This is a genomic window from Hominiventricola filiformis, assembly GCF_020686965.1.
Taxonomy (GTDB): Bacteria; Bacillota; Clostridia; order Lachnospirales; family Lachnospiraceae; genus Hominiventricola; species Hominiventricola filiformis.
In genome coordinates this window covers 1-57,671 of sequence record NZ_JAJEPS010000014.1, presented here as the reverse complement: position 1 = coordinate 57,671, position 57,671 = coordinate 1, and the positions used below count along the sequence as shown (strand labels likewise).

Annotated in this window: 59 protein-coding genes (1 of these 59 running past the window's edge); 45 read left to right on the top strand and 14 right to left on the bottom strand. The window is 43.5% G+C overall.

Annotation, left to right across the window (positions count from 1 at the left end):
- The 8 genes from LKD36_RS12970 to LKD36_RS12935 all read left to right on the top strand — a co-directional run.
- Window positions 1–48, top strand: the 3' end of a protein-coding gene (locus LKD36_RS12970) for a galactose ABC transporter substrate-binding protein (protein WP_308459832.1). Its footprint begins 1,080 nt before the window's first position; the window shows 48 of its 1,128 coding nt (coding positions 1,081–1,128); its start codon lies beyond the left edge, outside the window; it ends in the stop codon at window positions 46–48.
- A 74-nt stretch (window positions 49–122) separates the two neighbouring features.
- Complete coding sequence (locus tag LKD36_RS12965; protein WP_308459831.1) at window positions 123–1,631, top strand: sugar ABC transporter ATP-binding protein; 1,509 nt, start codon at window positions 123–125, stop codon at window positions 1,629–1,631.
- Between the two features lie 22 nt (window positions 1,632–1,653).
- Window positions 1,654–2,643, top strand: coding sequence for a galactose/methyl galactoside ABC transporter permease MglC (locus tag LKD36_RS12960; protein ID WP_118769809.1), 990 nt, complete (start codon window positions 1,654–1,656; stop codon window positions 2,641–2,643).
- A gap of 84 nt (window positions 2,644–2,727) precedes the next feature.
- The gene (locus LKD36_RS12955; RefSeq protein WP_118769810.1) at window positions 2,728–4,353 is read left to right on the top strand and encodes a response regulator; all 1,626 of its coding nucleotides are present in this window, start codon (window positions 2,728–2,730) and stop codon (window positions 4,351–4,353) included.
- Between the two features lie 50 nt (window positions 4,354–4,403).
- Complete coding sequence (locus LKD36_RS12950; protein ID WP_118770094.1) at window positions 4,404–6,191, top strand: sensor histidine kinase; 1,788 nt, start codon at window positions 4,404–4,406, stop codon at window positions 6,189–6,191.
- Window positions 6,178–7,155 carry a sugar ABC transporter substrate-binding protein gene (locus LKD36_RS12945; protein WP_308459829.1) on the top strand — a complete coding sequence of 326 codons (978 nt, stop codon included), beginning with the start codon at window positions 6,178–6,180 and terminating at the stop codon, window positions 7,153–7,155. Before LKD36_RS12950 ends, LKD36_RS12945 begins: the two co-directional genes overlap by 14 nt.
- A 9-nt stretch (window positions 7,156–7,164) precedes the next feature.
- Window positions 7,165–8,181, top strand: a complete 1,017-nt coding sequence (locus LKD36_RS12940) for a galactose ABC transporter substrate-binding protein (protein ID WP_308459828.1) — start codon at window positions 7,165–7,167, stop codon at window positions 8,179–8,181.
- 25 nt (window positions 8,182–8,206) lie between these two features.
- Complete coding sequence (locus LKD36_RS12935; protein WP_308459827.1) at window positions 8,207–8,629, top strand: SseB family protein; 423 nt, start codon at window positions 8,207–8,209, stop codon at window positions 8,627–8,629.
- Here the strand turns inward: LKD36_RS12935 and LKD36_RS12930 are convergent.
- The gene (locus tag LKD36_RS12930; RefSeq protein ID WP_308459826.1) at window positions 8,603–9,952 is read right to left on the bottom strand and encodes an MATE family efflux transporter; all 1,350 of its coding nucleotides are present in this window, start codon (window positions 9,950–9,952) and stop codon (window positions 8,603–8,605) included. The genes LKD36_RS12935 and LKD36_RS12930 overlap by 27 nt on opposite strands.
- Window positions 9,953–10,109: 157 nt before the next feature.
- On the opposite strand from LKD36_RS12930, the gene LKD36_RS12925 reads away from it, so the two are divergent.
- Complete coding sequence (locus LKD36_RS12925) at window positions 10,110–11,465, top strand: MATE family efflux transporter (protein ID WP_308459825.1); 1,356 nt, start codon at window positions 10,110–10,112, stop codon at window positions 11,463–11,465.
- A 30-nt stretch (window positions 11,466–11,495) separates the two neighbouring features.
- The gene (gene pdxR / locus LKD36_RS12920; protein ID WP_118769816.1) at window positions 11,496–12,893 is read left to right on the top strand and encodes a MocR-like pyridoxine biosynthesis transcription factor PdxR; all 1,398 of its coding nucleotides are present in this window, start codon (window positions 11,496–11,498) and stop codon (window positions 12,891–12,893) included.
- Between the two features lie 62 nt (window positions 12,894–12,955).
- On the opposite strand, the gene LKD36_RS12915 is transcribed toward pdxR, so the two are convergent.
- Window positions 12,956–13,825: a phosphoribosylaminoimidazolesuccinocarboxamide synthase gene (locus LKD36_RS12915; RefSeq protein WP_308459824.1), complete on the bottom strand. Its 870-nt coding sequence runs from the start codon at window positions 13,823–13,825 to the stop codon at window positions 12,956–12,958.
- A 300-nt stretch (window positions 13,826–14,125) separates the two neighbouring features.
- On the opposite strand from LKD36_RS12915, the gene LKD36_RS12910 reads away from it, so the two are divergent.
- The 6 genes from LKD36_RS12910 (at window position 14,126) to LKD36_RS12885 (ending at window position 21,843) form a co-directional block, all read left to right on the top strand.
- Window positions 14,126–15,088 carry an AraC family transcriptional regulator gene (locus tag LKD36_RS12910; protein WP_308459823.1) on the top strand — a complete coding sequence of 321 codons (963 nt, stop codon included), beginning with the start codon at window positions 14,126–14,128 and terminating at the stop codon, window positions 15,086–15,088.
- A 113-nt stretch (window positions 15,089–15,201) separates the two neighbouring features.
- Window positions 15,202–16,542, top strand: coding sequence for a Wadjet anti-phage system protein JetA family protein (locus LKD36_RS12905; protein ID WP_308459822.1), 1,341 nt, complete (start codon window positions 15,202–15,204; stop codon window positions 16,540–16,542).
- Window positions 16,539–17,201 (top strand): DUF4194 domain-containing protein, encoded by a 663-nt coding sequence (locus tag LKD36_RS12900; protein WP_308459821.1) that lies wholly within the window; start codon window positions 16,539–16,541, stop codon window positions 17,199–17,201. The genes LKD36_RS12905 and LKD36_RS12900 overlap by 4 nt, the downstream gene beginning before the upstream one ends.
- On the top strand, window positions 17,158–20,508 hold the full coding sequence (locus LKD36_RS12895) for an SbcC/MukB-like Walker B domain-containing protein (protein ID WP_308459820.1): 3,351 nt from the start codon (window positions 17,158–17,160) through the stop codon (window positions 20,506–20,508). The genes LKD36_RS12900 and LKD36_RS12895 overlap by 44 nt, the downstream gene beginning before the upstream one ends.
- A gap of 88 nt (window positions 20,509–20,596) precedes the next feature.
- Window positions 20,597–20,938 (top strand): cupin domain-containing protein, encoded by a 342-nt coding sequence (locus tag LKD36_RS12890; RefSeq protein WP_118769822.1) that lies wholly within the window; start codon window positions 20,597–20,599, stop codon window positions 20,936–20,938.
- A 17-nt stretch (window positions 20,939–20,955) separates the two neighbouring features.
- A complete protein-coding gene (locus tag LKD36_RS12885) occupies window positions 20,956–21,843 on the top strand; it encodes an SseB family protein (protein WP_308459819.1) in 888 nt (295 codons plus the stop codon).
- 48 nt (window positions 21,844–21,891) lie between these two features.
- Here LKD36_RS12885 and LKD36_RS12880 read toward each other — a convergent pair whose 3' ends face one another.
- From LKD36_RS12880 to LKD36_RS12865, 4 genes are all read right to left on the bottom strand, one after another.
- Window positions 21,892–22,536 (bottom strand): SdpI family protein, encoded by a 645-nt coding sequence (locus tag LKD36_RS12880; RefSeq protein ID WP_118769824.1) that lies wholly within the window; start codon window positions 22,534–22,536, stop codon window positions 21,892–21,894.
- Window positions 22,523–22,804 (bottom strand): autorepressor SdpR family transcription factor, encoded by a 282-nt coding sequence (locus LKD36_RS12875; RefSeq protein ID WP_118769825.1) that lies wholly within the window; start codon window positions 22,802–22,804, stop codon window positions 22,523–22,525. Before LKD36_RS12875 ends, LKD36_RS12880 begins: the two co-directional genes overlap by 14 nt.
- A 164-nt stretch (window positions 22,805–22,968) precedes the next feature.
- The gene (locus LKD36_RS12870) at window positions 22,969–24,267 is read right to left on the bottom strand and encodes a tyrosine-type recombinase/integrase (RefSeq protein ID WP_008396995.1); all 1,299 of its coding nucleotides are present in this window, start codon (window positions 24,265–24,267) and stop codon (window positions 22,969–22,971) included.
- A gap of 83 nt (window positions 24,268–24,350) precedes the next feature.
- Window positions 24,351–24,974 (bottom strand): helix-turn-helix domain-containing protein, encoded by a 624-nt coding sequence (locus tag LKD36_RS12865; protein WP_008396996.1) that lies wholly within the window; start codon window positions 24,972–24,974, stop codon window positions 24,351–24,353.
- Between the two features lie 237 nt (window positions 24,975–25,211).
- Between LKD36_RS12865 and LKD36_RS12860 the strand changes: the two genes are divergently transcribed.
- Both LKD36_RS12860 and LKD36_RS12855 read left to right on the top strand, forming a co-directional pair.
- Window positions 25,212–25,445 carry a helix-turn-helix domain-containing protein gene (locus tag LKD36_RS12860; protein WP_008396997.1) on the top strand — a complete coding sequence of 78 codons (234 nt, stop codon included), beginning with the start codon at window positions 25,212–25,214 and terminating at the stop codon, window positions 25,443–25,445.
- Between the two features lie 1,054 nt (window positions 25,446–26,499).
- Window positions 26,500–28,065, top strand: coding sequence for a MobA/MobL family (locus tag LKD36_RS12855; protein WP_015559481.1), 1,566 nt, complete (start codon window positions 26,500–26,502; stop codon window positions 28,063–28,065).
- 74 nt (window positions 28,066–28,139) lie between these two features.
- Here the strand turns inward: LKD36_RS12855 and LKD36_RS17570 are convergent, their stop codons facing one another.
- Genes LKD36_RS17570 through LKD36_RS12840 form a run of 3 tightly spaced genes read right to left on the bottom strand, consistent with a single transcriptional unit; the run spans window position 28,140 to window position 30,786 of the window.
- Window positions 28,140–28,706, bottom strand: a complete 567-nt coding sequence (locus LKD36_RS17570) for an accessory gene regulator B family protein (protein ID WP_008397001.1) — start codon at window positions 28,704–28,706, stop codon at window positions 28,140–28,142.
- Window positions 28,703–29,437: a LytR/AlgR family response regulator transcription factor gene (locus LKD36_RS12845; protein ID WP_015559482.1), complete on the bottom strand. Its 735-nt coding sequence runs from the start codon at window positions 29,435–29,437 to the stop codon at window positions 28,703–28,705. The genes LKD36_RS17570 and LKD36_RS12845 overlap by 4 nt, the downstream gene beginning before the upstream one ends.
- Entirely contained in the window at window positions 29,434–30,786 is a 1,353-nt protein-coding gene (locus LKD36_RS12840; protein ID WP_308459818.1) for an ATP-binding protein, read from the bottom strand. The genes LKD36_RS12845 and LKD36_RS12840 overlap by 4 nt, the downstream gene beginning before the upstream one ends.
- A gap of 337 nt (window positions 30,787–31,123) precedes the next feature.
- Here LKD36_RS12840 and LKD36_RS12835 point away from each other — a divergent pair, with 337 nt between their 5' ends.
- The 9 genes from LKD36_RS12835 (at window position 31,124) to LKD36_RS12795 (ending at window position 36,650) form a co-directional block, all read left to right on the top strand.
- Window positions 31,124–31,645, top strand: a complete 522-nt coding sequence (locus LKD36_RS12835) for a matrixin family metalloprotease (RefSeq protein ID WP_008397006.1) — start codon at window positions 31,124–31,126, stop codon at window positions 31,643–31,645.
- Window positions 31,646–31,660: 15 nt separating this feature from the next.
- Complete coding sequence (locus LKD36_RS12830; protein WP_008397007.1) at window positions 31,661–32,332, top strand: hypothetical protein; 672 nt, start codon at window positions 31,661–31,663, stop codon at window positions 32,330–32,332.
- A 227-nt stretch (window positions 32,333–32,559) separates the two neighbouring features.
- Entirely contained in the window at window positions 32,560–32,706 is a 147-nt protein-coding gene (locus LKD36_RS17565) for a cyclic lactone autoinducer peptide (protein WP_015568874.1), read from the top strand.
- An 18-nt stretch (window positions 32,707–32,724) separates the two neighbouring features.
- The gene (locus tag LKD36_RS12820) at window positions 32,725–33,144 is read left to right on the top strand and encodes a hypothetical protein (RefSeq protein WP_008397010.1); all 420 of its coding nucleotides are present in this window, start codon (window positions 32,725–32,727) and stop codon (window positions 33,142–33,144) included.
- Window positions 33,145–33,198: 54 nt separating this feature from the next.
- Complete coding sequence (locus LKD36_RS12815) at window positions 33,199–34,029, top strand: ABC transporter permease subunit (protein WP_008397012.1); 831 nt, start codon at window positions 33,199–33,201, stop codon at window positions 34,027–34,029.
- Window positions 34,016–34,816 (top strand): hypothetical protein, encoded by an 801-nt coding sequence (locus LKD36_RS12810; RefSeq protein ID WP_008397014.1) that lies wholly within the window; start codon window positions 34,016–34,018, stop codon window positions 34,814–34,816. Before LKD36_RS12815 ends, LKD36_RS12810 begins: the two co-directional genes overlap by 14 nt.
- A 14-nt stretch (window positions 34,817–34,830) precedes the next feature.
- Window positions 34,831–35,466 carry an ABC transporter ATP-binding protein gene (locus LKD36_RS12805; protein ID WP_015559483.1) on the top strand — a complete coding sequence of 212 codons (636 nt, stop codon included), beginning with the start codon at window positions 34,831–34,833 and terminating at the stop codon, window positions 35,464–35,466.
- Window positions 35,466–36,149, top strand: a complete 684-nt coding sequence (locus LKD36_RS12800; protein WP_008397017.1) for a hypothetical protein — start codon at window positions 35,466–35,468, stop codon at window positions 36,147–36,149. Before LKD36_RS12805 ends, LKD36_RS12800 begins: the two co-directional genes overlap by 1 nt.
- 138 nt (window positions 36,150–36,287) lie before the next feature.
- Window positions 36,288–36,650 carry a hypothetical protein gene (locus LKD36_RS12795; protein WP_008397018.1) on the top strand — a complete coding sequence of 121 codons (363 nt, stop codon included), beginning with the start codon at window positions 36,288–36,290 and terminating at the stop codon, window positions 36,648–36,650.
- Between the two features lie 180 nt (window positions 36,651–36,830).
- Here the strand turns inward: LKD36_RS12795 and LKD36_RS12790 are convergent, their stop codons facing one another.
- On the bottom strand, window positions 36,831–37,073 hold the full coding sequence (locus tag LKD36_RS12790) for a DUF6061 family protein (protein WP_008397019.1): 243 nt from the start codon (window positions 37,071–37,073) through the stop codon (window positions 36,831–36,833).
- A gap of 656 nt (window positions 37,074–37,729) precedes the next feature.
- Here LKD36_RS12790 and LKD36_RS12785 point away from each other — a divergent pair.
- Together LKD36_RS12785 and LKD36_RS12780 are read left to right on the top strand one after the other, a co-directional pair.
- Window positions 37,730–38,332, top strand: a complete 603-nt coding sequence (locus LKD36_RS12785) for an ECF transporter S component (protein ID WP_118769826.1) — start codon at window positions 37,730–37,732, stop codon at window positions 38,330–38,332.
- A 32-nt stretch (window positions 38,333–38,364) separates the two neighbouring features.
- Complete coding sequence (locus tag LKD36_RS12780) at window positions 38,365–39,324, top strand: P1 family peptidase (protein WP_308459817.1); 960 nt, start codon at window positions 38,365–38,367, stop codon at window positions 39,322–39,324.
- On the opposite strand, the gene LKD36_RS12775 is transcribed toward LKD36_RS12780, so the two are convergent.
- Window positions 39,278–40,093, bottom strand: a complete 816-nt coding sequence (locus tag LKD36_RS12775) for an ABC transporter permease (protein WP_308459816.1) — start codon at window positions 40,091–40,093, stop codon at window positions 39,278–39,280. The two genes, LKD36_RS12780 and LKD36_RS12775, sit on opposite strands and share 47 nt — an antisense overlap.
- Complete coding sequence (locus LKD36_RS12770; RefSeq protein WP_308459815.1) at window positions 40,080–40,853, bottom strand: ABC transporter ATP-binding protein; 774 nt, start codon at window positions 40,851–40,853, stop codon at window positions 40,080–40,082. The genes LKD36_RS12775 and LKD36_RS12770 overlap by 14 nt, the downstream gene beginning before the upstream one ends.
- 99 nt (window positions 40,854–40,952) lie before the next feature.
- Between LKD36_RS12770 and ybaK the strand changes: the two genes are divergently transcribed.
- Both ybaK and LKD36_RS12760 read left to right on the top strand, forming a co-directional pair.
- Window positions 40,953–41,435, top strand: coding sequence for a Cys-tRNA(Pro) deacylase (gene ybaK / locus LKD36_RS12765; RefSeq protein WP_308459814.1), 483 nt, complete (start codon window positions 40,953–40,955; stop codon window positions 41,433–41,435).
- 10 nt (window positions 41,436–41,445) lie between these two features.
- Window positions 41,446–42,705 carry a PDDEXK-like family protein gene (locus LKD36_RS12760; protein WP_308459813.1) on the top strand — a complete coding sequence of 420 codons (1,260 nt, stop codon included), beginning with the start codon at window positions 41,446–41,448 and terminating at the stop codon, window positions 42,703–42,705.
- A 478-nt stretch (window positions 42,706–43,183) separates the two neighbouring features.
- On the opposite strand, the gene greA is transcribed toward LKD36_RS12760, so the two are convergent.
- Complete coding sequence (gene greA / locus LKD36_RS12755) at window positions 43,184–43,687, bottom strand: transcription elongation factor GreA (RefSeq protein ID WP_308459812.1); 504 nt, start codon at window positions 43,685–43,687, stop codon at window positions 43,184–43,186.
- A 34-nt stretch (window positions 43,688–43,721) separates the two neighbouring features.
- Window positions 43,722–44,732 (bottom strand): aspartate--ammonia ligase, encoded by a 1,011-nt coding sequence (gene asnA / locus LKD36_RS12750; protein ID WP_118769833.1) that lies wholly within the window; start codon window positions 44,730–44,732, stop codon window positions 43,722–43,724.
- A 126-nt stretch (window positions 44,733–44,858) separates the two neighbouring features.
- Here asnA and LKD36_RS12745 point away from each other — a divergent pair, with 126 nt between their 5' ends.
- The 14 genes from LKD36_RS12745 to LKD36_RS12680 form a co-directional block, all read left to right on the top strand.
- Entirely contained in the window at window positions 44,859–45,662 is an 804-nt protein-coding gene (locus LKD36_RS12745) for a nitrilase-related carbon-nitrogen hydrolase (protein ID WP_308459850.1), read from the top strand.
- Window positions 45,663–45,692: 30 nt separating this feature from the next.
- Window positions 45,693–46,403: a GTP pyrophosphokinase gene (locus LKD36_RS12740; protein WP_308459811.1), complete on the top strand. Its 711-nt coding sequence runs from the start codon at window positions 45,693–45,695 to the stop codon at window positions 46,401–46,403.
- Window positions 46,396–47,196: an HAD family hydrolase gene (locus tag LKD36_RS12735; protein WP_308459810.1), complete on the top strand. Its 801-nt coding sequence runs from the start codon at window positions 46,396–46,398 to the stop codon at window positions 47,194–47,196. Before LKD36_RS12740 ends, LKD36_RS12735 begins: the two co-directional genes overlap by 8 nt.
- 34 nt (window positions 47,197–47,230) lie before the next feature.
- Entirely contained in the window at window positions 47,231–48,394 is a 1,164-nt protein-coding gene (locus tag LKD36_RS12730) for an FprA family A-type flavoprotein (protein WP_308459809.1), read from the top strand.
- A 61-nt stretch (window positions 48,395–48,455) separates the two neighbouring features.
- A complete protein-coding gene (locus LKD36_RS12725; protein ID WP_308459808.1) occupies window positions 48,456–49,571 on the top strand; it encodes a DUF362 domain-containing protein in 1,116 nt (371 codons plus the stop codon).
- Window positions 49,568–50,686 (top strand): GTPase HflX, encoded by a 1,119-nt coding sequence (gene hflX, locus LKD36_RS12720; RefSeq protein WP_118769838.1) that lies wholly within the window; start codon window positions 49,568–49,570, stop codon window positions 50,684–50,686. The genes LKD36_RS12725 and hflX overlap by 4 nt, the downstream gene beginning before the upstream one ends.
- 3 nt (window positions 50,687–50,689) lie before the next feature.
- A complete protein-coding gene (locus tag LKD36_RS12715; RefSeq protein WP_118769839.1) occupies window positions 50,690–51,346 on the top strand; it encodes an HAD family hydrolase in 657 nt (218 codons plus the stop codon).
- Window positions 51,347–52,570, top strand: a complete 1,224-nt coding sequence (locus LKD36_RS12710; protein ID WP_308459807.1) for a CapA family protein — start codon at window positions 51,347–51,349, stop codon at window positions 52,568–52,570.
- Window positions 52,494–53,048, top strand: a complete 555-nt coding sequence (locus tag LKD36_RS12705) for a GNAT family N-acetyltransferase (protein WP_308459806.1) — start codon at window positions 52,494–52,496, stop codon at window positions 53,046–53,048. Before LKD36_RS12710 ends, LKD36_RS12705 begins: the two co-directional genes overlap by 77 nt.
- Complete coding sequence (map, locus tag LKD36_RS12700) at window positions 53,045–53,827, top strand: type I methionyl aminopeptidase (protein WP_118769842.1); 783 nt, start codon at window positions 53,045–53,047, stop codon at window positions 53,825–53,827. The genes LKD36_RS12705 and map overlap by 4 nt, the downstream gene beginning before the upstream one ends.
- A 32-nt stretch (window positions 53,828–53,859) precedes the next feature.
- Window positions 53,860–55,065, top strand: coding sequence for a flagellin lysine-N-methylase (fliB, locus tag LKD36_RS12695; protein WP_308459805.1), 1,206 nt, complete (start codon window positions 53,860–53,862; stop codon window positions 55,063–55,065).
- Window positions 55,062–56,033 carry an adenosine deaminase gene (add, locus tag LKD36_RS12690; RefSeq protein WP_308459804.1) on the top strand — a complete coding sequence of 324 codons (972 nt, stop codon included), beginning with the start codon at window positions 55,062–55,064 and terminating at the stop codon, window positions 56,031–56,033. The genes fliB and add overlap by 4 nt, the downstream gene beginning before the upstream one ends.
- Window positions 56,034–56,116: 83 nt before the next feature.
- The gene (locus tag LKD36_RS12685) at window positions 56,117–57,205 is read left to right on the top strand and encodes a BMP family lipoprotein (RefSeq protein ID WP_308459803.1); all 1,089 of its coding nucleotides are present in this window, start codon (window positions 56,117–56,119) and stop codon (window positions 57,203–57,205) included.
- 191 nt (window positions 57,206–57,396) lie between these two features.
- A partial coding sequence (locus tag LKD36_RS12680; RefSeq protein WP_308459849.1) for an ATP-binding cassette domain-containing protein occupies window positions 57,397–57,671 on the top strand: 275 nt, incomplete at its 3' end.

The following is a 57,671-nucleotide window of genomic DNA, read 5'->3' as shown; positions in this document are numbered from 1 at the left end:
AAAGTTACTCAGGATAATGCTCAGGAAGTTCTTGACATGGTAAAATAATTAATTCTGAACATGGTGCGGGCGTTGGACAACGGCGTCCGCATTTTTTAAGCTGATTGAAGAAGGAGAGCAAAATGGCTGAGTATAAACTGGAGTTGAAGGGCATCTGCAAGTCCTTTCCCGGCGTTAAGGCGCTTGACAATGTGCAGTTGTCAGTTCGTCCCGGCACAGTCCATGCGCTGATGGGAGAAAATGGTGCAGGTAAGTCCACTCTGATGAAATGTCTGTTTGGTATCTACAAGATGGATGCCGGAGAGATTTATCTGGATGGTGAAAAGATTGAAGTTAAGGATCCGGATGATGCCATGAGTAAAGGTATTGCCATGGTACATCAGGAGCTGCAGCCGGTTCTGGCAAGAAGCGTAGGTGAGAACCTGTTCCTGGGAAGATTTCCTACGAAGAATTATGGTCCACTGAAAGTGATCGACCATAAAAAAATGTATGAGGATACGAAGATGTGGCTGGATGAGGTTGGTATGGATTTCGATCCGAAAGCCCAGCTTGGTTCCTTGTCCATCGGTCAGATGCAGTCTGTTGAGATTGCAAAGGCAGTTTCTCATCAGGCAAAGGTAGTGATTTTCGATGAGCCGACTTCCTCTCTATCCGATAAAGAAGTAGATGCCCTGTTCCGGATCATGAATGATCTGAGAGACAAGGGAGTAGCCATGATCTACATCTCTCATAAGATGGATGAGATCAAGAGAATTGCCGATGACATTACGGTCATGCGAGATGGCGGTTATGTAGGCACCTGGCCTGCAGCTGAGATGACAACAGAACAGATCATTGCCAAGATGGTTGGCCGTGAGCTGACAAATGTATATCCTGACAAAGATAACGAGATTGGTGATGTGGTTCTCGAAGTGAAAGACCTGTGCTCCATTCATGAAAAATCTTTCCAGCATGTAAGCTTTAAGCTTCGCAAAGGTGAGATTCTCGGATTCGGAGGACTGGTCGGAGCCCAGAGAACGGAGCTGATGGAAGGTATCTTCGGAATCCGTGGAGTAGCATCTGGTGAGATCTATATCCACGGTAAGAAAGTGAATATTAAGCACCCCATTGATGCCATGAATGCGGGTATCGGACTGATTACCGAGGACCGTCGTGGAAATGGTATCTTCGGCTGCCTGTCCATCAAGGACAACGTAGGCGTGTCGGTGTATAACAAATATCTGAAAGCAGGATTTGTTCTGGACCACAAAGAAATTAATAAAGTTGTGGATGAGAGCATTGAAAAACTGAGAATTAAGACTCCCAGCATGAAAGAACATATCGCCAACCTGTCCGGTGGTAACCAGCAGAAAGTTATCGTATCCAGATGGCTGGCAAACGACCCGGATGTGCTGATCATGGATGAGCCGACCCGTGGTATCGACGTTGGAGCCAAGCATGAGATTTATGAAATTATGGTAGACCTGGCAAAACAGGGCAAGGCAATTATCATGATTTCCTCAGAGATGGCTGAGCTGCTTGGAATGTCTGACAGAGTATGTGTCATGTGTAACGGACGTCTGACTGGTGAGATCACGGAAAAAGAAGAGATGTCTCAGGCAAACGTTATGCAGTTTGCAACACGATTCTGATGCTGAAGGAGGATGAATAAGAATGGAAAAGACAAAGCAGAAACAGATTACAGATTTTCTGATTAATAATGGTGTTATTATTGTTATGTTCATTCTGGTTATTGTAGCCGGAGTGACTACCCAGAACTTTTTTACACTGAATAACTTAACGAACCTGTTAAACAACATGAGTTTCCGTCTGGTAATCGCACTTGGTATTGCGGGCTGCGTTATTACCGCAGGATGTGACCTTTCCGCAGGACGTCTGATCGGTCTTGGCGGATGTATCTCCGGTGTACTGCTGCAGAGAATGGATTATTCCGGTAAATTTTTCCCGGATATGCAGCCGCTGAATGTGTTCCTCGCAGCACTGATCGCTATGGTGATCTGTGCAATCTTCGGTACGATTACCGGTTTCTTCATTGCTTACTTAAGTGTACCTCCGTTCATTGCAACGCTGGCAACCATGGAGATTGTATATGGTCTGAACATGCTGTTTACCAACGCAACTCCCCTTGGTGGCTTTACGACAGAGTACACTAACGTAGGAAGTGGTAAATTCCTGGGTCTTAGCTATCTGGTATGGATTGCTCTTGTTGTAGCAGCAATTACCTGGTTTATTTTCAATATGACCCGTCATGGAAAATATATGTATGCAATCGGTGGAAACCCGCAGGCAGCAGAGGTTGCCGGTGTTCCGGTAAAACTGACTCTGATTCTCATCTACATGAAAGCAGCAGCTATGTATGGTCTGGCAGGATTCATGCTGGGTGCAAAATCCGGTGGAGCATCTGTACAGCTTGGTTATGGTTACGAGATGGAGGCAATCGCTGCATGTACCATCGGTGGTGTATCCGTTACCGGTGGACGTGGTAAAGTATCTTCCGCATTTGTCGGTGTTGCAGTATTTGAGCTCTTGAAGATCGCTCTGCAGTACATGGGCGTTAATGCAAATGCACAGTACATTGCAATCGGCGTTGTTATCTTCGTCGCAATTTCTCTGGATATCAGAAAGTACGTGGCAAAGAAATAAACTATATAGTATAATAGATGGCGGCAGGGGTGTGGACCCCCGCCGTCATTTTTATATGTAGAGGAAAGTGTACAGGGGGATTTTATGGACAACAACAGATATTCCGTTCTGCTGGTGGACGATGAAGAAGATATTATCCGGATTATTATGAAAAAGCTGGACTGGGAGAGCATGGGACTGACCATTATCGGCCATGCAGCCAACGGTGTGGAGGCACTGGAGATGGCGGAGGAACTGACACCGGATATTGTGATGACGGATATTAAGATGCCTTATATGGACGGACTGACTTTGTGCAGAAAGCTGAAAGAATTATCCCGCACCATCCGGGTGATTATTTTTTCCGGATTTGACGAGTTTGAATATGCTAAGGAAGCTATTAAGATGGAGGCAGAGGAGTATCTTTTAAAGCCGGTGAATGCAGTGGAATTAAAAGAGGTCTTTGAACGGGTGAAAAATGACCTGGATCAGGAGCGTGCGGAAAAGAGAGATACGGAAAAACTCAAATCTTATTATATGGAAAGTCTGCCGGTTCTGCAGGAAAGTCTGTATATGGCTCTTCTGGAGGGCAGAATTACGTCAGGACAGATTTATAAATATATGGATACTTATCAGATCAGGCTTCCAGGTCCATATTATGTGGTGACAGTTCTGCACTTGAGTTCCCAGTCCGTTGAGGAGAATGGAATGGATCCGTTTCTGATGGCTATGTCTGTGCAGAAGTACGCGGAAGAGCAGACGGACCGGAGATGGAGAAGCAGATTTTTGATCTATCTGGGTGATATTATCATGATCTCTCAGCTGAGTGATAAAGAGGAGATGCTGGAATATACGAATGATCTGGACCGGCTCTGTCGGATGGGAAACCGTGTGCTGAACGTCAGGATTACAGCGGGCATTGGTTATCTGTGCAATAATCTGGAACAGATTCCACTGTCTTATCAGGGAGCAAAGCAGGCAGTATCTTACCGTGTATTGTATGGAAATACAAGGGCAATCAGTATTGCGGATGTAGAACCGGCGGAAAGAGTGGAGATGAACTGGGAGGATGCTTACAGTTCGTATATTCAGCAGATTATCAAGAAAGTCAGGGTGGGTGAGCAGCAGGGACTGGAAGATGCCATTGCAGAATTCACCGGATGGTTGTCAGGGGCGCAGCTGTCCATGCAGCAGTACCGGGTTGTGCTGATGGATTTGCTGGCAGAACTGTTCCGGTTTATCAGCAGCCATCAGCTTAATATGGAAGAAATCTTTGGAAGCAGCCAGGATGTCTATACCAAAGTTTTGCAGCTGGAATCCGCGGAGGCTCTTGGCAGCTGGCTGGTGAAGATCTGCAGAAATCTCCAGAAAGCTGTGACGTTTGAACGTCAGGATACGACGAAAGTGTTCGTACAGAATGCAGTGGAATATGTAAAGGAACATTATGCGGATCAGGATCTGAGTGTGGAGGTGATCTGCAAAAAACTGAATGTCAGTTCCGCATATTTCTCGACAATTTTCAAGAAGGAAACGGGGAAAACATTTGTACGGTTTCTGACAGATTACCGAATGGAGCAGGCGGTCAGTCTTCTGATGACAGGAAATGACAAGACTTACATGATTGCCGAGAAAGTAGGATATGCGGAGCCGAATTATTTCAGCTATGTATTTAAGAAACAATATGGTATGTCACCTTCCAAGTACAAAGCGGACAGACTGGAGCAGAAGTGAGAAGAATCGGGGAACTGTGGAAAAAATATTTGAATCCATTGTCGGTGCGTATGGGACTTGCATTGTCCTTTACGATGGTAGCGTTGTTTGCAGTCGGCATTTTTGGAACGACCATGTATAATCTGGTAGCGCACAGGATGGAAAGGATGATGTCAGAGAGCTCAGGGCAGCTGCTGGATCAGACGGCAACCAATCTGGAAACATATCTGAAAGGTATGCGACGAGTTTCTGATACCATGTATTATTCAGTCATCAAAGACAAAGATCTGGCAGTGGACTCCATGGCGCAGGAGATGAATCTTCTGTATGATGTAAATAAGGAAAACCTGATCAGTATCGCCTGTTATACCGGAGACGGTGAGCTGGTGGAAGCAGTTCCTCTGTCAGCGGAAAAGACAGGGCTTGATGTGACTAGGCAGCAGTGGTTTACAAAAGCGGTCAACCAGATGGAGAATTTTCATTTTTCTACACCACATGTGCAGAATCTGTTTGATGATCCCAGCTACCGGTATTATTGGGTGATTTCCTTGAGTCGTGCAGTGGAGCTTACGACGAACGGGAGTGCAAAGCTGGGGGTTTTGCTGGTTGATATGAATTATTCCAGTATGGAGCAGCTGTTGGAAAAAGCTAATACAGGAACAGATTCGGAGTATCTGTATCTGATGGATGCAGATGGGGAGATTATCTATCACCCGAAACAGAAACTGATCTATGCGGGACTATATGAAGAAAACAATATGGAGACGGCCAACTGGGATGATGGAAGTCATAAAGAATATTTTCATGGGGAAAAACGGCTGGTTACAGTAAAAACCGTCAGCTATACCGGATGGAAAATAGTCAGCGTGATGCCCATGAGTGTGCTGAATGTTGGAATGTATGAAACCAGGGTCCTGTTTGTACTGGTGCTGCTTCTTACGATGATGATTATCATTATTCTGAATCAGCTGGTCTCTTCCAGCATTGCGCATCCGCTGGAAAAATTAAATGATTCCGTAAAAGAATGGGAAGCCGGAAATATGAGCCCGGATATTTATATTGGTGGTTTAACAGAAGTCGAACATCTGGGACGTACATTGAAATCGACAGTGGAACAGATACGGAAATTGATGGAAGATGTGCTGATGGAACAGGAAGAGAAGCGTAAGAGTGAGTTGGATGCACTGCAGTCCCAGATTAACCCGCATTTCCTGTACAACACACTGGAGTCCATTACCTGGATGATCGAAGGAGAACGGTATGAGGATGCTGTATTCATGATTTCACAGCTGGCAAGTCTGTTCCGGATCAGCCTGAGCAAAGGAAAGACGATTATCCGGATTGAAGATGAGGTGAAGCATGCACAGAATTACATGAACATTCAGAAAATCCGCTACAAGAACAGTTTTCAGGTAGATTTCCAGATTGCGGACGAGATCAAAGACTGCTGCACGGTGAAGCTGATCATTCAGCCGCTTCTGGAAAATGCCATCTATTATGGTGTCGAAGGTATGGATGACGAAGGTGAGATTCATGTGACAGGATATCGTGACGGAGATGATGTCTGCATCGAAGTCCGGGATAATGGACTTGGTATGTCCGAAGAAATGGTAGAAAAGCTGCTTACAGACAATAACCACGTGCCTAAGCATGGTTCCGGAGTGGGCGTGATCAATGTACATAACCGGATCAGAATCCGGTTTGGAGAAGGATACGGGCTGGAAATTGAGAGTGAGCCTGATGAAGGAACGCTTGTCAGAATTCGACTTCCGTATATTCCGTATTCAGCAGACATTCAGGAATATCTGGATGGAAGAAGACTGGAACGTTCGGGAGGTGCAGCAGATGAAAAGAACTAAAAAAATATTGCTGTATGTGCTGATGGGATTTTTACTTGTGATTTTTTCTCTGCTTCTGCTGCTGACCGGGGAACGGCAGGAGGTAAAAAGAAAATCCATATCTGTAATTGTAGATAACAGTACCAGTAATCGGTGGACAGCTTTGAAGGAAGGCATGGAAGCGGCGGCGAAGGATTACAATCTGCGCCTAAACTATGTATCAACGGTAAAGCTGTGGAGTGTTACAGCAGAACTGGAGATGGCTGCGCGGGAGATGGAATCCGGAGCAGATGGATTGATTTTGCAGATGTACGCAAGTGAAGGAATCGGTGAAAAGCTGGAAGAAATCGTCCCAAGGGATCAGTGTGTATTGCTGGAGACAGATATCACACCGGAAGAGTATTACCAGACGGTGGGACCAGACAACCGGAAACTGGGCGGTGTGCTGGCCGGGCAGATTCGTGCAGATTATGGAGAAAGTCTGCAGGGAAAAAGGGTAGGAATCTTTTGCGGAAATACAGGCGAGCTGTCCATCCGGCAGAGAATACAGGGATTAAAGGAAGGCCTTGAAGACAGTGAAATACAGGTGGTCTGGGAATTGCATGAAATGGGGAGAACTCCGGACGAAGCTGCGGAAAATGATTGCTGGGAGACTGGAGCGGATATTGTAATTTCACTGGAAAATGATATGACAGAGAGAGCAGTGGATTACCTTGCAGAAAACCAGGACATGTTAAATCAATGCAAATTGTATGGAATCGGAAATTCCGAAAAAGTAATGTATTATCTGGACCGGGGATTTATCAGAAAGCTTGTGGTTCCCAACGATTTTTATATGGGATATCAAAGTGTGGAAGAGCTTGCAAAAAAACTGGAATACAGGGGAGAGTCTCATAAGAACATTTATACCGGTTATCTGGTGATTGACCGGACAAATCTCTACGACGAAACAAATCAGAAGATGTTGTTCCCGATCGTTCAGTAGGAGGAGCGTATGAACAGAAAAAGAATAGCAGCAGTTCTTGGATGTGCAGCAGCCGGATTTCTTCTTGCCGGATGTGAAAGCGGTGGGGCAGAACGGGTGAGAAACATTAAAATAGGTGTTGCTGTCTATGATCAGTATGATACATTTATTTCACAGCTTGTAGAGCAGTTTAATCAGTGTGCGGCTGAGATGTCCGATTCCGCAGATTCGAATATTTCTGTGAAAATCGAAGTCTATAATGCAGGAAAGAGCCAGACAACGCAGAATGATCAGGTGAAGAATATGCTGGAGCAGGAGTGTGATGTGATCTGTGTCAATCTGGTAGACCGTACAGAGCCGGTTACGATTATCGACATGGCTGAAAAACAAGATGTTCCGGTAATTTTTTTCAACAGGGAACTGGTAGAACAGGATCTGGAACGATGGGACAGGCTGTATTATGTAGGTGCTCCGGCATTGCAGTCAGGAATTTTGCAGGGAGAGATGGCAGCCGATCTGTTTCAGAAAGACCCCTCTGTCGATAAAAATGAAGACGGAGTATTCCAGTATGTAGTTCTGGAGGGGGAGATGGACCATCAGGATGCGATTGTCCGGACTGAATATGCCATCAACACCATTACCGAACAAGGCGTATCGGTGGAAAAACTTGGTTATGGTATTGCAAACTGGAACCGAGGTCAGGCCCAGACGAAGATGACACAGATGATCGGGCAGTATGGAGATGCCATTGAACTGGTTCTGGCAAATAATGATGACATGGCTCTGGGAGCAATTGATGCCTATAAAGCAGCAGAAATCGATCAGGAAGAATGGCCTGCTATCTTCGGAATTGATGGAACAGATGTAGGAAAAACAGCACTCAACAAGGGAGAACTGAAAGGAACCGTTTACAATGATAAAGAAGGACAGGCAGAAGCCATGCTGAAGCTGGCAGTGGGACTGGCAACCGACAGCTCACTGGAAGATCTGGGACTGGAAAACGGAAAATATATCCGGCTTCCCTATACAAAGCTGGAAAGACAGTAAAAAATACAGAGTGAGGAAATGAGAAGTGAACGATAATCATATTACCAAAGACGAAGGTCTGCAGGGCAATGAGAAAATAGAAGAGGCAATTGCAGCACTTCAGAAGGAACTGACAGATGAGATGCTGGCGCATACACTGACCGTCATCCGTAGACGGATGAAAGCGAAGGGTCAGCTGATACTGGCAGTAGACGCTCCCGGAGGAGACGGAAAGCTGAATGTGCAGGCAGTGAAAACAGATGACGGTAAAAATTGGTGGGCTGCCTTTACCAGCTTTGAAGAAGAACTGAAAGGAGGTGGAAGTGTTATGTCCACGTTCCTGACAGATGTTGAACAGCTCTTCCATTCGGCAATTGCCACAGATGAAATTGAAGGAATTATTATCAATCCCTGGAATCGGACGCTGATGCTGAACAAACAGTTACTGAAGATCGTACTGGGTGTGTGACGCTACTTTCTTTACGCAGTAGAAGCAGGTAGGTGCTATGTAGAGGCAGGCACACAGCCATGCGGTCTGATCAGCAAAGCAGATGGCCGTATAACCGAACATTCCTACAAAACAAAGACTTACAATGGTTCTGGCAAACATTTCTGTTACGCCGGAGAAAAATGCCCTGCCAGAATATCCCAGTCCCTGGGTCGTCATGCGGGTGATATTTAAGATACCAAGTGCCCAGTAGAAATATCCCATACATCTTAAATATTTTGCAGAAGCATTCAGTACATCAGCTGCTTCGCGGCTTACAAAGATCAAGGAGAGTGTCCGGCCGCCAAAGATCAGAATCAGGCCGGCGAAAAGACCGTACCCAACGGCAATTGCAATTCCTTCTTTTAATCCCTGTTTGATTCGGTCGTATTTTCCAGCTCCGAGATTCTGACTGCAGAACACGGAGACTGCGGTACTCATGGCATCAAACGGGCACATGGTAAACTGCTTGATACGCATTCCAGCGGTAAATCCGGATACATAGATACTGCCAAGACCATTGTTGGCTGACTGCATGACCATACTTCCGATTGCTGTGATGGAATATTGAAGTCCGGTTGGCAGTCCCATGGTAAGAAGTTCTTTTGCTGTTCTTGAGCTGACCTTGCGGCATTCTGACGGCAGCCATAGAATCTCTTTTTTCTTTATAATATAGACAAGACAGGCAATTCCGCTGACAGCCTGTGCAGTAATTGTTGCAATGGCTGCACCTGCACATCCCCAGCCAAGGACGATAATACAGAACAGGTCAAGAAAAATGTTTAATACTGCAGAAAATGCCAAAAATAAAAAAGGTGTACGGCTGTCCCCGACAGATCTTAAAATACTGGACAAATAATTGTACATCAATGTAAATGGCAGACCGAGGAAGATCACCAACAGATAGGCATAAGCATTTTTATAAATGTCCGGCTGTACAGAAAGGATATTCAGGATCCAGTGGCACAGGAGCGCACATGCAGTTGTCACGATAGCGGCTGTTCCTGCGGTCAGAACTGCGCCGTTGTATACATAGTTCTTCATTTTCTGATAGTCACCGGAACCAAAAAATTTTGCTACCGGAATGCCAAATCCTGCGGTGATTCCCATACAGAATCCAAGAACCAGAAACTGAACACTGCTGCTGGCTCCGACGCTGGCCAGAGCATCTGCTCCAAGCACCTGTCCTACAATGGCAGCGTCAATAATATTATAAGTCTGCTGAAGAAGATTTCCAAACAGTAAAGGCATCGCAAAGCGAAGCATTGCTTTTAAAGGACTTCCGTTTATCATAGATGTAGACATTATTCCACCTCATTGTTTTCTAAAATATATTCAACATATTTTATCACGGGACGATGCGAAATGATATAGCAACTTTCCCGAAATCTCTTGACAAAAGTATGGCTCACGCTTACAATTTTCCAGCAAATATCTGTTATTTATGAGGAGGAGTTCTGTCATGCAGTTGAATATGACGAAGGGAAAACCGCTGCCGGTGATTTTGATGTTTACCGTACCGCTTATTATAGGAAATGTATTTCAGCAGCTTTATAATATGGTCGACACAATTATAGTAGGACGCTATGTTGGTGCAGACGCACTGGCTGCCGTCGGTTCTACCGGTACGATCATGTTTCTTATTACCGGTTTTTCACAGGGAATCACTTCCGGTTTTTCGGTCCGCGTGTCTCAGAAATACGGCGCGATGGATAAAGTAGCGGTAAAAAGAAATGTCGCAAACGGAATTTTACTGTCTGTTATTTCTATTATGATTATGACCGCATTTACCTCTTCGGTGATGCGTCCGCTTCTTCGCCTTATGAATACTCCGGACAATATCTATGATATGGCGTATTCTTATATTATCGTAATCTGCGTCGGTATTGCAGCAAATATTTTTTATAATCTTTTTTCCGCATACCTGCGTGCTGTGGGCAACAGCCAGGTGCCATTGTTTTTCCTTGTCTTTTCCGCCTGTCTCAACGTGGTGCTGGATATTCTGTTTGTTGTGAAAATTCAGATGGGTGTAGCCGGAGCTGCATGGGCAACGAATCTGTCTCAGGCAATTTCAGCAGTCCTCTGTGCGGTCTACATTTGGGTGAAAGTACCCGATCTGAAGCCGGAACCGGATCAGTGGAAAATTTCTCCGCAGGATACCCATCCGCAGCTGGCTGCCGGAATTCCTATGGCATTTCAGTTCGCCATCACAGCTTCCGGTACCATGATCATGCAGTCGGCGATCAACCTGTTTGGCTCTGAAGCAGTTGCAGCCTATACGGCAGCCGGAAAACTTCAGAATATTCTGACGCAGGGAATGGTTGCCATGGGACAGACCATGGCAACTTATGGAGGTCAGAATTATGGATGTGGAAATCTGAAGCGAATCCGGGCTGGTGTCCGTGCCGCTCTGTTTGCAGAATTCATTTATTCTATTGCGGCAGCAGCTGTTATGATTCTGCTCTTGAAACCGTGTCTTCACCTTTTCTTCTCGGGAGATGTGGATATGACGGCCATGATGCCGTGGGCGACAACGTATTGCTACATGTGTGCTGCTTTCTTTCTGCCGCTTTGCACAATTTTTATTTTTCGGAATATTATGCAGGGATGCGGATATGGTTTTTTGCCTATGATGGGCGGTGTATCCGAGCTGATCGCAAGACTCATTGTATCCCTGATTGCAATGAGACTTTTAAGCTATCCGCTGGCATGCTTCGCCGATCCTGCTGCCTGGATAGCAGCCGGTGCTTTTACCTGCGTTTCTTATCTATATGTCATGAAACAGATCGAAAAAGAGTTTTCTCAAATTCGATATTAAGCTAAGAACAGATTGGAGAAAATCGGACGTATGATAACCTACAATCTTATGGATACAGGCACGGATTCGTTGTATGAGCATCTGTGTAAATGCATAAAAAAAGATATTATACAGGGAAATTTAATGCCGGGAGAGAAGCTCCCCTCGAAGAGAGTGTTTGCTTCCAATCTGGGAGTCAGTGTGATTACCGTGGAGAATGCCTATGCCCAGCTGGTGGCGGAGGGATACATCTATTCCATGCCGAAAAAAGGTTTTTATATTGCAGATGTAGGTGTATTGAAGACGAGAGAGCACGAGATGATTCCCGAAAAGGCAGTATCTTTGCCGAAGAAAGAGATTGCCTGGTTTGCGGATTTTTCCAGTAACCAGACATCGTCAGAGTTGTTTCCATTTACTATCTGGTCAAGAGGAGTACGGGAGATTTTGAGTGACAGCCGGGTGGAGTTGATGAAGAACTCTCCCTGTGGAGGAATTTCTGATCTGCGGGAAAATATTGCCCGGTACCTGTGGGATTTTCGCGGTATGTCTGTTCGTTCAGAACAGATCATTGTGGGAGCGGGAACAGAGTATCTTTACGGACTTCTCATTCAGCTCCTTGGCAATGATAAGGTCTACGGTGTGGAAAATCCGGGTTATCGGAAGCTGGAAAAGATCTATGGAAGCTATGGGGTGCCCTGTGAATGGATTTCCATGGATGAGGTGGGAATTCGGGTGGAGGAACTGGAAGAGAAGAATGTGGATATTATCCATATTACACCGTCCCATCAGTATCCGACCGGTATTGTCATGCCGGTCAGCAGGCGTTCGGAACTGCTTCAGTGGGCAGCGGATAAGGAAGAACGGTATATTATAGAGGATGATTATGACAGTGAGCTTCGACTGAGCGGACAACCTATTCCGACTCTGCAGGGAATGGATGTATCGGACAATATTATCTATATGAATACCTTTACCAAGACGTTATGCTCCACGGTCCGGATCAGTTACATGATTCTGCCGGAAAAACTGGTGCCGAGATTTTATCGGCAGCTATCCTTCTATTCCTGTACCGTATCAAACTTTGAACAGTATACTTTATCGCGATTTATTGAGGAAGGAAAGTTTGAGACTCATGTGAACCGGCTTCGGAATCACTATCGTAAAAAGAGGGATCTTCTGCTGGAAGCGTTAAAGAGAAGCCGTCTGAAAGATAGGGTGACGGTTTCCGGTGAGGAGGCAGGACTTCATTTTCTCATGCATATCCGGACAGAAGTGCCAGAAGAGCAGGTAATAGAGAAAGCCAGGAAGAGGGGAATCCGTCTGGTGCCCCTTTCCAGTTACTATTATGGAAATGCGAAAGAACAGAATGTCTATGTTATGAATTATTCTTCCATAGATATTGACCGGGCGGATGAGATTATGGAACGGATCTGCGTCAGCTGTGAATAAAAAGAAGTGTCAATCCGTGAAAGAAACTTTCCAGTCCCTTTTCACAGATTGACACTTTGGTTTTATAAATCTTTTCCGGTAAGCATTTTGTATGCCTGCAGGTATTTTTCAATGGTCTTGTCCACGATTTCCTGCGGAAGTGTCCAGTCATTGTCCGGATTGGCTTTGAGCCAGTCACGCGCGAACTGTTTATCGAAGGACGGCTGTCCGTGACCCGGTTCATAACCTTCAGCCGGCCAGAAGCGGGAGCTGTCCGGAGTCAGCATTTCGTCACCGATGACCAGATTACCTTTCTCATCAAGGCCGAACTCAAACTTGGTGTCTGCAATAATGATGCCTTTGCTCAGTGCGTATTCAGCGCACTTCTTATATAATGCAATGGTGTTGTCACGCAGGAGAGTTGCGTATTCTTCGCCTTTTCCAGGGAAATATTTCTCCAGATGAGCAATGCTCTGCTCAAAGGAAATATTCTCGTCGTGATCACCGATCTCGGCTTTGGTGGACGGTGTGTAGATAGGTTCAGGCAGTTTATCGGATTCTTTCAGACCTTCCGGCAGTTTGATGCCGCAGACAGTACCGTTCTCCTTGTAGCTTGCCCAGCCGCTTCCGGAGATGTAACCACGGACGATACATTCGATAGGAAGCATCTCGAGTTTCCGGCACATCATGGATTTGCCATCGAACTTGGGCTGCTGGAAATATTCCGGCATGTCTTTCACGTCAACAGAGAGCATGTGGTTCGGCAGGATGTCTTTGGTCATATCAAACCAGAATTTGGACATCTGTGTCAGAACGGTACCTTTCTTTGTGACCTCGTTGTGCAGGATCACATCAAAACAGCTGATGCGGTCCGTAGCAACCATGATAAGGCTGTCGCCATTATCATAAATCTCGCGTACTTTACCTTCTTTGATCGGCTTTAATTCCTGCATGTTTTGCACCTCTTCGCTTAAGATTATGTAAGAAATTCTCAATAAAAAGTAACATTGTTTCCGGGGACCTGTCAAGACGAAATTTGTATAATCTGAAGAAAGAACAGTTTTGATGACAAAATGTATGGAAAATGTCAAAAAATGCAAAAAAAGACAGTTTTTAGATAAATGAAAACCTTAAAAGAAATACTTTATTTTGATATAGTTTTGTATGGACATTTTGGGAGTCTGGGGATAGAATAACCGGGATGGGAGTCTGGTTGACAATCTCATAATTCAACTTTTGGGGGTGACATCATTGTGGATGAGAAAATGATCAGCGATCTGCGTATGAAATCCGGAGCGCACTGGAAGAAGATTGTAGAGAAATACGGCAGCGGAGAAAAGGGGACTGTACTGGATTTTAAGGATTTTCTGCAGGGTCGTCAGGCGGCTTCTGTAACCCTTCATGGGTGTAGCGTAGAACTTCCGGTACACAGACAGAATTTTATTGAATTTATTTATGCTTATGAAGGACGTATCGTCACAGAGATCAATGGCAAGGAACTGGTGCAGAAAAAAGGGGATATTCTGCTTATGAACCAGTATGTGGAACATCGTGTAAAACCAACAGGCAATGAAAATGAAGCACTGATTCTGGCGGCACTTCCGGATTTTTTTGAAAAGCCTTTGGAAATGATGAAGAAACAAAGTCTTATTACGGATTTTCTGGCTAATATGTTCCGGCAGAACAGTAAGAAACCGGAATATCTTATGTTCCATCTGGATGATCAGCGGGCGTTGGAAAATCTGGTAGAGAATCTGACAGTGTCTCTTTGTGATGAAGATGTCTGTAAGAATTCCGAGATCAGCCAGTATACCATGGGACTGATTTTTCTCTACTTAAGTGAACATATGGATCGGGTGGCGCAGAATTCATCTCAGAGTTATAAATCAATTATTATTAATGAGACGCAAAAATACATAGAGCTGCAGTACCGCACGGCAAGATTAAGTCAGATTGCAGAGGATTTTAATTTGAGTCTCCCGGCATTGAGTAAGTTGATTAAAGAAGGAACGGGAAACACTTTCCAGGAACTGCTCATGAAGAAGCGGTTCGAGCGGGCGGCAGAACTTCTTATAGACACGAATCTTCCTGTGGAGGAGATTGCGTTGAATGTGGGTTATGAAAATCAAAGTTATTTTCATCGTCAGTTTAAAATGAGATATAATATCACACCTCGCAGATATCGGTTAGTTCACAGACGAAAGATGGGACGCTGATGACAGGAGGCATGCTTTTACAAATTGTGAAGGCATGCCTTTTCTTTTTCTTGAAATCCCTGTATAATAAAATTTTAATGGAGAATGGAAGAAGGGCAGGTTAGTTTATACAAATGAATCTGTTAGAACGGATTCCGAAGGACTTTTATAAGCTTTTCGGAAGCAAATATATGGAGTATTATATAACATTTCTGGTGGCCATCTATGAGGAGAGCAGCCGGTCTTATTCTGCGCTGGGGCTTACCGAGCAGGAGTGTCGGGCTATCATCAATGAACAGCTGGCATCAGCTACCATTGACTGGAGTGAGGAACGTTTTGACGAGGAAGGAAGTCTTCTGACCAGAAGTAATATGGCAGCGGTCTGCCTCCGGTATTTTGAAGAGTGGGGATGGCTTAGACAGGACTTTGACGAAACGCTGAACAGCTATGTCGTGTCATTTCCTGAGTACAGCCAGCTTTATGTGGAGTTGTTTCAGAAATTATCCGTGGAAGAGGACAGCGAGGAGCGGGAGAGTGTGCTGGCTGTGTACAGCTATCTTTTTACCTACAGTGCAGACCCTGAAAAAAATACAGAGATGCTGAGAAGTGCCCTTCGTACTTCCCGGAGGCTGTCACAGATGCTGGCAGCCATGCAGGAAGGTATGAGAGGGTATTTTGATGAACTGTCAGGAAAGAAGGATTTTCGTGGTATTCAGGAGGTGCTGATCCGGGAAATTCATAACAGTGACAGTAAGAAATACGCGATTCTGACGACTACGGACAGCTTTTATCGTTACAAAGAGGCTGTAAAAGAGTTAATAGACCAGAATATGAGCAATCCTAAGACTGATGATGAAGCGGCAGAAATTCTGCTCAGAATTGAGCGGGAGTTTGACAGCATTGAACGGAGGTACAACCGGCTCATTGAACAGAAGACGGTCTTTGCCAGCCGTGCAGCGGCGAGAATTCGCTATATTTTGAGGGAAGGTTCTACAGAAGAGGATCAGACACTGCAGCTTGTGAATCTTCTGAACCAGAGCAGCCGAAAGGAAGAAATTCTGAAAGAACTGGCATCCTCCATGGGTGTCACTTCTCCTTATCGAGTAATCACAGAGAAGAGCTTTTACACACCCAGGAATATGGAAAAAGAAGCATTTCAGCCGGTATCCGTATATACAGGAGCAAATGCTGATTCCGGTGAAATGGAAGATTTTATTTTGCAGCCTCTGTATACAAAAGAAGAGATCCGGTCTTTCCGAAAAGAATATGAAAAGAATGGAGTCTTTTCTGTTACAAAAGACGTAATACATTCCGTGGAAGATCTGGAAAAACTGTTCTTTATCTGGCAGGAAGCTACCGAGCGGCAGGATGATGCTCAGCGGATTGCCATTGGAGACGAGATTCGGGGCGAAGGAGGACTTACGTTCTCAGATCTTACCATAGAGAATGCAGAAGAGGAGAAAGAGAAAGCATGAGTACATATTTAGAAGAACTTTCGTTGTCGGAAGCGGAAGAAGTAAAACGGACGATCCGGGATCTGTTCCGGCAGACCTGCATTCTCCAGACCAAATATGATCCGGCGACGTTGACGCCAAGGGATAACCCGAGATATCAGACCTGTGCGAAACACCGGGCATTCATTGAGGATTATGTATCCGTACTTGGATGTGAACTGATCCATGACCCGCAGGAACATATTTTCCGACTGACCGGGGAAGGAGCCGCAGTGGAGCGTATGTCCATCACGACAACGCTGCTGGTGTTAATTCTGAAACTGATTTACCGGGACAAAGTGCTGGGAGAAGGTCTTCATGCTACGGTGACAAATCTGCCGGAAATGCGTGAATATGGAAAAGATACCAATCTGATTACGAGAAAATTGACCACGGCGGAGTGGAGAGAGGCACTGTATCTTATGAGAATGCATCAGATGATTGACGTGCCTGGTGCTGTCCGTGATGTGGACGATGAGACGCCCATCTATATTTATGGAACGATTAACCTGTACTGTTCTGCACTGGACATGAACCGTCTGGTGGAGAAATACAGAGAAGAAGTGCAGGAAGCAGAAAGCAGGGAGGAAGAGGAAGTTGAAGCAGGCGAAGAAGATTATAACCCGGATGCTGCTGAATAACTGGGGCGGAATCAGCCATCGAATGATGGAATTTCATGAATATGTGAATCTGTTCAGTGGAAAGAGCGGATCCGGAAAATCAACGGTCATGGACGCCATTCAGGTGGTGCTCTATGGAAGTATGTCCGCTTCCTTTCTGAATAAGGCAGCAGATGATGCAAAGAACCGAAGAAGTGTTATGAGCTATCTCCGCGGAGAGCAGAAGGACGGCACAGCAAATCGTGGAGGACAGGACTTTGGTTCCACATTGGTGCTGGAAATCAAAGATACGGGAAGCGGCATTACTACTTGTTTTGGAGTACTCTTTGAGATCGGAAGAGCCGATACGGATATCAATGGAAAATATACCTTTTTCAGCCACTCCGGATCCATGCCGGAGGATGAGTATCTGGAAGAAGGAGGGATTCCTTATTCCAGAGGGCGGATGAAGAAACTTTGTGAGGCCAGAAAGAGCAGTCCGGATAACCGGGGGAGAGGAGAAGTGAACCGTCTCTATCCGTCCAGAGAATCCTATGTGAACACCCTTTATGAAGTGATCTTAGGTTCCGTGGATGCACAGCGTCTGATGACTATGGAAAAGAGTGCCATCGCTCTTCGTATGACCAATGGTACCGGTCAGTTTATTAAGGATTATATGTTCCCGAAAAGTCGGGAGAGCGCCATCGAGAAGATCAGTGAACAGCTGGGGGCTTACAGGGAAATCAAAGAGCGCGTGGAGGATCTGGAGAGGAGAATCCGTCTGCTTAGTGAGATCCGGGAGAGCCACGAAGGTCTTATAAAGACCCGTGCGGATATGGTTCATGCAGAAACAGTGTTAAAATGCATTGAGATCGAGAGTACCAGAGCTCATCTGGAGACTAGAACCCAGGATCTGAAGAAAGAGACGGAAGCAGTTGCCAATCTTCAGAAACAGCAGGCGGAGGAAGAAAAAACATCGGAAACGCTGGCTGCAGAACTGGTGGAAGTTCAGGCGGCTCTTCGCTCCAGTGATTACGGACAGAAACAGAAGGAATTGACAGAACTTGAAAATACGGTTCTGCTGCTTTCCGGAAACAGCCGTCAGTGGAGAAAACTGCTGGATGATTTAAGCGCGTGGGAGACAGAGGAGACGGTTTCCGGCTATGTGAGTAATTTTGCTCTGCAGCTTCTGGATGAATTCCGTAAAGGAAAGGTCACGGAAGAGAACTGTAAGGAACTTCAGAAGCGTCTGGAAGAAGCCAGAGAAAATGTGGAAGAAGAGTTAGAGGATCTGACAGAACGGCAGCGCATACTGTCGGCAGAACTGGAAGAGAAAAAAGAGATTCTTGATGAGCTGAAGCATGATCGGAAGCCTTATGATAAGAATCTCCGGCAGGCCAGAACCCAGCTGGAGAGCGCCCTTTCCAATCTCTATGGAAAGAAAGCACCCGTTTACATTCTGGCAGATCTTTTTGATGTCACCGACGAAAAATGGAAAAATGCGGTGGAAGGACGACTGGGACGCCTGAAATACAGTCTGGTGACAGCGCCGGAATATGCCCTTGACGCGGCAAATCTGTTCCGCCGCCTGAAGAAGTTCCAGGAAGTTGATCTGATTAATACCCAGGCAATTTTGAAAGACCAGCCTCAGGCACAGCCGGGAACTCTCTATGAAGCGGTTTGTGCAGAAGAATCCTTTGTAGACGACTGTCTGAAACGGTATCTTGGACGCACCGTAAAATGTGAGTCTGTAGAGGAATTGTCCAAAGTACGTGACGGTGTGACGCCGGACTGCTATTCTTACAGCAATTATATGTTCCGTCATCTAAGGGAAAAAGATTATACTTTAAGAGCCTGCATCGGAACGAAGGTGTCCCGTACAAAAATGACGGAGTTTTCCGACAGGGTCAATGTACTGGAAAACGAACTGGAAGAGTATGCCTCTACTTGCAGAAGCCTGAAAAAAGCGTTGAATTTTGAAATGCTTCACATGGAGCCGAAGCATGTTCTGGAGTTATCTCAGGCAGCCGCAGATCTGGAGCGTTATTATAAGAAACAGGAGAAGCTGGAGAAGGAGATCTGTGAGCTTCAAAACGGCAGTCTGACAGCACAGCTGGAAGCACAGAAAGAAGAACTGACTGCGAAGCAGCAGGAACAGAATCGGAAAGTGGGAATGCTGCAGGCAGAGATGATAGAACATATTCGTGTGCAGGGAAGCATTGAGTCTGATGTAAAGAAATATGAGGAAAATCTGGCTGCATTGTCAGAAGGATTTGTGGAAAATGAAGAGCTGGCAGCAGAAGTCAGTGAGCAGCTGCTTACCCAGTCCGAAACCAGCTACCGCAATCGGATGACCAGAAAATTAGCTTCTTTACAGGAGCTTGAGCAGGAACAACAGGAAAACCGTTCCCGTGCCAGAATGGACTTCAACCGGATCTATGCATCCTATGGACTTTCCGGTGTGGAGAAGGAAAATGATGCCTACGACCGGATCCTGGAACAGTGTAAGAGGGACTATGAACCACAGTATAAGGAAGAATTCCGGATGCAGTGCGATCAGGTCTATACAAGCCTTCGGGATAATGTTATTGCGGCCATTCATGGAGAGATCAAAGCGGCATACCGCCATGCAAGAGAGATCAACCGTCTGCTTTCCCGGATTCGTTTTTCGGACAGTACTTATCAGATTGAGATCCGCCCGGCGGATAATGAGAACGGGCAGTTTTATGAAATGCTTATGGCCAGCGAACTGGACAGCAAGGTGCTGGATAATAACGGATTTGATGGCCAGATGAGTCTTCTGGAAGATGAATTTTATATGAAATACAAAGATAAGATTGACCTGCTTACAGAAAAATTTATGCCGCCACAGGAGGGCGATGCCCAGAACCTGAATGCAAAGCGGCAGGAGATGGAACAGTACGCAGATTACCGAAATTATCTGACCTTTAGTATGTATGAGCGCGTGGAGGATGAGGACGGATCTGTCAGAAAGAATCATGTGGATGAGATGGCGGGACGTGATTCCGGTGGAGAGGGACAAAACCCAAAATACGTAGCGCTGCTGGCTGGATTTGCCATGCTCTATATGCAGCAGAGCAGCCGGGAGTCCAAAGTGCGTCTGGTATTACTGGACGAGGCATTCTCCAAGATGGATAAGGAGCGAAGCGAGGTCTGCCTGCGCTATGCAAGAGAGCTTGATCTGCAGCTTATTGTATGCGTCCCGGATGAGAGATTACAGTCCCTTATCCAGAACGTAGACTGTGTCTATGGATTCAGGAGATTTCAGAATCAGATCAGTATGATGCATATTGATAAAGGGGATTACCTGAATCTGCTGGAAGGATGAGCAGGAGAAAATTCCGTGTGGCGGTTCTGACGGGAATATGGTACAATAAAAACAGTGACGCGAATGAAAGAGAAGGAGAAGAAAAACGATGGTTCGTAAAGCAGAGATTAAAGTCGTGGAAGGGCTGCGCGGGGGAAAAGGCCGTCTGGAAATGCACCATATACTGAAACCGGAAGAACTGAATGGACATGGAAGAGTGTATGCGCTGATCAGAATGGAGCCGCACAGCAGTATCGGATTTCATGAGCATATCGGTGAGACGGAGCCGTACTATATCATATCCGGACACGGAACTTTTATCGATAATGACGGAAGCCGGATTCCGGTGGGACCGGACGATGCCTGCCTTATTGAGTGCGGACAGAGTCACGGATTTGAAAATGACTCAGATGAAGAGCTGGTGATGATGGCTCTTGTATATAATGAGTAAGAATGGAGAAAAACAACATGGCAATCGACATTGAAAAATACAGAAATCAGCAGAAACAGACGGCAGCAGATGCAGTCAAAGATCTGAGAGAAGCATATGCGTTTATTTCTCTTACAACAAATATGCCGTATGTAGAGTGTGAAGAGGTGGACTATAATGATCAGATTCATCTGTTTGCACGTAAAGAAGATGCAGAAAGCATGCAGAAAGAACTGGAAGCAAAAGGTGACCGTGTCCGGATTCTGGAGCTGAAGACGGTGGAAATTCAGGTTCCGGCTGATCCAAAAAATCCGGCGGGGGAGAAAAAGACCATGTATCTGAATCAGGTGCGCCAGCATTTGGGAACGATGCCGTTTATTGGTGTGAATGCAGTCTGCTTCCACTCCGTAGGAGGCGAGGAAACCTGCATCGAGATTAAAGAGGTGCTCCCGGATGATTTCGAGAAAAAGGTTGGAGAGAATCCTCTGTACCAGCCGAATGTACAGCTGACCGGTCTTTATCTTATGCAGGAAGCACGTAAGAAAAAGGAACTGGTAGATCAGAAACACTTAAGAGAGCTGGACGAAGAGTTCTCTGCAAACATGGTGAAAGCGAAACTGTTCCTTGCTGTTCTGCCGCCGGAAGGCAAAGAGCGTGATCCGAAGCTGGAATTAAAAGAGTGCAGACTTCCTTATCTGAAACATCAGAGCGGTGATATTTTCTTCCCGGTATTTACAGATGTCTGGGAATTCCAGAAATACACAAAAGATAAGAAGAATCTTCGTTCTATCCAGATTCCGTTCAAGGATCTGACCAAATTCTGGGTACAGGATGCAAAAGCTTATATGATTAATCCCCTTGGTTTTGCACTTCCGTTGTCAAAAGAGATGATTCCGAAATTGTTAACTAAATTTGGAAATGAATAAAAAAGCTCCGGCCGGACATTGTTGTCCGGTCGGAGTTTTTTGCGGAAATCAGATTCCTTTACGATACCAGAGATAAGACATAAGGGTGGGAACCAGGCTTGCCACCATAATCATTGCGAACATAATGCCAAAGACCAGTTTTTGACTGGGGAGAAAGGCTGCCAGGATCAGGATGATACCTGCCGTGAAGAAGCATTTTCCGCCCAGACGGTGAGTTCTGCGCCAGTTCTCTTCGCTGCAAAGAGCCCATGGAGTCCGTATGCCCATGAAGAAATTACTTTTTACTTTCGGCAGTTCATTTCCAATAAAGAGGAACAGAATACCGATGGCGATCGTAATTACCAGTGGAATATTGACAGTTCCCGGACGGAAATTTTCCACCAGAGTGATGGAGGTCATGCCGAATAGAAAGAGCTGCATAAAAATACAGAACTGATCGTAAAAATGTTCAAATTTACTGTAGTTTTTCTTCCTCGGATCCACATGGGGAAGTATGTCGAACAGGATTGCGATGACAAGTCCCATACCGCTCATAAGAAATAAATGCCATTTCGCTTCGTAGGAGGAGGCTGCGCCGTTTAAATCCCAGCTTAAGGTAATCTGGTCAGGCAGCCGAAAATAGCAGACAATAGAAACAAGCAGAGTGATAAGCGGAATCACATAGTTTAAAATACGAAGTTTAGGATTCTTCATGGGAATCTCCTTTCTTTAAAGACATCATCCAGTTCAGGATATCGTCCAGTACACTTGTGTTTAATGTATAGAAAATAAATTTTCCCTTCTTCTCATCATCGATGAGTCCGGCGTTTTTTAAGATGGACAGATGATGGGAGAGGGATGCTCCGGTCATAGAGAAATGTTCCAGCAGTTCTCCGGCCGAGAGAGGGCCTGTTCGCAGCAGATTCAGGATCTCCCGTCTGGTGGGATCGGACAGGGCTTTGAAGCTTTCCTGAAAACCCATGAGATACCTCCTTACAGATAATAATTAGACATTTGTATAACTAAAATCTCAACTTTCCTTATTTTATGCGACTTGGCGGTATGCCTTGCCACTCTATATGTATCCTTTTCCCTTGTTTTTGCCCTTATGAGGTATCTACAAGGGAAAGTTTTTCTTATTCGATTTTATTCTCCAACCACCTTATCAAGTAGTCGGGCTGAGTTTCGCTTACCTTCTCGGTTAGCGTGTGCATAGACATTCATAGTGGTACTTACATCCGAGTGTCCAAGTAATTCCTGTACATCCTTTGGTGCTGCTCCATTTGAGAGCAGGTTTGTGGTATAAGTGTGTCGCAGGGTGTGGAAGTGGAAATTATCATCAAGCTCCGACAATCGTTTCCTTGCTGTCCTTAAAGCTGTCTCAACCGTTGCAGGGGCTTCGTATGCTCCGTCCGGTCTGATACATACAAGGTCAATCTCGTTGTAATCAAGCGGAATGTCCTCTGTGCCATCCAAATGATAAAGCTCATAGTAGATACGATTCTTTTCCTTAACTTCCCTGTAGTAGTTCCTCTGATAGAGTTCTCCGTAACTGAATACCTGCTTTCTCTGTTCCTTTTTCGCTTTCTTTAAGATGTCAGCGAGCGTATCACAGAAATCCACGATACGGACTTTCTTTCGCTTTGTCGGACCAATCTCGGTCTTGTGCCTTGCTCCGTTGTAACGGACACTTCTTCGTACTGTCAGATACTGTTCCTCAAAGTTAATGTCACTCCAAGACAGTCCGCATACCTCTCCAAGTCTAAGACCTGTGTAGTACGCTATCTGTACCGGCAGGACAGCAGGCTTGTTTCTTTCTTCCAGATACTCCATAAGCGTTTGATACTGCTCTGGTGTAATCGGGTTGATAACCTCTGCATCCTCATCATTATCAGAAAACAAATCCACATCTTCCTCGGCTTTCCTACGCATTACCACATACTGCATTGGATTGAATGTGATGTACTGCTTTGGAAAGACTGCAAATCGGAAGGACTGTTGCAGGACTGCGTGGAAAGAACGGATATAGTCGATGGTGTAACCCTTTGACTTAAAATTTCCTTCCTCACCGCCAAATGCAAGTAAATCCATAAACTTCTGCAAATGCTCCGAAGTGACTGTCTTTAGTTTTCTGTTTCCGATTGGGTGTTGTTTAATCCTGTTTACTGCCTGTAAATAGTTACCGACTGTACCGTTGCTAAGTGAACCCGTTTTCAAATCTTCCTCTGCCCATACATCTAGCATCTGTCCGAGTGTGAGGTTGTCCGCTTTGGCTAGAAATTTCTTTGCGTCATAATCCTCCATAGCCTTGCGTAACATTTTCTCTGTCTCTGATTTGCTCTCCGTACCTGCAAATTCTTTCTGAACCAAGTTACCACTTGCATCCTCCACATAAAAGCGGTAGTACCATTTCTTGCCTTTCTTCCTTACAGAACCTTTTGCCATAATCGTTTCTCCTTTCGATATCGGCAATCGGAACTGGTGAAATGCTTCTTGCGTGTAAGTATATCATAGCTCCGTCTGCCTATCTATACCGAATCGGGATCTTTTTCTGATAAAAGATTGGCTAGTCGATTTTTCGCTGTCTCAGGATTCTTAGAATACAGTCTTACAATATCGCCCATATCGTTCAATGCGTTGACGGTGTGGGTGATTTCTCTAAGGAACATAATCTCATTGTATTCCTTATTGGATTCAAACCCCATTGTCTGGGCGAGCATTTTGTTATCTGTATTTCCTTTGAAATTCTTACAAGCGAACTGGAACGAATCCACGAACAGCTCGTATTCCCGTAACATCAGTAGTAGCAGGTCTTTGGAAAAATCACTTTCGGACTGTTCCATATCATAAGGGAGCTTATTCAGAATGGAAGTCATCACATCACGAATCTGTAATTCTCTTTTATCCGTAATGTCTGTTTCGTATTCGTCCGTCTCACCTTTCAGCCATTCCACAGATACATGAAGTGCATCTGCCAGACCTTCTAAGGTCATTTTCTTGGTGTTATCAATCGTTCCTGCTTCGTATCTCTGAATGGTTGAGGCTGTCACGCCCATTTTTTCAGCGACATAAGGCTGGTTCAATCCTAACTCCTGTCTACGGCTTTTTGCTCTGCTACCGATTGTCTTTCGCAATTCTTTATCTTTTAACATACTTGCGAACCTCCTTTTTCGGTATGTCATTACTATACCACATAACACGATATATTGCAATACGCAATTCTATAAAAGATGATAGAATTTCGTAAGGCTTGACATAGCGTTATAAAAGATATATACTTTAATCAGAATTGCGTAACGCAAGTTTTAAAAAAGGCTAATCCTTTCTTCAAAAAGGAACATCCTCTGATATACAAGACTTGTAATCCTACGCAGGAATGAGGTGATCGAATGACAGAATTAAAGTTTGCTCTCTCCATTGAAGAAGCTGCCGACTATACAGGTATCGGAAGAAACACTCTTAGAAATCTTGTGGAATGGGAAAAGCTGCCTATCCTTAGAGTGGGAAGAAAAATCTTAATCCGCAGGGAACGATTAGACGAGTTTCTGATTCTCAATGAGGGGAAGGATTTACGAGACAGACACGCAGTAAAAGCGGTCAAGGGAACAATGAAAAATGAATAAGGGACAGTCCTAAGACCATCCCTCTGGTATGTATCTGACTAAAAGCCATGATATACCTACACGCAAATAGATTATATCACGGACAAGTCCTCAGATACAACCAGAACTTTTGGAAAATGAGGACAAGATGGATGTGAATGGGTGCAATCGTCCACCCAGTTATAGCTTGTTGGTAGGACAAGTCCACCCAAGATGCAAAAGGTGTTATGAATAGTCCACCCAAGCCAGAAAATGAAGTGGGTGCAACCATCCACCCAAGTGAAGCCGACTGGTAGGACAAGTCCACCCAACTTACAAAAAGTGCTGTGAGAAGTCATACCAAGTGTAGCTATGAAAAAAGCTGTCCGACCTATGACAAAAAGTGTACGCTACTATGATTTTGAGTGTCCAATCTATGGGGTACATTTTCAAAGAGTTAATAGTAAAAAGCTCTATTAAAATCAAAATGTAATAAAACAATGCACTATTAAAAATGAAATTTAATAGGAACTTTTACTACCACTTCCTTGCCAGACACAGTTTAAAAGTAAGCGAAGTAACACAATGCTATTGTCAGGGCAAAAATGCTAACGAATCGTGCTATTGTTTTTTCGATTTTAATAGCAGACTTCTACTGTTTCTACGGTTTTTGCTAAAAAGTCTGAATAATAGAACAATGCTATTGTTAAGGCAAAAGTGCTAACGGATTCGTCTATTGTTTCGCTGATTTTCATAGCAATCTTCTAGCATTTCTGTTAAGAAAAGGGAGTGCCGGATACGGCACATAAAAAGTGTGCCATTAAAGGCACAAAATTAGGTGCTGAGGGAACAGTTACAGCTAAAAGTGAACTTCATAAGCAAGCCCTCGGCGTTTGAGAGCGAAATACACCCATCGCACAAAACTTCGTTTTGTACTCTGTGTATTTCGCTCTGCGAGGCTTAGCCGCCACAAGGCGGATGTGTTCGCAAGACGAGTGCCTATGCACTCGCTCACAGGGAAAGTTTACTACTCACATCTCATCTATCTTATCTGTCCTCTTTTCCAAAATCAAAACTGGGAAAGGAGGAAATCGCTATGCCAAGAAATTCATTTGTGCAGATGTCAAAGCTCCATAATGTTCGTGGAAGAATCTATTATATCTCCAGTGACAAAAAACAGGAAAATCTCTATGCGGTATATGAAACCACAGACCGAAAATTTTGGACAGAACTTGCCAAGTGCAATCAGGCAGAATTTAAGAAAAGCGGTACAGAGGGAAAATGTATCGAAGCAAGAGAATTTATCATTGCCCTGCCGGAATCCTTTGTGGATTATCCGCCAGACGGACTATTAAAATATATGACGGATAAATTCAAAAGTCGGTATGGTGTTGATTGTATTGCAGCACTCCATCATAACAAACGAAAGACGAATTATCATATCCATCTTATCTTTGCAGAACGAAATTATCTTGACGAACCGATAGAAAAGATTGCCACCAGAAATATGTTCTATGATGAGAAAGGTAATCATGTTCGTACCAAGAAAGAAATCCTAGACGAGAATGGAACTATCCGTAAAAGGTGTAAGGTGATCAAGAAAGGTGAGGTCTACGAAAGACAGATGTTTACCATCAAGGACGCTCGCTTTAAGCAGGAACATTTCTTAGATGAGGTCAAGGTATTTTATACCGATGTCATCAACGGACTTGTCAAAGATGAGAAAGAAAAGCTGTCTGCATTCAAGCGTGGGGATGTCTATCTTGCCACTAAGAAAATCGGTAAGAACAATCCAAAGGCAGATAAGATTACACTCAATAATAAGGTCATACAGGACTGGAATCGTACTGTGGATCACGCTTTGGTATCGGGGATGGAGCGAAAGGAAATCTTAAAGGTAAAGCAGGAACAGATTTCAACTCCGATTAAGGAATCCATTCACAAGTATGGCAATCATCCGGAGCTTTTGTTTATGATTATCTTTCGGGCAATCGAGCTGTTAAAAGAACTCATAAAGTTGCTGATACAGAAACAGGAACAACAGAAAGCCAGAATCTCCGACCTTATGGAGCGAAGAAATGAAAAACAAGAGAAACAACCAGCTCCATCCGTTACACAGACAGACAATCAGACAATTCCTGCTGTGACCCAACCATTCAAAGCACCTGCTACTACTACCGCAGAAAAGACCGTTATTCCGCCAAGACCAAGAATGTCTGAGCTGGCACACGATTATGAGATGCGACTTGAAGAGATTATGGAGAAACTTAAACGACAAAACAGAGCCATTCATACGCAGGAAGTGAAAAAAGACCTTATTGACGAGGATTTGAAGAACTGTACAGGATTATTCCAAGGAAAGAAACGAAAGGAATTGCAGGCACAGTCTAACAAATACGCAGAAACGATTAAGATTATGAAGCAGGGATTATCCCATATCGTGCAGGATTACAAATATCCAACGGTAGATGCGTTCCTGCAAGTCTATAAACAAGGCAAGTCCGAGTATGAATCCTATGTCAAAGCAAACAAGGAATGGAACTCCAAGTATGGAGAAAACTCAATCCATCGAAAGCTGGCAGAAAAACAGGCAGAAGTTCAGAAACGGGAACAGGACAGAGATTTTAACTATCGTTCGCCATCAGACAGAGGAGCTAGATAATCTAATTAAATTCAAAAAAGATAAAGACCATCAAATTCTTTATCTTTTTTGAATATTTATGAAAAGTCATCCTGCTATTTAAAGTGTCTCATTAGATTTTTAATTGTTTCGACTATCATAAGAATGATTACGCAGAAAAAGGAATAAAACAATGTGGTATTCATCTTCGTGTTTCCAATTTTATAAAACAGCAGAAATCCAATGCTAACAATTATCACAGAAATAAGTTTATGTATCCATTTTTGTTTGGTGGTTAAACATATTTTATGGTTACTTATAGGTGCAAATAATATACACATAAGGACAAGTATCAAATATCCTAGTACAGTTGGCTTTAAATAGATTATAGCCCACTTATCAAGACAACCGAGAAAAAAGCTGCCTAAGATACATGTTAACTGCGTTGGAGCATGGGCACCTCCGGTATAATGTCGTAACAATGAAAAGGTAATTACCCAAATTAGGGTATAGCCGAGTGTATGTGATAAAACTCCCCATACGAACAATAACACTATGGTTATAAAAGTATTCAAAAAACATTCTAAGCCATATATGTATATTTCTAATTGATCCGCAGAAACATCCTCCCCGGATAGTTCTGCTAACTTATTAGCAATAGATGTAGCCCACTTCGTAATCATTCAAAATCCCCGCTTGTATCAAATCTTGTTGTATATTTGGCAAAAGCACTTATCACGTCTTTGGAATAAGAACGTGCGATTTGTGTAGTTAGATGATTTGACAATTCAATCGTTCCTGATGTAATACGATAGATATGTGCCATATTTACAATATAAGAACGATGGGTTCGGATAAATTCACTTGGCAAATGGACAATAATCTTATTTAGGGTAGACATTTGTTCATAGCATTTGCCGTCTACGGTCAATATATCCACATAATGTAATCTGCTCGAAAATGTCAATATATCTGCATAGGGAATACTTACAATTTCCTGCTTGTTTCGGTATATGTAGGTATTATTAGATAACTCCTTCGCGATTTCATCCAAACACAGAAAAAGAGTATTTTCCTTGACGGGTTTTAGCAAGTAGTTTAAAGCTCTGACTTCATATCCTCGGAATACATATTCTCTAAAAGCTGTTAAAAATACAATAATACCTTGATAACCAGATTCACGAAGGCGTTTAGCAACCTCAATTCCATTCATTTGCCCCATTTGTATGTCAAGGAAAAATGCTGAAGCCTGTATAGTTGTGCCTTCAGAATTTTTTGAAAAATATTCTTCGCCCGATTCGTATTCGTCAATTTCAATATCCCAATCATATTGCTGCCCGTATTTTCTTATTCCATTTTTCAGCCGTTCTGATTCGATCACAGAATCTTCAAGTATGGTTATTTTCATTTTCATAGTAGTTTGTTATTCTCCTTATCCGGTATCATAATATGTACGGAAAAAATTTTGTTATCAGATGTAATCTGCAATACGCCATCTGCCTTTTCTACAAGCTCTTTTACTCGTCTTATCCCAAGTCCATGTTCTTTTCCTTGTTTAACACTCAAAATGTCTCCATCAATGCTACCTTTTATCACACCATCATAATTATTTTCAATGTGAATCAGTATCATATTCTGGTAAGGTTTAATATAAAAATAAATGTATGGATGCTCGGTTGGATCAGAGATTATAAGTCTTTCTCCTGCTTCAATGGAATTATTCCATATATTTCCAAGTATGGATGAAAGCTCAACAGAATCAAGCGGAAAATTTTCAGGAGCCATAATAGAATATTCTGTCTTAATTCCGTGTTTTTCAGCATAATCAAGTTTTGCGGTAAGTATGCAGTCAATAGCAATATTTCCCGTTGCTATGGCACTTTGCGTAGTTGCAAGAGTGTTATGGTATTGCTCTGTATATGCTATAAGTTCATCCCATTTCTTGTCTTTTGCTAATACGTTGATTGCATCCACATAAATCTGCATATCATGTTTCATTTTTCGTAATCGTTCAGTTGTCTCAGATAAGCTATTGAACTCAGTCCTTTCCAGCTCATAAATCTTTTGTTCTTCCAGTAATCGTATGTTTTCTTCTTTTGAATAACCTAGCTGGTATATGTATAGCATCAATACTAAAAATAAAATAATAAAAAGCAAGTCAACCAATGATAGCCTAGCTGAAAAGGATGAATCACCAAATTTATCAACAGATTCCAAAGTCAGCCTTAATATGTAGTGCCCGATTGCAAGTCCAGAAATTGCGATGAAAATATATGCAACTTTTTGGAACGGTGAAAGAGATATGTCTTTGTTTCCAATAGAATGAAATAACAAGACAAAAACAGCTATCATTGCCAAATATAACATGGTATATGGCTTCCGTAATGTTCCACCTAATAATAGCTCCAGAGACGCTCCTTTATAAAGAGTAACGGGAATAAAGAACGAAATCTGTTCTGCAACTAAGCAAATGATGGAATACGAAAAGCCCCAAAAGATACGGCGAATTATACTATCACGATAGAACAATACTGCATATCCAATGTCCAAAACACAAGATGACATCAAAGTGCTGTAGGATGATATTCCCATTTTATTCAGCGTGCATAACACAGCAAACTGAAATGATACGAAAAGAAACATCAAAACTGCTTGATGTTTATAATTTGCTCGAATACGCAATTTTTTATGGATAAATATTATAAACAATGCCAGTTCTAAGAAATTAACAATATATTCCCATATTGAGTCAATATATAGCATAGCTACCACTTCCTTTAATCATTCTCCGTCATATTTTATCATCAATAAAGTAGGTACACAACATAATATGCTACCGTTTGTGCATAGTGAGCTACCATTCATGCATAGAGGTATTGAAAAGTATAAAGATTTTGTTATATTCAAGGTATACTACTACATCTTAAGTATTCTGAGAATCTATAATATGGAGTGGAGATGATAAGATGTCGTACTTTAGGAATATTAACAGGATATATAATGTGTACTAGTATGTGTTGCGTTTCAATTTTCATAAAGATAACCTTTAAGAATAATTGAAGATAACCGTTGTTACATGATTGAAAAGGAGTGAAGGAGTATGCATTTTAAAAAATCTGTTTTAAAAAATCATTTATTGTATAGCATTATAACTTTAATGGCTATAGCAATGCTATTTCCTATTACGGCATTTGCACAAGCTTATGTACAAACATGGGATCTTGTTGATTCTGGCAAACATCTAGACTATGACGGAAACAGCACTTACATGAGTTATATTAACACTGGGGCTGCCACATGGAATGCATATAAATCTGGAGTAATCAGAAAAGACAGTGCTTTTGTTGTAGAAGATGTATACGTAAGCGATGTCAATGCTTCGAATGGATGGGCAGGCATGACATATTCTAGTGGTAAAATTGAACTCAATACCTATTATATGAGCGGTTATAGTAATAGTAAAAAACAGAATGTAGCGACACATGAATTGGGACATGCATTAGGGTTGGATCACAGTACTTCAACAGATGTTATGGATGCAGCAATTACGGGACATACTAGTACGCAGGCATTATCTCAAAATGATAAAGATTCATATGATGCCGCATATAATAATTATTAGGGGAGGGAGAACGCTATGAAAAAATCAAGTATCTATGGTATTTTGTCTATTGTTCTTATCGTAGGAATGTTTTTTACAGGATGTGCATCCAAAAATAATGCAAGTCAACTGAATACAAATGTATCTAACTTGCCAATCCACCAGATGCACGCATCTTTTGTATATGATACTGATAACATTCGCGAAGCTGTTGGTATCTGTGATTACGTATTTGTAGCAAAGGTTGTCAGTTGCGATGGAACCGAGTATCGAAATGTTATAACGACTGAAGATGAAAAAGGAAATCCTAAGGAGGTCGGTTCGCCTTACACTAATTATACTATTCAGGTTCTCGAAAATATAAAAGGTGAACTTATTACAGATAAACCTATTCCTATTGTTAAACAAGGCGGAATTTCAGAAAAACAAGATGCTATTTATCTGTTTGAGAATGATTCACTGCCTTCCGAAAATTCCATTTATATCTTTTTGGCATATGCACAAGAGGATGGTTCGTTACTAATTTCTGGTCCAAATTCAAATGTAATGTGTAACGATTCGAATATGTATTCTATTAATTCTGTCTCAGAGGAAAAATCAGTTACAGAATACGATGAGTTTATTACATATAAAGATGCTAATGATAATGAGATTATTCCAGTTGATCGAGAGCGTTATAAATCTATATATGAGACTGACAATAATTAATCATTATTTCTGAAATATATAGATTAAAGATGGCAGGTAGGTGCTTAACCTATCTGCCATCTTTTCGGTTTTATACCTATATGTAGAACAGTTCGTGCATGTTGGGCTACCATTCGTGCATAGAGGGATTGAAAAAATTAAATACTCTGTTATATTAAGCACATACCATGGTAAACAAATAAAGTTGTCTGTAATTGTCAGACAATTAAGGAGGGGGGGTGAAAACGATGGACAATAAGCAAGTAAACAAGGCACCCCAGAAAAGTGCCCGTCTCGTACTTCAGGCAGTGACTGCTATTGCTCGAAGTAATGCAAATTCATTGTGCCGTGGTTTGTTGTATGAACCAAAAGTACCAACGCAGTTAAAAAAATAAGATTGGGAGGAATTGACTATGATGTTAAAAAGTTTAAAACAGAAGATTGCAAAAGTAGGTATTGGTTTGTTTTGTGCAGGATGTGTATTTCTTTCTTCAGCAGCATATTCTCAGGCGGCATCTTACACCGCTTATGCACTTAAACTGAATAAGACTAATAACTTTACCTCTATGCATGCAAAAACAACATCCGATGATTACATCACAAATGAGGTAACAGCAATTACCAATACCTCTTACGCAAATTTCTGGGCTGTCAATAACAGCAAGAGTAAAATATCTAATAAGTATAAGCAGGGTGTTGGAACAGGATCTTGTAATTTAATCTTTACCAAGAGCGGTTATAATTCTACTAACACACAGGTCGGTATGGGAATGGAAAATTATCAATCTCAATTATCAACTGCATTTGTAAGTGGAAATGTAGATTTTAGATAACAGAAGGGATGGGCATAAACCTCTTCGTGGGTTTATGCCCTTTTGGTAAAGATTATGAAAAAAATGGTTCTTATAGAAATCAAACATTGTATTGATCGTGCAGAATATAAAGTTGTTTTTATTGCTCTAATGATTTTAAATATTGCTTCGTATATTTTATGTGTAAAAAATGATATAGGAAAAAGTTATCAATTTATTCGTTCAGCAAATGAAAATTTCGTATTACAGGGCACTGAAGCGGCATATATTCCATATATAATGTATCTGTTATTGCCTGTTTATGCAACAATTATTGCATCACTTTCCTTAATAAGAGAAGAAAAAAGCAATAGTTCAATCCTACTTATTCAAAGAATCGGGAAAAAGAAATATTTAGCAGGAAAATTATTTGGCATTCTGATTGTAACCTTTTTGACAATAACAATACCAATGCTCATAAATTTATTATTATGCCACTTGACATATCCAATACATGGATATGACAGTGCTTGGGGAGAACCTGATTACGCTATAGGTTTGGTATCATATAACGCTGACAATTTTCTTGATATGGTGAGATTGCAACATCCAACTTTATATAATCTAATATACATTTTTAATTACGGAATTTTTGGCTCGGGATTAGCTATCTTAGCTTATGCTCTTTCATATTATAACAAAATGAAAGTTCTATATTTCGCAAAGATACCTGGTGCTTTGTTTATATTCTATATTGTTTTTAATTTGATTGTTTCTGTCTTTGGGCTAAATGAATTCTCTATACAAGGTTATATTATGCCTAATGTTCATGGAAATATAATAGGAGAAATTGTTCTGATATTGCTTATTTTTGGATTAAGTATTGGCATTATACAGAGAAAAATAAAAAATTATGAAGTTATATAAGAAAAAAATTTTGAATGTTAATGTTGGAAAATGCTTACTAGTATCACTTATAACATTTGTAATTAGATATTTTTATGCTAATGTGTACTTGGGGTTTCATAATAGTCTGGTTACAATAACAGAAGGAGTACGTTCACAAATATATTTTGGGGGAATACTAATAGATCATTCGTTTGACCTTATATCTTTATCATTTTTTGCGATTTTGTTTATCCTTGAGATTTGTTATCTTACAATGGACTTATTTAATGATGCAAATGATAACATGGTAATTCTACTTCCTCGTTATGGGAAAAAACACATAATTTATAAGGATATATTAATAAAAATGATATTACGTGACTGTATTGTAGTTGTTTCCGATTATTTGTTTTTTCTTTTTGTAGAGCATACCTCTAATGGCTTAGAAGATTTCAAAGTTATTTTTATGCTATTGATAGAGATTTTTCATTTGCAAATGATTAGTTATTTGTTTTCATTTTGGAAAGATTCAATTATAGGATACATCGTTGCATTTATTGTATTTTTTATTCCAGTAATGGTGTGTGGATTTTATTTTTCAATGGGAAATGTTATATGGAAAATTTGGCATTATTCCTTGCTACATATTCCTTTATTTAATTGGCATAACAAGCTTATTATATATTATGTCGAAGAAAATTACGAATGGACTACAAGCAATATAGATTTATTGAATTTTAAGTCAAGCTGTCTCATTTCAGTTATATCATCCGCTGTTTTGGTGTGGATAGGTAAATTTCTTTGCGAAAAAAAACAAATATTGTGAGGTGAATGATATCCATGAATTTATATGTAAAATCTATTTCAAAGTCAATTAAAGGTGAAAAAGTGCTTGATGATATCAGTTATACATTTGAATCTGGTAAAATATATGGAATATATGGTAAAAATGGTTCAGGTAAAACAATGCTACTCAGAGCCATTGCAGGTTTTATAAATACAGACAAAGGATACATAAAATATAATCACAAGGCATTACATAAAGATATGGATGTTTTACCAGATTTAGGAGCTGTTATTGAAAATATTTCTTTTTGGAGTATGTATTCAGGATTTGAAAATTTGAAAATGCTTTCCAATATAAAAGGAATTGTATCAGATGAAGAAATATATGAAATAATGATATACTTTGGTCTTGATCCCAAATCAAAGAAAAAAGTAAATAAATATTCATTAGGAATGCGTCAAAAACTAGCTCTTTGTCAAGCACTGATGGAACATCCAAAAATTTTGCTTTTGGATGAGCCAACTAACGCATTGGATCAGCATAGCATTGATTTATTTCGTGAACGTATATTGGAAGAAAAAAAGAATGATACCATTACTATACTGACAAGCCATAATAAAGAAGATATTGAAATATTAGCGGATGAGAAGATATGCATGGAATTTGGTAAAATTAAGGAGTTGATGTAATGAAGAAATTTGTATTAACTATCTGTGTTGTAATCATTTGTATGGTGACAGCCTTATTCTATGGAAAGACTGGGATAAAAACAACTACAGGGGTTCATGATCCTGATATTGCTTTATCAGAAAATACAGCTATGGAAATTTTCTATACAGGAGGGCAGAAAACTTCTTACTTTAACAATGAAAGTAATTACTCATTGGATGATATGGAAAAAGATTCTTCTTTAATAGCTCGTATAACTGTAACAAATTCTCGTGAAATGAGTTTACGATCAACAAAAACAATGGTAAAAATAGAGGAAATCTATAAGGATAATTCTGCTAATCTTTCAGTAGGTGACTGTATTTACATTATAGAACCTGTATCATTTGTTAGAGGTGAAGAATTTTACACTAACGGATGGCAATATCTGAAGACCGAAGATACTTATTTAATATTTTTAAAAAATCTAGGATGTATTGATGGGTATAAATACACCAAAGAGGAAGAAAATTCATTTATGCCTGTATCGGAAATATATTCAAAGAGAAATCTAACTCATGATGAAAGTTGTGTGGTTTTTGATTCGGCGGAAACTCTCTATTCAAGTATATCTATGTTTGCATTTTTGACCTCAGAAAAAACTATAGTAGATAATTATGAGAAAATATGGAAAAACATTACAAATTCAGGTAAGTATGAATGATTTAATTATTTATGAATGAATCTCTCCTATTCTATTTCCTGTGAGAAGCGTATCAATGTTAGAAATTCATGGAGATACTGAATTAAGCAATATGGAATCATTCAATCTTAAAGAAACTAAAAATGGAGATAATAGAAATTGAATAAAAAGAAATTGGCAAAGAGTGTTGTAGGCATTGCTTTAATTGTAAGTGTAGCTATACTTATCGTTGTATGTGTTGGAAAAATAAAGCACATTCAGAATAAAAAAAATATTATTGGTACATGGAAGAATGCAAATGCAGAGGAAGTGTTTACCTTTCAAGAAAATGGAGGACTTGTTGTAAACAAAGATATGCCCGAATTGGGTATTACCTGTGGCAATGCATTATATAGCATATCTTCCTCAAATATGATTTTTGTGGAACAGAGAGATAATAGCGTGAATTTTGAGATAGAAGTAGATCAAAACGAATTAACAATCTTCTTTATGGGTCATAAATATTGGGAATTAACAAAATAGCAATTGCATATAAAGCGATACTCATGATATCCATAACCATAAAATATAGAGCCGATGAATCACTCGTTATTTCGATTGTGAGTTATCGGCTCTATTTCATTATTTATGGAAGGGCTAAAGAAATATCGTATTTTATAGAAATACTTTTGACAGATTTCTTCTCATTTTTATGTTCTTTTATCAAGTGCTATACCATTCCATATTCATCGCATTCACCCAATCTTGCATTTCTGAATCAAGATACAAACGGGCATATTCTAGTGGATTGTCAATCGCCAGTGCATCCAACATTCGTTGAGAGTTAGGAGTAGTAATCAATCCATCTTCTGCCTTGCCACAGTCAATCCGAAGTATGTAGCCATTGTAATAATTGATGTCTATGATGTTGTGATATTTATTATATTCTGCATGAACGATATTCATATTGCAAAGTCCTTTCTCTTATCTGTTTCAGCTGTAGAAGCATCTTGACCAGTTCCAGCCGATTATGTGATTTATATAATGTTATTAGCTGTTACCGGATTTTGCTTCCCTTGTTTTTGCCCTTATGAGGTGTCGTAACACAAGGGAAAAGGATATAACATAAGGGAAAGTCTAAGGGAAAGCTCACTTGCCAAAACTGTAGTAAAATCAAGGCATTGCGGATTTTATCGTAACACTTTATAATACCAGTTAGGTGTTAAAGAATTGTAGGTATCAAAATTGACATTTATCTAAGCGTCTAATTGAAATATAGCACCGGACAGGAAAAAAGTCAATGAGAAAACACAAAAAACTTCTTGCCATCTGAAAAAATTGTGCTATAGTAGAAAAGAACGTTATTCCACAGGAAAACGCATCATGTAAGACATCTGTTATTCTAAAGACAGAAAATGCAAAAAGAGACGAAGAAAGTGCTGACCTTACAGGCGGCAACTTATGAAAAAAGACTCTTTTGGATTTTGTGTTTTGTTTGTCCGCAAATCTGCGGTTTTTCTGAAGTTTCGTTCATTTTATTTTCCCCAGAAATTAAACAGGAGCCAGGAGACAGGGGACGTTTGCCTATGCTGCGCCGTTTCACTGGACAAAAGGAGAGAAAAATGAAAAACACGCATTCACAGAAGACATTATTTATGGTGGAACTGGCACTTATGGTAGCCATTATTTTCATCATGGCATTTACACCGCTGGGATATTTCCAGACCATGGGTCTTTCCATTACTTTTTTGACTGTACCGGTTGCAGTCGGTGCCATTATTTTAGGACCGAAAGGCGGCGCCATCTGCGGTCTGGCTTTTGGTATCACCAGCTTTATGCAGTGCTTCGGTATGGGAGCCTTTGGAACCATGCTGTTCAGTATTAATCCATTGGGAACGGCAATTACCTGTATCATTCCCCGTGTGCTGGAAGGACTGCTCTGTGGCCTGATTTTCCAGGCGCTTCATAAAAACATGAAAAATGGTGCATATCTTATTGCAAGTCTTGCATGCCCGCTGTTAAACACTCTGTTCTTTATGAGCTCACTGGTTGTATTTTTCTACAATACAGATTATATTCAGGGATTTGTAAGCACATTCGGCGTTACCAATCCGTTTGCATTTGTCGTCGCATTCGTAGGTGTGCAGGGAGCCATTGAGGCCATTGTATGTTTCCTGCTGGCAGGAGCAATTTCCCGCGCACTGGGAACGGCGCTTCATAAATAAAACAGGAACATAGAGCAGAAGGGGGATTGACCATGGGACTGGCAAAAGAATTTCCGATCGAAAAGATGGATGGCTTCCGTATTGGAAATGCACAGAAAGAGGAAGCGGGTACCGGTGTGACAGTGGTGTTGTTTGACAAAGACAAAGGAGCCAGAGCTGGCGTGGATGTAAGCGGCGGTGGTCCGGCATCCAGAGAGACGCCTCTGGCTTCTCCGTTGACGGCAGACAATCCGGTGAATGCCATTGTATTATCCGGCGGCTCTGCCTATGGACTGGCTGCTTCTGACGGTGTCATGCACTGGCTGGAAGAACACGGTTTCGGCTTTGACACCGGATATGCCCGCGTTCCGCTGGTATGCCAGTCCTGTATCTATGACCTGGGTTATAAAAGAGCCGATATCCGTCCGGATGCAGCCATGGGTTACGCAGCCTGCGAGGATGCACTGCAGCATAACAAAGCGCTGTCCGGCAGCATAGGTGCGGGTATCGGTGCAACGGTTGGAAAAATATACGGAATAGAACGTTCCAGCAAATCAGGACTTGGCGTATGTGCACTTGAAGTGGGAGATCTTCGTGTGGCAGCCATTGTGGTGGTCAATGCACTGGGCGATATTTGCAATCCGGAAAATGGTGAGAAGCTGGCTGGTCTGAAGAACGAAGCGGGTACCGGCTTTGCCGACAGCCGGGAGGCGCTCTACACGATCAGCAAGCGGGCAACTCTCTTCAATTCCAACACGACTATCGGCGTGGTGATTACCAATGGGGAATTTACCAAGGGGGAGATGAATAAGCTGGCCGCTATGACCAGAAATGCCTATGCCCGCTGCATCCGCCCGGTGGGAACCATGGCGGACGGCGATACCATCTATGCAGCCTCCGTCGGCACTGTGCAGGCCGATATCAATACCACGGGAGTTCTCATGGCCGAGGCTATGGAACAGGCGATTATGAGAGCCGTGACTTCCGTATCTGATGCTCCAGTTTTTGAATAAGCTGGTAGAGACAAAACGCAATCACGCACAGGATAATCAGTGCGGCAATCAGATAGTCAAGCCGGAACACCTGACTGGAGTAGATGATGAGATAGCCCAGTCCTTCTCTGGCGGCGAGAAATTCACCGATGATGACACCTACCAGGCAAAGTCCGATATTGACTTTCAGGATACTGATCACGGAGGGAAGGCTGGAGGGACAGACCACATGAGTCATCACCTGCAGCCGGTTGCCACCCAGGGTATAGATTAGTTTCATGGCTTCCGGATCGGTTTCACAGAAAGCGGTATACATGCTGATGATGCTTCCGAAGATGGCCACGGACATGCCCGCCACGATGATGGTCCGCATGCTGGCACCCAGCCATACGATGAGAAGTGGAGCCAGGGCGGATTTTGGGAGACTGTTTAAGATGACCAGCCATGGTTCCAGAATTTCTGACAGAGAATGAAAGAACCAGAGCAGTGTGGCGGTGAGAAAACTGAAGAGAATGACCAGTATAAAACTCGCTGCAGTTTCGCCTAGGGTGATAGCGGTATGCCGTATCAGGGAGCCATCTGTCCACATGGTTCCGATGGTGCGGACAACTTTTAGGGGGCTGCTGAAGATAAAGGAATCAATGAGTTGAAAATCACTGGCCAGCTCCCAGACAGTCAGAATCAGCAGAAATCCAAGAAGACGGCAGACAGCTACAAACAGGTGATGCTGCCGGTGTTTTTTCAGATACTGCTGCTGTAAAGGAGTAACTACAGTTTCAGGGACTTCCATGGACATTCAGCTCCTTCCATATTTCATTAAAGTACTGCTTGAATTCAGAAGCCTGTCTCCGCTCCATGGGAAGAAGACCGGAATTGGCGAAGTGGATGGAGACGATTTCCTGCACCGTTGCAGGACGGCGGGAGAGAATGAGGACCCGGTCCGCCATGCTGATAGCTTCTGACAGATCGTGAGTGACCAGAATAATGGTCTTTTTTTCTTTGCGGATAATCCGGTAAACATCGTCGCAAACCTGAAGTCTGGTCTGGTAATCCAGAGCCGAGAAGGGTTCGTCAAGGAGCAGAAGGTCCGGATTCAAAGCAAGGGTACGGATGAGTGCCGCCCGCTGCCGCATACCGCCGGACAGTTCGGAAGGTCTGGCATTTCGAAACTGATCAAGTCCATAATCCCGGAGCAGCTGTTCTACATGCTCCAAATTCTTTTCTGTCATCCGGTTCTGGATTTCCAACCCGAGAATTACATTTTTATAGATGGTGCGCCATTCAAAAAGATGATCTTTTTGAAGCATATAACCGATACGCTGGCGGCTCATGGAAGCCGGAGCTCCATGGATGGAGATGGTACCGCTTTCTGGTTCCATCAAAGAGGCAATCATGGACAAAAGCGTGGATTTTCCGCAGCCGCTGGGACCGACAATGGCGAGAAACTCTCCTTCCGGCACGGAAAAGGTAATATTTGACAAAGCAGGCGTCTCACCGGAGAGCGTGTGATAGGAGTAGGAGACGCCGCTGACTTTCAGTACAGTACTCAAGGATAAGAACCCTCCTTTCTGGTTTCCATATAAGATATGGATTTTTTCAGGGATGTGTGCTATGCTCTGGGGGATAGAAAAGACTGGAGGAATGGGACCATGTCCAAGACAAAAGAAGTAAAGACCAATGCGATGCGGATGCTGGACCGCATGAAAATTCCGTATGAGGCACACACCTATGAGTGTGAAGAATTTGTAGATGGAATTCAGGTGGCAGATATGCTTCATCTGCCTCATGAGAAAGTATATAAGACGCTGGTAACCGTAGGAAACAGCAAAAATTATTTTGTGTTCGTGCTGCCCATTGAAGCAGAGCTGGATTTGAAGAAAGCGGCACGCGAAGTAGGTGAGAAATCCCTTGCCATGGTGCATGTGAAAGATATTAACAGTATTACAGGTTACGTCCGTGGCGGATGTACCGCCATCGGCATGAAAAAGCAGTTTGTTACCCGGATTGCGGCAGCGGCGGAAAATCTCGATAAGATCATTGTCAGTGGCGGACGGATTGGAAGCCAGCTGGAATTAAAACCGGAAGATTTGAAGAAAGCCTGCAAGGGAGAATTTGCGGATATTACTGTGTAGAGGAAAAACGATGGACGACACATTACTGGTGCGTGTGAAAAAGATTGCCGCTGCGTGCAGGCAGAATACTTCCTATAACCTGTTCTCGGTACTGGGAATTGAGACGAAAGAAGTGCTGATCTGCCGGGTGCTGGAGGATCTTCTGAATCCCAGAGGACAGCATGGAATGGGCAGCGTATATCTGGAACTCTTTTTGAAGGAAGTACTCCATTGGCAGGCGGTGAATTCGGATGTTGTAAAACATGCAGTGGTGACGGCAGAATATTTGATTGACGAGGATCGCAGGATTGATCTGGTCATAGAAACTGCCGGGCAGTTCCTTCCGGTGGAAGTAAAGATTCTGGCTGGTGAGCAGAAGGCGCAGTGTCTGGACTACTATCGGTTCAGCAGAGCCAAAGATCCGCAGACAAAAGTTATTTATTTGACCAGGTTTGGAACCATGCCGAGTGCTTACAGCCTGTCTGATGGAACCGAGCGGGTGCCGGAGGCAGATCTGATCTGTATTTCCTTTAAGGAGCATATTATACACTGGCTGGAACAGTGTCGAAATGTGAGCAGGGAAGAGATGAAACCCCTGCTTACGCAATTTATTGATACGATTCGAACGATTACAGGAATTACCAGGGAGAATATGACAGATATGACAGCACAGGAGATTGCCGGTTCCGCAGATTCCCTGCGGGCGGCCATGCAGATCGCAGATTCTCTGAATCTGGCGAAAAAACAGGTATTGCGTTCAGTGATGGAAGAGTTTGTGACACAGATGAAACCGCTGGAGCAGAAATATCATCTGGAACGGGAGCAGAACATAGGCTGGTATGGATATGAAACACAGGTGGATACCTTTTATGACCATGCATATACCACCTATCCGGGAATTAATTACATTGTAAAAGATGCGGTCATGATCAGGACCTATCAGCTCTGGCTTCGCATTGAGGTGGATAATCGATTGTTTGCCGGATTCTGTGTATTCGATCCGGCATCCAGTTCAAAAGAAGGACTGGGAAATCAGGTGGATGACTATGATCAGGAGACGAGAAACTGCGTGGAGCAGATCCTGAAAGTTGCAAAAGCAGATCAGTCCGCCTGGTGGGCCGTCTGGCGGTATCTTCCCACCGGTTCAGTCAAAGAAAGTTCGGAAGTACCGGACTTTAAAGCTATGAATGACGCAGCCATTCAGTTGGCAGATGAAAAAGTGAGAAAGAAATTTGTAGCAGAGTCAGTGAAACGGATTGAAGAGTCGCTGCTTTCGTTAGTAAGACACTGAGTTTATTTTGCTATGGCTGGGCAGATGCAATTTTTCTGTTTGCTTCTACCCACATATACTTGCACGGAGCAGTATTTTCGCCTGTTTTTCGACATTTCCGCGGCACAATTTGTGGCGGTCGGGCAGATAGCTGCAGAATGACTTCGCACATCCAATAATTCTTCTTGTTGTGGGTGCCAGAGCCATGTAGATGATTCATATGTCCAATGTTCTCATTTTGAAGACAAAAATCAGAAGAGTTTGCAGGGAATGCAAGGAAATGCGGGCAGAACAGGGAGAGGCGTTTCTATATGCCCAACGGCTGTTTCCTGGTAGACATTGATGTCTTCAAGTGACGGCCCTGGACATTTTCGTTGATGAGATAGATATTTTGAGGGAATCAGTTAGAAAAAAGTGACAAGCTGTGAATGGAACGTCTGTGGTTCTTATTCACAATCTGTCACTTTTGTTGTTCTGTCATTTGCGAATGTTTATGACATCAAAATGCCCGGATGCCGTCATCTTCCTCATCACTGGTATCTTTGATTTCACGGATCATGACTTCGTAGCTGTAATCCGCGCTGACCGGGATCATGACTTTGTCACCCACATGGTGGTGAAGAAGAGCCTTTCCCAGCGGAGATTCAATACTGATCAGATTTTTCATGGAATTACCACGGATGCTGGTGACGATCTTATAGGTCTCGCATTCATCATCCTCTTCGATATAGACGGTAACGGTCTTATTGAGGCCGACTTCATCGGATGTGGTATTGTCTTCCACGATCTCGGAGTTCTTCAAAAGCCGCTCCAGATAGCGGATACGGCTGTTGTTGGCTCCGTTTTCTCTCTTGGCAGCATAATACTCGAAGTTCTCGCTTAAATCACCCTGGGCCCGAGCCTCTTTCAGAGAATCCAGAATCTGGGGACGGAGCACCAGTTTCCGGTGATCAATCTCCGCCTGAATTTTCTCTCTGTCTTTCTGGGTCATTCTTTCTTTCATATACAAAAACCTTCTTTCAACTGCATGGCAGATGTTATAAAAGTACGACTCCGTTCTTCAGAGCTTCTTCTCTGGTCTCATCCGGCCATACGGATACCTGTACCTCGCCGATATGTGCTTTCCGCAGGAAGAACATACAGATACGGGACTGACCGATGCCGCCGCCGATGGTGTAGGGAAGCTGCTTTTCCAGAATGGCTTTCTGGAACGGAAGCTCTGCGCGCTCCTCACAGTGAGCAAGCTTTAACTGGCGTGCCAGGGAATCCTCGTCTACGCGGATACCCATGGAGGACAGCTCCAGAGCATGGCCCAGAACCGGGTACCATACCAGGATATCACCGTTTAAGTGCCAGTCATCATAGTCCGGTGCACGGCCGTCGTGGGGTTCGCCGGTGGTCAGCTTGTCTCCGATTTCCATCAGGAAGACAGCGCCCTTTTCACGGGTAATCCGATCCTCGCGCTCCTTCGGGGTGCAGTCCGGATACAGGTCCAGAAGCTCCTGAGTGGTGATGAAGAAAATATCCTTCGGGAGAATCTCCTCAATATAGTCATACTTGATAGCCATGTATTTTTCTGTTTTTTTCAGTGCCTTGTAAATTTTACGGACAGTTTCTTTTAAATATTCCACATTTCTGTCCTGTTTCAAGATGATTTTCTCCCAGTCCCACTGATCTACATAGATGGAATGCACGTTGTCAGTGATCTCATCGCGGCGGATGGCATTCATGTCCGTGTAAAGGCCTTCGCCTACGTGGAAACCGTACTGTTTCAGCGCATTTCGTTTCCATTTTGCAAGAGAGTGAACGATCTCGACCGGACGGTCATTCTGCTCTTTGATGCCAAAGGATACCGGGCGCTCCACGCCGTTTAAGTTGTCGTTCAGTCCTGATTCCGGGCGAACGAACAGCGGTGCGGAGACACGGAGCAGATAAAGCTGCTCAGCCAGCGTCTGCTGAAAAAAATCTTTTACCGTTTTGATGGCAATCTGGGTGTCATAGAGGGACAACTCAGACTGATAGTTTCCTGGTATATACAGATGTTCCATAAAACTTCCTCCGATTTAGTAGTTATATCAATCTTTGCTAGTATACCATAAACTGAACATAGTTGCAAAACGGAAATCGACAAATCGCACTTTCCATGTTAAAATAGGTCAGGAGGCGATTCTGTGATGAGAATAGCGCTTGGACAGTTAAAAATCAACTGGGAAAATAAAGATGCAAATCTGGAAAAACTGAAAGTCTGTCTGGAAGACTTGGCAGGAACGAGGATTGATCTTTTACTGCTTCCGGAAATGAGCCTGACCGGCTTTTCCATGAATACGGAGAAGACAAAGGAAAGGGAAAAAGAGACTGTATGCCGGGTGAGAAAACTTGCAGAAGCTTATCATACAGCTATCGGCACTGGCTGGGTGAAAGATACAGGGGAGTTTTGCGAGAATCATTATTCCATGATATCAGCTGATGGAGAACTTCTTGATTATGCCAAGCTTCATCCTTTCAGCTATGGAGAGGAAAGCCTGCATTTCAAAGGCGGTGGGACACTTCCGGTATGTTCTTTGCGGAATTTTCAGATCGGAGTACAGATCTGTTATGATCTGCGCTTTCCGGAACCATTTCAGATTCTGTCGAAGAGCGCAGAACTTATCGTGGTGCCTGCCAACTGGCCGTCAGCTCGAAGAGAACACTGGGATACGCTGCTTCGTGCCAGAGCCATTGAAAATCAGGTATATATCGCAGGGGTAAACTGTGCGGGCAGCATGGGCGGACAGTACTATTCCGGCGACAGCATCGTCTATGCACCGGATGGAACTGCTGTACCGGCAAAACGAAGAAACGTTCCAGGCAATGAGCAGATTCCGGAAGAAGCGATTTTTTTACTTGAGATTGATAATAATATAACAAAATACAGAGAAGAGTTTCCGGTAAAGAAGGATCGGAGAGAAGAACTATACAGAAAACTGGGGAGCACGTAGGGAAGCGTGCATAAAGAGAGGGTAAATAAAATGGAAGATCAAGTGACAACCATGTCGAGACTGGATGCAGAGAAAGGAATTGAGTTACTAAAGGAAATGACGCCTGAGCAGCAGGTGTCCATACTTCTGAAGGCACAGTCTTTTCAGACGCTGCTTATGCAGTATCGCTGTGCCATTCGGGAGATTCAGACGAAGTTAAATGTATTGAATGATGAATTTTCCCTACGCCATGAACGTAATCCGTTTGAGTCCATTAAGAGCAGAGTAAAAGAACCGACCAGCATCATTGAGAAGATGCACCGTCGTGGATATGAACTTTCTGTGGAAAACATCGAAGATAAGCTGAATGATGTGGCGGGTATCCGCGTTATCTGTTCATTTGTGGAAGATATTTATTATCTAGCCAGTATGTTGTCAGCGCAGGATGACCTGACCGTACTGCAGGTAAAAGACTATATTAAGAATCCAAAGGAAAATGGATACCGGAGTCTGCACCTGATTATCCAGACCCCGATTTTCCTGTCTGACCAGAAGAAGAACATGCGTGTAGAGGTGCAGTTCCGCACGATTGCCATGGATTTCTGGGCCAGTGTGGACCATAAATTAAAATACAAGAAAAATGTCAAAAATCCGGAGATGATTGTAGGTGAACTGAGAAAGTGTGCGGATATCATCAGCAGTGTGGATCAGCGCATGCAGGAGATCCGGACCATGATTGAAGAAGGAGAAATTGATGATTAAACTGATTGCCAGTGATCTGGACGGAACATTGATTCCAGAAGGAACACAGGAGATAGAACCAGGATTTTTTGAAGTGCTTTCTGAACTTCTGGATCAGGGATATCAGTTCTATGTAGCTACCGGACGACAGTATGCCAATGTCAGGAGACTGTTTTCTGATTATGCGGACCGCATAGGATTTGTCTGCGAGAACGGCGCCCTTGCCATGGAACGGGAGCGGCAGCAGTATATTTTGGAAGTGCCGCGGGAAAAGGCAATTGCGATTGCAGAGGACATTATGAGCTTCCCGGAGACGGATATCTGTCTTTCCGGAGCGAAGGCATGCTATATTCAGCCGCGGACAGAATGGTATGAAAATCAGCTGGTTCGTGTGCTGAAAAATAAAACAGAAATGTTTCAGAATCTTTCGGAGATTGACGATCAGATTGTAAAAATCGCCATGTATATCTATGATTTTCCGAAGCATGCAGATCGTATCCGTTCTTTCTTTGATGAAAAATACGGAGATTTTGCAGATTTTGTGTGGGGCGGCAATGACTGGCTTGATATGATTCAGAAAAATTCCGGAAAAGGACTGGCATTATCGGCAGTTCTGAAGGAAAAAGGGCTGAAGCCGGAGGAACTGATGGTATTCGGGGACAATCAGAATGATATTTCCATGTTGGAGCTGACACCTAACAGTTATGCAGTGGATCATGCAAAACCGGATGTAAAAGTACATGCAGCCCGCACCTGCAAAAGTGTTACCGAAACACTGAGGCAATTCATTACCAGCCAACAGACTGATAATTAATGCATAGAATGACAATATAGATGGAGGATGTATCATGAGTGATGTAAAAGTAACAGATAGCGTATTATATGTAGGATGTGATGACCTTGATATTGATCTTTTTGAAAGTCAGTATCATGTGCCGAACGGAGTTTCCTACAATTCCTATGTGATTCTGGATGAAAAGATCGCGATTATGGATACCGTAGATCCGAGAAGAACAGAGGAATGGCTGGAAAAAGTAGAAAAGGCACTGGGAGGCCGTCTGCCGGATTACCTGGTTGTGCAGCATATGGAGCCGGACCACGCAGGAAGCATTCAGAAAATCTGTACGAAATATCCACAGATGCAGATTGTCAGCAATGCAAAAGTATTTGGCATGATGCCGCAGTTCTTTGATTTTGATCTGACAGGCCGTACGATAACTGTCAAAGAAGGTGATACCCTTTCTCTTGGAAGTCATACACTGACATTTTTTATGGCACCGATGGTACATTGGCCAGAGGTAATGGTGACTTATGAGGCTTCTGAGAAGATTCTTTTTTCTGCCGACGGATTTGGAAAATTCGGTGCACTGAGTGTGGAAGAAGACTGGACAGATGAGGCAAGAAGATATTTTATTAATATTGTAGGAAAATATGGTGCACAGGTACAGAATCTGCTGAAAAAAGCGGCAACACTTGATATTGCCATGATTTGCCCGCTTCATGGACCGGTGCTCAAAGAAGATCTGGGATATTATATTGGAAAATATCTGACCTGGTCCTCCTATGAACCGGAAGAAGACGGTATTGTGATTGCATGCGCTTCCATTCATGGAAATACGAAGAGGGCCATGCTGAAATTTGTAGAGATCCTGAAAGAGAAAGGTGCAGAGAATGTGAAGTTCTTCGATCTTTCCAGAGATGATATGGCAGAGGCAATTGCGGAAGCTTATCAGTACAGCAAACTGGTTGTGGCATGCCCGACTTATGATGGAGTGCTCTTCCCGTGCATGGAAGATTTCCTGTATCATCTGAAAATCAAGAATTTCCAGAACAGAAAGGCAGCCATTGTGGAGAATGGTTCCTGGGCACCAATGTCAGGAAAACTGATGAAAGCATATCTGGAAGGAATGAAAAATATCACTTTGGTTGAGCCGACTGTGACCATCAAGTCCACTATGAGTGAGAAAAATTTGGAAGAACTGAATGCGTTGGCAGATGCACTGCTTGCATAAACGGTAAAGATCAGGATTTCCCCGGAGAAGAATCGCTCCGGGGAAAGTTTTTAGGATAAATATGAAACAAAATGAGATTTTAGTTATTTACGGGAAAAACTATACCACACTTGCCAGACAGCTTCTGGAAGAGGCACATCTGGCAGAGATGATTGGAGACAGGGAGAAAGTCATCGGGATCAAGCCTAATTTGGTAGCTCCTGTCCCGGCTGAAGATGGAGGAACAACCCATCCGGAAGTGGTAGAGGGCCTGATTCAGTACTTACAGGAACATGGATTTCGAAATCTACGGATTATGGAGGGCTCCTGGGTTGGTGACCGGACAGAGGAATCTTTTGAAGTCTGCGGCTATACTGCTCTGGCAGAAAAATATGGGGTGCAGCTCATCGATGCTCAGAAAGAACCGGCAGTAATAAAGAATTGCAGCGGAATGGAACTGCATCTGTGTCGCTGCGCCACGGAAACAGATTTCATGATCAATGTTCCGGTCATGAAAGGCCATTGTCAGACACATATTACCTGTGCCCTGAAAAATATGAAAGGGCTGCTTCCTAATAAAGAGAAGCGAAGATTTCATGCGGAGGGACTGCACAGACCGATTGCTCATCTGGCCCTTGGCATTCATCAGGATTTTATTCTGGTGGACAGTATCTGTGGGGATCTGAGTTTTGAGGATGGCGGAAATCCGGTGCAGATGGATCGGCTGATGGCAGGCACAGACCCAGTGCTTATGGATGCATATGTGTGCAGAATGCTCGGGTATGAAGTACAGGATGTACCTTATATTCGTATGGCAGAAGAACTGGAAGCGGGATCAGCGGATATGGAAAATGCAGTGATCCGGGAACTGAATGAGCCGCTTTATCCCATGCAGCAGGCGGATAAGAACCGGGTGATGCGGTTGTCGGAACTGGCAGAGGAAGTAGAATCCTGCAGTGCCTGCTATGCTTATATGATTCCGGCCCTGGACATGCTGGATAAGGAAGGCCTGCTTGATGGGTTTGATGAAAAGATCTGTATTGGACAGGGATACCGCGGAAAGACCGGGGAATTGGGTGTGGGAAGCTGTACCTCCGGATTCTGCCACAGTCTGAAAGGTTGTCCGCCTACGGAAACCGAGATGTATGAATTTCTGAAAGAATATATGACAAAAACCAAAGGAACTGACAGTATATGAGAGAAGAACCGAAGGAGCGGGCACTGCTTCTTGGCGTAAAATTAAATGATGGTGAAGATTTTGTCCGCTCCATGGAAGAACTTGCCAACCTGGCAGTGGCCTGCGATATGGAAGTGGAAGGGCAGATTACCCAAAATATGGAACGACCTCATTCAGCCCTGTATATGGGAAAAGGAAAGCTTTCGGAAGTGAAAGCATATCTGGAACAGCATCCAGTGGATGTGGTGATTTTTGACCGCTCCCTTTCTCCGTCCCAGCTTCGCAATCTGGAGCAGATTCTGGACTGCGCGATTCTGGATCGTACCAGTCTGATTCTTGAGATCTTTGCGGAGCGGGCGAGAACCAGAGAAGCACGACTCCAGGTGGAATCGGCAAGACTGCAGTATGTGCTGCCACGTCTTACCGGTATGCATAAGGCACTGAGCCGTCAGGGCGGTGGAAGCGGTGTGTCCAATAAAGGAGCTGGTGAGAAAAAATTAGAGCTTGACCGTCGGAGAATCGAAAAACGGATGGCAGAACTTCGCCGTGAACTGGATCAGATTGCAAAAGAACGGGAAACACAGCGAAGAAGACGGCAGGGAAGCGGCATTCTCAGAGTGGCGTTGGTGGGATATACCAATGCCGGAAAATCCACGCTGATGAATCATATGCTGGACCGTTACACCAGGGATGACTCAAGGAAAGTGCTGGAAAAGGATATGCTGTTTGCTACGCTGGATACTACAGTGCGCAGAATTCATATGGGGCAGGGAAAAGAATTCCTTCTGTCTGATACGGTTGGCTTTATCCATCAGCTTCCAACAGGTCTGGTAAAGGCATTCCGTTCCACGCTGGAAGAAGCAAGAGAAGCGGATCTTCTGCTGCATGTGCTGGATTATTCCGACGAATCCTGCCGACATCAGAAAGAAGTGACGGAAGAGACATTAAAAGAACTGGGAGCAGGAGATATTCCGGTAATTTATGTATACAATAAGGCGGATTTAAAAGAAACGGAAGATGGAGAAAAGCGCAAGCTTCCGAAGATTCAGGATAACAGGATCTATATGTCAGCAAAAACAGGAGAAGGAATTCCTGAACTGGCAGACATGATCTGGAAGTATGGCGGGAGGAAGTAGTATATGAGTATTCGTGCGGTCATCTTTGATATGGACGGTGTTTTGATTGATACGGAACGCCACCTATTTGACTGCTGGCAGCAGGCGGCAGCGGAAGCAGGCTATGATCTCACAAAAGAGCAGCTTCTGGGAATCAGGAGTCTGGCTGCGGAGTTTGCGATCCCTCATTTCCGGGAACTGATGGGTGAAAGATTTGACTATCAGGAAATCCGGAGACGGAGAAAAGAACTGATGAGCGCTTATATTGAAACGCATGGAATTGACAAAAAGCCATGTGTGGATGAACTGCTTGATTATCTGCAAAGTCATGGCTACAAGACAGCGGTGGCGACAGCCACTGACCCGGAGCGGGCGGAGAAATATTTAAGAAGTATTGGAATCTATGAGAAATTCGACAGGGTGGTCTGCGCGACGACGGTACCGCACGGAAAACCAATGCCGGATGTATATCTGTATGCCTGTGAGCAGATCGGGGAACAACCTTCGGACTGCATGGCAATCGAAGATTCAGATAACGGCGCGCTGTCTGCTCACAGAGCAGGATGTCATGTGGTGATGGTGCCGGATTTGGCAGGACCAATGCCGGAGACAGAGGAGTATCTGACTGGCGTGGCATCGGATTTAAGCCAGGTGATTCCGGTTCTGGAGGAGATGAAGTAAGTGAGCAGACGGAAAGTGTTGCTGGCAGTGTTCCTGCTGGCAGGTATGAGTATCTGGACAGCCTGCGGGACTGTTGAGCAGAAAGCGGAAATCAGTCAGAAAACAGTAGAAACCGAAGAGACAGATGAAGGGGAGCAGACAGAACAGAAAGCCGGAACAGAAGAACAGGTGGAAGCACCGGATCTTCATGCCTATGATTTTACAGTTGCGTTTGCCGGAGATATTAATCTGGCAGATAACTGGAGTACCATGGAATATTATGAGCAGCAGGAAAATGGAATTTATGACTGTATCGATCCGGAGCTGATCCGTAGAATGCAGGAGGCAGATCTGACCTGTGTCAATCTGGAATTCTGTATGTCTGACCGCGGAATGCCCATGGAAGGAAAGAAGTATACATTCCGGGCAAAACCGGAGCGGGTGGAAATACTGAAAGAACTGGGTGTGGATCTTGCCAATCTGGCCAACAATCATATCTATGATTATGGGACAGATGCATTTCTGGACACTCTGGATATTCTGGATGCTGGTGGAATTGCCCATGCAGGGGCAGGAAAAAACGCAGTAGAGGCAGAAGAACCATTTTACGCAGAGATAGATGGTCATACGGTGGCGGTAGTATCGGCCACCAGAGCGGAGAAATACATTCTGACACCGGAAGCAGACGAGGACAATCCTGGTGTGTTCCGGTGTTATGATATGGCGAAGGTGCTGCAGAAAGTGCAGGAGACAAAAGAAAAAGCGGATTTTGTTATTGCCTATATCCACTGGGGGACAGAATACAGTGAAACGCTGGAAACTGCTCAGACCGAGGGAGCCAGAGAGCTGATTGACGCGGGAGCCGATGTGGTGCTCGGTGCACATCCCCACTGTCTGCAGGGGATGGAATATTATAATGGAAAGCCAATCCTGTACAGCCTTGGAAACTACTGGTTTAATGAAAAAACGCTGGACACCATTCTTGCGGAACTTCATTTTTACGGGAATGATGAGGAACAACATCTGGAAGTGACCGCCGTTCCGGCCAGACAGGAAGCACATTATACGAGGCTTCTGACAGAACATCAGGAAGTAGAAACATGGAACAGACATGTGGAGAGTATGGAGCCTCATACAATAAAGATAGATAAAGAAGGAGTTATAAGAGATGGAGATCAGACCAGCGAATCCGAAGGAACTCCGGCAGATGAAGAAGCTGTATCTGCAGGCGTTTCCGAAGAGTGAAAGGAAACCATTCCGACTGATGAGAAAGAAGGCGCGGGAAGGTGTGATGGAGCTTCTGGTGATTCATGAGAAGAAGAAACTTCTCGGACTTGCCATTACTGTGCGCTATAAAGATATGGTGCTGCTTGATTATTTTGCAGTAGAAACAGGACACAGAGGAAAGAAGATTGGTTCCTGTGCGCTGGAGCTGTTAAAGCAGCGTTATAAAGACTGCAGATTTATGCTGGAAATTGAACTTCCGGAGACGGAAGGTCCTGGACAGGATCTGAGAATCCGGAGAAAACAGTTTTATTTGAGAAACGGAATGAAGGAGACCGGAATTAAAGTCTGTCTGTTTCTGGTTCCCATGGAACTTCTGACAGATGGAAAAGCCGTGTCTTTCGAAGAATATTATGCGCTCTATGAACATACCATAGGACCCGCTTTTGCAAGGAAAGTAGAGAGACTTGCGGCGAAAAAAGGAGATGCAGAATCATGAGAAGAAGGAAGAAAGTCATGAAAGTAGGAAATGTGCTCGTGAAGAGCGTAGAACAGATCGAGGGAATCCGTGAAAGTGGAAAGATCAACACGGCAGTGCTGGATTATGTGGAGGCACATATTCAGGCAGGCATTTCCACAGAAGAGATCGATCGCTGGGTTTATGAGGAAACTGTAAGAATGGGAGCAATTCCGGCGCCTTTGAATTATGAAGGCTTTCCGAAGAGCGTGTGTACGTCCAGAAATAATGTTATCTGCCATGGTATTCCCAATGAGAAGGAGATTCTGAAAGAAGGAGATATCATCAATGTGGATGTGTCTACCATCTACAACGGTTATTTTTCGGATGCATCCAGAATGTTTTGTATCGGGGAAGTGAGTGCGGATAAGAAACGTCTGGTACAGGTGGCAAAAGAATCCATTCAGGTGGGATTGATGGAAGTGAAGCCATGGAAACCGCTGGGAGATATGGGACATGCGATTCATATGTATGCCATGAGCCAGGGTTATTCGGTGGTAGAACAGATTGGAGGACATGGTGTAGGACTGAAATTCCATGAAGATCCGTTTGTCAGCTATGTATCGCCGAAAGGAACCGGAGAAATCATGGTACCCGGTATGGTATTTACCATTGAACCGATGATTAACATGGGAAGTCCGGAATTTTTCGTGGATGACAGCAATGGCTGGACCGTTTATACAGAGGATGGAATGCCTTCCGCGCAGTGGGAAGTGACCGTAGCTGTGATGGAGAATGGTTATGAGGTTCTGACACATTAGTGGAAACAGCAGAAAAAAGGAGGAAAGAGAAGATGGAATATACGTATCCGGCATATTTTTATGATTTTCAATGTGTTGCCTCGGAGTGCACAGATACTTGCTGTGCGGCCTGGGAGATTATGATTGACCCGGTATCTTTGAAAAAATATCGGAAATATCCCGGATTTTTTGGAAACCGGCTAAAAAATTCCATCGACTGGGAACGGAAATCTTTTGAACAGTATGCAGGAAGATGCTCGTTCCTGAATGAGGAAAATCTGTGTGATATCTATACGGAAGCAGGAAAGAAAATGCTCTGCAAGACCTGTACCCGGTATCCGAGACACTATGAAGAATATGAAAATCTGAGAGAGATTTCCCTCTCTCTTTCCTGTCCGGCTGCTGCGAGAATGATTCTGGGCAGCAGTGAGCCTGTGACATTCTTAAGTTCCTGCAGGGAGACCCCGGAGGAAGAATATGAAAGCTTTGATTTCTTTTTGTTTACCAAACTGCAGGAAATCAGGGATTATTTATATGAAGTGATTCAGAACAGGGAACTGCCGGTGGAAGATCGTGCGGCACTGATTCTGGCAGTGACCCATGATCTTGAAAAACGAATCCGGAAGGGACGGCTCTATGAGATTGATGATATGCTGAATCGATGTCAGACACCGGTATTTCAGAAAAAAGCGGCGGAAAAATGGCGCCTTTTCCGCGGACAGGAATCGAAAGCAAAGCATGAAATGCATGCATTGTTCCGCAGAATGTACCGTTTGGAAGTGCTGGATCCGAAGTGGACTGCATTTTTGAAAAAAGCAGAGCATCAGCTGTATGAAGAGCTTTCGGCAGAAACTTACGGACAGGTCTGTTCTAAGTTTCGTGAGTTTATGAAAGAACGGGAATATGAGTATGAGCAGCTTCTGATGTATTTTGTATTTACCTATTTCTGCGGGGCTGTTTATGATGAAAATGCGTTTGCAAAAGTGAAATTTGCCGTATACTGTACATGGATGATACGGGAATTGGATATGGCGCGCTGGCTGGAAAAGGGCAGAACATTTACGCTGGATGATCAGATTGAAATTGCGCATCGTCTGTCCAGAGAGATTGAACACTCTGATCCGAATCTGGAAGCGCTGGAGCACATGATGTTGGAGGAATCGGTGTTTTCCCTTCAGGAACTGTTAAGCGGAATCTTGGGAACGACCAGGCAGCCTGAGAAAAAAATGACGAAAGAAACAGAGGAAACAGAAGTATGAATCAGGAAATTTTAAAAATGCCGAAAGTGGAACTTCACTGCCATCTGGACGGCTCTCTGACACTGGCAAGCGTGCGGGAAATTCTGGGAAAGGATATTTCGCCGGAAGAACTGCAGGTGCAGACGGACTGTCAGAATCTGGCGGAATATCTGCAGAAATTTGACCTGCCAATCCAGTGTCTGCAGACGCCGGAGGGCATCAAAAAAGCCAGCAGGAATTTTTTACTGGATGTGGCAAAAGAAAATGTCCGCTATGTGGAAGTGAGGTTTGCTCCCACCTGTTCTGTAAATGATCACATGAATTATGGAACGGTGATCGAGTCGGTGCTGGACGGATTGAAAGAAGCCAAAGAGCAGTGCGGAACATTTTATAATGTCATTGTCTGCGCCATGCGGCATCATGATCTGGAGACGAACCTTGCCATGTTAAAGGGTTGCCGGGAATTTTTAGGAGAAGGCGTCTGCGCGGCGGATCTGGCAGGAGATGAAGCAGCATGGCCTATGGAAAAGTTTGTGGAGCTTTTTAAGGAAGCAAAGAAACTGGAATATCCGTATACCATCCATGCAGGAGAGTGCGGAAGAGCAGAGAACATTCTGGGCGCAGTAGAACTGGGTGCTGCGAGAGTGGGCCACGGCATTGCCATGGGCAGACGGAAAGATATCATGGATGTCTGCAGAAGACACAGAACCGGTATTGAGATGTGTCCGGTGAGCAACCTGCAGACCCATGCAGTGAACAGCTGGGAGCAGTATCCCATCAGGGAATTCCTGGAAGAAGGACTTTTGGTAACATTAAATACCGATAACCGTACTGTCAGCGGAACAACCCTTTCCAGAGAGATGGAAGAGGTACAGAAACACTGTGGAATCCCACTGGAGGAATTCTATCGGATAGAGTGTAATGCGGTGGAAGTGGCTTTTGCCGATGACAGTGTGAAACATGAATTATGGAAAATGATGAGAACTTGAAAAATACTTCTTTTCATTTACACAGATTGATGGTATTATAAAATAAGGTGAATAGCCGAAAAAGAAAAAAAGGAGAGAAACATATGAAAAAGAAAATGCTGGCTGTATTGTTAGCTGGTGCTATGGTGGCATCCCTGACTGCTTGCGGAGGAAGCAAGTCTGCTGATACTGCAGATACTACCAAAACTGAGGAGAGCGGAGATAGCGCTGAGGCTGCTGACACCAAAGATGCTTCTGAGTTCAAAGTAGGTCTGATCACTGACGTAGGTGGTGTAAACGATGGTTCCTTCAACCAGTCTTCCTGGGAAGGACTTGAGAGAGCAGGCGAGGAGCTTGGTGTGACTGTTAACTATCTGGAATCCGCTACGGACGCTGACTATGCTCCGAACTTGGAGACTTTTGTTGATGAGGATTATGATCTGATCATCAGCGTTGGCTACATGCTTGCTGATGCAACGAGAGCAGCAGCAGAAGCTAACCCGGATACCAAATTCGCTATCATCGATGATTCTTCCATCGATCTGCCGAACGTAACCAGCCTTATCTTCCATGCAGAGCAGGCTTCCTATCTGGTAGGATATGTAGCTGGTCTGACAACCAAGACCAACAATATCGGTTTCGTAGTTGGTATGACCAACGAGACCATGAACCAGTTCGGTTATGGTTACTATGCAGGTGCTAAGGATGCAAATCCGGACGTTACCGTACAGCAGTTCAATGCAAACTCTTTCGCTGATTCCGCTACTGGTAAGACCATGGCAAACACTGCGATTACCAACGGCGCTGACATCGTATTCCAGGCAGCAGGTGCTACTGGACTTGGTGTTATTGAGGCTTGCCAGGAGGCAGGTGTTTATGCAATCGGTGTTGACTCTGACCAGTCCAGCATCGCTCCGAACACTGTCCTGACTTCCGCTATGAAGAGAGTCGACAACGCAGTATACGAAGCAGTTCAGGAGCTCATCGACGGAACTCTTGAAGGCGGCATTAAATCCTTCGACCTGGCAGCAGGCGGTGTTGATATTGCTCCGAGCCAGGATCTGATTGCTCCGGAAGTTATCACTGCAGTTGAGGAAGTAAAAGAGAAAATCGTCAGCGGCGAAGTGGTAGTTCCGGCTGACAAAGAGTCCTTCGAAGCTAAATATGGTGCTGATGCATATCAGTTAGACTAATTCTGACTGTAAACTGAATATCCAGTGTGTTCTGCGCGGGGTCTGCATATTTGCGGACCCCGCAGGCACATACGGATATTTTCGGGATACATATCTTCGATAGAGAGGGGAATCCACGGGTTCTCCTGTCTACGGAAGATATGCCGATTTTACATAAACAGGAGGGAAGAAACGTGGGAAGAACGAGCCACATGGACGAAAGTAAAGTTGTCATTCAGATGAAAGACATTGTAAAAAAATTTGGTGACTTTATGGCCAATGACCACATCAATCTGACGGTACACAAAGGTGAAGTGCACGCAATCTTAGGAGAGAACGGAGCTGGAAAGAGTACCATGATGAACGTACTCTGCGGTCTGTATAAACCGACCAGCGGACAGATTTTTATTAATGAGAAGGAAGTTCATTTTAACAGTCCCAAAGACGCCATTGATATCGGAATCGGTATGGTACACCAGCATTTCAT

What these genes read in the sequence shown, in the direction of transcription:
- LKD36_RS12965 (WP_308459831.1), top strand. Translation starts at nt 123, where the DNA reads ATGGCTGAGTATAAACTGGAGTTGAAGGGCATCTGCAAGTCCTTTCCC.
- LKD36_RS12960 (WP_118769809.1), top strand. Translation starts at nt 1,654, where the DNA reads ATGGAAAAGACAAAGCAGAAACAGATTACAGATTTTCTGATTAATAAT.
- LKD36_RS12955 (WP_118769810.1), top strand. Translation starts at nt 2,728, where the DNA reads ATGGACAACAACAGATATTCCGTTCTGCTGGTGGACGATGAAGAAGAT.
- LKD36_RS12950 (WP_118770094.1), top strand. Translation starts at nt 4,404, where the DNA reads ATGGGACTTGCATTGTCCTTTACGATGGTAGCGTTGTTTGCAGTCGGC.
- LKD36_RS12945 (WP_308459829.1), top strand. Translation starts at nt 6,178, where the DNA reads ATGAAAAGAACTAAAAAAATATTGCTGTATGTGCTGATGGGATTTTTA.
- LKD36_RS12940 (WP_308459828.1), top strand. Translation starts at nt 7,165, where the DNA reads ATGAACAGAAAAAGAATAGCAGCAGTTCTTGGATGTGCAGCAGCCGGA.
- LKD36_RS12930 (WP_308459826.1), bottom strand. Translation starts at nt 9,952, where the DNA reads ATGTCTACATCTATGATAAACGGAAGTCCTTTAAAAGCAATGCTTCGC.
- LKD36_RS12925 (WP_308459825.1), top strand. Translation starts at nt 10,110, where the DNA reads ATGCAGTTGAATATGACGAAGGGAAAACCGCTGCCGGTGATTTTGATG.
- pdxR (WP_118769816.1), top strand. Translation starts at nt 11,496, where the DNA reads ATGATAACCTACAATCTTATGGATACAGGCACGGATTCGTTGTATGAG.
- LKD36_RS12915 (WP_308459824.1), bottom strand. Translation starts at nt 13,825, where the DNA reads ATGCAGGAATTAAAGCCGATCAAAGAAGGTAAAGTACGCGAGATTTAT.
- LKD36_RS12905 (WP_308459822.1), top strand. Translation starts at nt 15,202, where the DNA reads ATGAATCTGTTAGAACGGATTCCGAAGGACTTTTATAAGCTTTTCGGA.
- LKD36_RS12900 (WP_308459821.1), top strand. Translation starts at nt 16,539, where the DNA reads ATGAGTACATATTTAGAAGAACTTTCGTTGTCGGAAGCGGAAGAAGTA.
- LKD36_RS12890 (WP_118769822.1), top strand. Translation starts at nt 20,597, where the DNA reads ATGGTTCGTAAAGCAGAGATTAAAGTCGTGGAAGGGCTGCGCGGGGGA.
- LKD36_RS12885 (WP_308459819.1), top strand. Translation starts at nt 20,956, where the DNA reads ATGGCAATCGACATTGAAAAATACAGAAATCAGCAGAAACAGACGGCA.
- LKD36_RS12880 (WP_118769824.1), bottom strand. Translation starts at nt 22,536, where the DNA reads ATGAAGAATCCTAAACTTCGTATTTTAAACTATGTGATTCCGCTTATC.
- LKD36_RS12875 (WP_118769825.1), bottom strand. Translation starts at nt 22,804, where the DNA reads ATGGGTTTTCAGGAAAGCTTCAAAGCCCTGTCCGATCCCACCAGACGG.
- LKD36_RS12870 (WP_008396995.1), bottom strand. Translation starts at nt 24,267, where the DNA reads ATGGCAAAAGGTTCTGTAAGGAAGAAAGGCAAGAAATGGTACTACCGC.
- LKD36_RS12865 (WP_008396996.1), bottom strand. Translation starts at nt 24,974, where the DNA reads ATGTTAAAAGATAAAGAATTGCGAAAGACAATCGGTAGCAGAGCAAAA.
- LKD36_RS12860 (WP_008396997.1), top strand. Translation starts at nt 25,212, where the DNA reads ATGACAGAATTAAAGTTTGCTCTCTCCATTGAAGAAGCTGCCGACTAT.
- LKD36_RS12855 (WP_015559481.1), top strand. Translation starts at nt 26,500, where the DNA reads ATGCCAAGAAATTCATTTGTGCAGATGTCAAAGCTCCATAATGTTCGT.
- LKD36_RS17570 (WP_008397001.1), bottom strand. Translation starts at nt 28,706, where the DNA reads ATGATTACGAAGTGGGCTACATCTATTGCTAATAAGTTAGCAGAACTA.
- LKD36_RS12845 (WP_015559482.1), bottom strand. Translation starts at nt 29,437, where the DNA reads ATGAAAATGAAAATAACCATACTTGAAGATTCTGTGATCGAATCAGAA.
- LKD36_RS12840 (WP_308459818.1), bottom strand. Translation starts at nt 30,786, where the DNA reads ATGCTATATATTGACTCAATATGGGAATATATTGTTAATTTCTTAGAA.
- LKD36_RS12835 (WP_008397006.1), top strand. Translation starts at nt 31,124, where the DNA reads ATGCATTTTAAAAAATCTGTTTTAAAAAATCATTTATTGTATAGCATT.
- LKD36_RS12830 (WP_008397007.1), top strand. Translation starts at nt 31,661, where the DNA reads ATGAAAAAATCAAGTATCTATGGTATTTTGTCTATTGTTCTTATCGTA.
- LKD36_RS17565 (WP_015568874.1), top strand. Translation starts at nt 32,560, where the DNA reads ATGGACAATAAGCAAGTAAACAAGGCACCCCAGAAAAGTGCCCGTCTC.
- LKD36_RS12820 (WP_008397010.1), top strand. Translation starts at nt 32,725, where the DNA reads ATGATGTTAAAAAGTTTAAAACAGAAGATTGCAAAAGTAGGTATTGGT.
- LKD36_RS12815 (WP_008397012.1), top strand. Translation starts at nt 33,199, where the DNA reads ATGAAAAAAATGGTTCTTATAGAAATCAAACATTGTATTGATCGTGCA.
- LKD36_RS12810 (WP_008397014.1), top strand. Translation starts at nt 34,016, where the DNA reads ATGAAGTTATATAAGAAAAAAATTTTGAATGTTAATGTTGGAAAATGC.
- LKD36_RS12805 (WP_015559483.1), top strand. Translation starts at nt 34,831, where the DNA reads ATGAATTTATATGTAAAATCTATTTCAAAGTCAATTAAAGGTGAAAAA.
- LKD36_RS12800 (WP_008397017.1), top strand. Translation starts at nt 35,466, where the DNA reads ATGAAGAAATTTGTATTAACTATCTGTGTTGTAATCATTTGTATGGTG.
- LKD36_RS12790 (WP_008397019.1), bottom strand. Translation starts at nt 37,073, where the DNA reads ATGAATATCGTTCATGCAGAATATAATAAATATCACAACATCATAGAC.
- LKD36_RS12785 (WP_118769826.1), top strand. Translation starts at nt 37,730, where the DNA reads ATGAAAAACACGCATTCACAGAAGACATTATTTATGGTGGAACTGGCA.
- LKD36_RS12780 (WP_308459817.1), top strand. Translation starts at nt 38,365, where the DNA reads ATGGGACTGGCAAAAGAATTTCCGATCGAAAAGATGGATGGCTTCCGT.
- LKD36_RS12775 (WP_308459816.1), bottom strand. Translation starts at nt 40,093, where the DNA reads ATGGAAGTCCCTGAAACTGTAGTTACTCCTTTACAGCAGCAGTATCTG.
- ybaK (WP_308459814.1), top strand. Translation starts at nt 40,953, where the DNA reads ATGTCCAAGACAAAAGAAGTAAAGACCAATGCGATGCGGATGCTGGAC.
- LKD36_RS12760 (WP_308459813.1), top strand. Translation starts at nt 41,446, where the DNA reads ATGGACGACACATTACTGGTGCGTGTGAAAAAGATTGCCGCTGCGTGC.
- greA (WP_308459812.1), bottom strand. Translation starts at nt 43,687, where the DNA reads ATGAAAGAAAGAATGACCCAGAAAGACAGAGAGAAAATTCAGGCGGAG.
- asnA (WP_118769833.1), bottom strand. Translation starts at nt 44,732, where the DNA reads ATGGAACATCTGTATATACCAGGAAACTATCAGTCTGAGTTGTCCCTC.
- LKD36_RS12745 (WP_308459850.1), top strand. Translation starts at nt 44,859, where the DNA reads ATGAGAATAGCGCTTGGACAGTTAAAAATCAACTGGGAAAATAAAGAT.
- LKD36_RS12740 (WP_308459811.1), top strand. Translation starts at nt 45,693, where the DNA reads ATGGAAGATCAAGTGACAACCATGTCGAGACTGGATGCAGAGAAAGGA.
- LKD36_RS12735 (WP_308459810.1), top strand. Translation starts at nt 46,396, where the DNA reads ATGATTAAACTGATTGCCAGTGATCTGGACGGAACATTGATTCCAGAA.
- LKD36_RS12730 (WP_308459809.1), top strand. Translation starts at nt 47,231, where the DNA reads ATGAGTGATGTAAAAGTAACAGATAGCGTATTATATGTAGGATGTGAT.
- LKD36_RS12725 (WP_308459808.1), top strand. Translation starts at nt 48,456, where the DNA reads ATGAAACAAAATGAGATTTTAGTTATTTACGGGAAAAACTATACCACA.
- hflX (WP_118769838.1), top strand. Translation starts at nt 49,568, where the DNA reads ATGAGAGAAGAACCGAAGGAGCGGGCACTGCTTCTTGGCGTAAAATTA.
- LKD36_RS12715 (WP_118769839.1), top strand. Translation starts at nt 50,690, where the DNA reads ATGAGTATTCGTGCGGTCATCTTTGATATGGACGGTGTTTTGATTGAT.
- LKD36_RS12705 (WP_308459806.1), top strand. Translation starts at nt 52,494, where the DNA reads ATGGAGATCAGACCAGCGAATCCGAAGGAACTCCGGCAGATGAAGAAG.
- map (WP_118769842.1), top strand. Translation starts at nt 53,045, where the DNA reads ATGAGAAGAAGGAAGAAAGTCATGAAAGTAGGAAATGTGCTCGTGAAG.
- fliB (WP_308459805.1), top strand. Translation starts at nt 53,860, where the DNA reads ATGGAATATACGTATCCGGCATATTTTTATGATTTTCAATGTGTTGCC.
- add (WP_308459804.1), top strand. Translation starts at nt 55,062, where the DNA reads ATGAATCAGGAAATTTTAAAAATGCCGAAAGTGGAACTTCACTGCCAT.
- LKD36_RS12685 (WP_308459803.1), top strand. Translation starts at nt 56,117, where the DNA reads ATGAAAAAGAAAATGCTGGCTGTATTGTTAGCTGGTGCTATGGTGGCA.